This is a genomic window from Dokdonia sp. Asnod2-E02 (genome assembly GCF_045063915.1).
Classification (GTDB): domain Bacteria; phylum Bacteroidota; class Bacteroidia; order Flavobacteriales; family Flavobacteriaceae; genus Dokdonia.
This window is the reverse complement of record NZ_JBEFNX010000005.1, coordinates 2,866,516-2,924,186: the sequence shown is the minus strand read 5'-3', so window position 1 is coordinate 2,924,186 and position 57,671 is coordinate 2,866,516. Positions and strand designations below refer to the sequence as shown.

Genomic DNA, 57,671 nt, shown 5'->3' with positions numbered 1-57,671 from the left:
CGTTTTGATCTACTATAGATGTGTTAAATGCACCTGCTTGACCTACTAATGATCCGTTAAGTGTTCCTACTTGATTTACGACAGAACCATTTGCAATACCTAACTGCCCTACTATAGAACCGTTACCAAATCCTGTTTGAGTAACTGTAGAACCGTTACCAATACCAGCTTGAGCTACCAGAGAACCGTTACCAATACCTGCTTGTGCTACAAGTGATCCATTAAGACTTCCTACTTGACTCACTGTTGAGTTGTTAAGAGCTCCTGCTTGTAATACTGCAGATCCGTTACCAGCACCATCTTGTGATACTGTAGAACTGTTTGCAGCTCCTAGTTGTGCTACAAAAGATCCATTAGAAGTTCCTACTTGATCAACATCAGAATTATTTGCAACTCCTAATTGTAATACTAAAGATCCGTTTGTTGTTCCATCCTGCTTTACATCAGAAACGTTTCCTAATCCAGCTTGTGCTACAAAAGAAGCGTTGCCAGTACCATCCTGCTCTACATCAGAATCATTTGCAGTACCTAACTGAGCTGTGATTGCACTGTTACCAGTACCATCTTGATCAATACTACTATCATTAAAAGTTCCTGTTTGTGTAGTAGATGCAACGTTAGAATCACCCTTCTGTGCGTGATCTGTCATATTATCATCTCCTAACTGTACGTTTGTTGAAACATTAAAATCTCCATCTTGATCTTCTAGAGAAGTGTTACGATTACCTGTTTGAGTACTAGTTGCAATGTTTGCATCTCCAGTTTGAGTCTGTGTAGCGTCATTACGGTTTCCATCTTGAGTAATAAATGCAGCATTTGCCTCTCCTCTTTGTGTTTGAGATGCCATATTACGGTTACCATCCTGATCAATATCTGCAAAGTTTCCTGGAGCATTCTCACTCATACTAGACTGATCTTGCATAGCTGTGTTACGATTACCAGTAGAGTTTATGAATGCCTGGTTGTTGTCATAACGTTGCTTTTGTGAAGCAGTGTTTCTGTTTCCTAACTGGACTGTAGAAGCAACATTGTCTTCTGCATATCCAACTCCTTGGTCTATTGTAGCACCGTTACGGTTACCTACTTGTAAAACACCAGCTGTATTACGATCACCCTGTGAAGATACATCTGATGCATTACGGTTTCCTAACTGTACTACAAGAGCACTGTTAGAATCTCCACCAGCCGCGTTGTTTCTACCATCTTGATCTACTACAGAGGTGTTGTTTCCTCCTACTTGTAGAACTCCAGATGTGTTAAGTGTTCCTCTCTGATCTACATCACTGTCATTGTTCTGTGCAAAACCAACAGTGCAAAACGCAAGTGCCGCAGCACTTAATAATAATTTTTTCATAATAAAAAAGGTTTAATTAATAAATATATAAATGGTTAATAAATACAGTTTAAAAATGGTCACACGCGTCAACAGCATCATCTATAATGTGCGCTATACCAATACTTTTATTACGGGGGAGATATATTACGAGGGGGAGGATAGTTTTGTAATACATTGCTAAATTATGCAAATTGTACCCTTAGTCAACATCGAAACGAAAGTTTTCGATAAAGGGAGAGCTTCCTCTGCCTTTAAAACTCTCAACACCCCATAATTACTAGTACTCACGAGCGAGGGGTAAATGCCCTTTAATAAAGAAGGGTTATTGAGATTAAGATAATTCTTACATCTAAAGGTCTAGTTTTCAATCTATATATCAATAAGTTACAAGTTAAAAACTACGTACCCGATAGCAAGGTTTTAATAGATTAAAAAATAGTAGGTGTTAAGGTGTACGCTTTCGCGAAAGCGTAATCACAAAATGAATAATCTGTATAATTTGAAGTAAATACTCTTAATAATGTAACGAAAAAAGCACCGCTAGGGCGGTGCTTTATCCATTCATATAATTACTATGAAATAATTATGTTATCGGGTACGGAGATACTAAGTGTATACTACGCATACCCACGCAGCATACAATTAAAGGTTATTAAAATCCTGCCTGCAGTGTTACAGAACCGTTACCTACACCTACCTGAGTAGTTGAAGCAGTGTTACCTGTTCCCGCTTGTCCAGTAATCTGTAAGTTAAGAACTCCCGTCTGACTAACAGTAGAAGTGTTACCCATACCTAACTGCCCAACTAGTGAAGCGTTTGCACTCCCGTTTTGTGTTACTGTAGATGTATTGTTCATACCATCTTGTAATGTGATAGACGCATTACCAAGACCTAAAAATACTCCAGTAGATGTCTGACTAACGGTAGAAGAGTTTCCTGTACCTACTTGACCTGCATAAGAGAAGTTTACATCACCAGACTGATCTATATCTGCCACGTTTGATGTACCATCTTGTGCTACTTGAGAAAAGTTTAAGTTACCTACTTGGTCTACATTTGTAAGGTTTGCATCTCCATCTTGATCTACATCAGAAACGTTATCGTCACCAGTTTGTACAATGTACGCTTGGTTACCATCTCCCATTCTTTGTAAAACATCAGAATCATTATTATCTCCTGTTTGACTAACTGTAGCAGTATGATCATCTCTAAACTGACGTACCACTGAGTTGTTATCTTCTCCGGTTTGGTTCACATCTGCAGTGTTATCATCTCCAAAACCAGCTCCCTGAATAATTCTTGAATCGTTGTTATCACCTATTTGATCAGTACTCGCAATATTATCATTTCCTCTCTGACGAGTATAAGCCATATTATTATCGGCATTGCCATCAGAAAAATCATATTGAAAAGATTGTGCAAAATTACCATTACCTTCTTGAATCACCTCAGATTCGTTAGAATCGCCTAACTGGAATGTTGCCGCGAAGTTACTATCTCCTGTTGTTGTCGTTGTTGCCAAGTTAGAATCTCCTAATTGTCTTGAAAATCCTAGGTTATTATTTCCTGTTTGGCGAATTTCTGAATCATTGTCATTACCAGGAGTACCAAATATATAGAAACCAGTAGCATCTCCTTGATCAGTTTCTGCATAGTTTCCATCCCCATTTTGGTCGGTAACAGCTCTATTTCTGTCTCCAAGTTGATTAACATCTGCTGTGTTAAAATCCCCTCTTTGACGTGTCCAAGAATAATTATTATCTCCATCTTGGGTTGTAATAGACCCATTACTATTTCCTTTTTGAATAGCTACTGCTTTGTTACTAAAACCATTTTGATCTACACTTGCAATGTTCATATCACCATCTTGATCTACACGAGATTCATTCTCGTCTCCCATCTGGTCAACATCACTATCATTTCCATCACCTACCTGTAGTACATCACTATCATTACGATCACCTGTCTGGTTTTCTGTACTTGTGTTATCATCTCCAAATTGTACGAGAGTTGCTAAGTTTTCCTCACCTCTTTGTACTTGTGTACCCGTATTATCATCACCGTCTTGATCTATAGTAGCTGTACTACCCATAGCTCCGTTTGTTAATGTAGACTGGTCTTGCGTTGCCGTGTTATCATCTCCTACTTGAAGAATTCCTGCAGTATTGTTATCATAACGTTGCTTTTGTGAAGCTGTATTACCGTTTCCTATCTGTAGTGTTCCTGCAACGTTATCTTCGGCATAACCTACTCCTTGATCAATATTTGCACTGTTACCTAACCCAAACTGAGCAACCCCAGCTAGGTTACGATCTCCTAGTTGAGATATCGTAGATGTACTAGCTCCTACCTGCAGTACTCCTGCAATGTTACTATCTCCTCCAGCCGTAGCTCCAGAGTTTAATCCATCTTGTGTGATTGTAGAGGTGTTACTTCCTAATTGTAGGGTAAGTTGTCCATTTGTTGTTCCTGTCTGGCTTACTGTACTAGTATTCTGTCCAAAAGCAACAGAACAAATAGCTAGTGCAGCAGCGCTCATTAGTAATTTTTTCATAATAAAAAAGTTATTGATTAATATATAAATGGTTAATAAAAACACGTCAATATAGGCCAACAACAGAAACGTCATCATCATCAAAAATGTGAAAGCCAAAACTTGATATTACGGGGGAAAAATACTCTAAGGAGGAAATTATAATCGAGTATAGGTGCAAGTTAACTTGCTTAAAATGATTTTACACTATCACAAACACAGTTTTCGATAAAGTGTAAAATACTCATAATCAGAGCACACAGAAACCCTAGTAAAAAGGAGGTGTCACAAAAAGACAACTACCTATTACCGAATAATAAATCTAAAATAGATTTGAAAAATCTTACAGAAAACTGTAATTAATTTACAAATAGAAGCTCTCTATATTTTGGCAAAGGCCATAAATCGTCTTCTACAAGTAATTCTAACTTATCACATTGTTTCCTTATAAGTTCAAAATAAGGCTTTACTTTATCTGCATAATCACCTGCTTTTTTCTCTAATTCAAGACCATTAGATTTTTTGCGCACATCTATCATTTCTGTGATAAGTGTATTAATACTAGCGATGTGATTTGATAAGGATTTTATGATGGTTGTTTGCGCTTTCGCGAAAGCGGTATAATCATCACCATAGATATCTTTTAGGCCTCGCACATTATCTATAAGTACATTTTGATATCGCAAGGCTGTAGGGATGATATGATTACGAGCAACATCTCCAAGAACACGACTCTCTATCTGTATACGTTTTACATACTCCTCGAGCTCTATCTCATAACGTGCCTGTATCTCTACAGTATTCATAATCTGTAGTGAATCAAAAAGCGCTACACTAGCTTTACTTACTCTAGCCTTTAGAGCCTCTACTGTTGTTCTGTTATTACTAAGCTTACGTTTTTTTGCTTCTTTTTCCCAAGAGTCGCCATATCCATCGCCTTCAAATCGTATCTTCTTGCTGTCCTTAATATACTCTCGCAGCACGTTAAAGATGGCATCATCCTTTTTCATATCCTTTGTATCCACTAGCGTGTCTACTTCTTTCTTAAAGGCTATGAGTTGCTGGGCAACAATGGCGTTAAGAACAGTCATAGGGTTTGCACAGTTTGCAGTAGCTCCTACTGCTCTAAACTCAAACTTATTACCAGTGAAGGCAAAGGGTGATGTACGGTTGCGATCTGTATTGTCAAGTAAAATCTCTGGTATCTTACCTATAACATTAAGCTTAAGGTCTGTTTTTTCTTGTGGTGACAGCTTTCCATCTGTTACCTTCTCAAGTTCATCTAGTACTCTAGTAAGCTGTGATCCTATAAAGACAGAGATGATTGCTGGTGGTGCCTCGTTTGCTCCCAGTCTATAATCATTACCGGCACTAGCAATAGATGCTCGTAATAGCGCCTCGTGCTCATAAACAGCTTTTATGGTATTTACAAAGAAAGTTAAAAACTGTAAATTCTTCATAGGTGTGCTACCTGGACTTAATAGGTTGACACCTGTATCTGTTGCTAGTGACCAGTTATTATGTTTACCACTACCGTTTATACCATCAAAAGGCTTCTCGTGAAAGAGCACCTTAAAATGGTGACGCTGGGCGACCTTTTGCATAATATCCATAAGTAGGGCATTATGATCTACCGCAAGATTTGCCTCCTCATATACTGGAGCCATCTCAAACTGATTTGGCGCTACCTCATTATGTCTTGTTTTTACCGGTATTCCTAGCAAGAGACATTCTTGCTCTAGCTCTTTTAAGTATGCTAGCACACGAATAGGAATAGAACCAAAGTAATGGTCATCCAGCTGCTGTCCTTTTGCCGCAGCGTGACCTAGAAGCGTTCTCCCTGTAAGTGTTAAGTCTGGTCTCGCAGCAGCGAGTGATGCATCTACAAGAAAAAACTCTTGCTCCCACCCTAATGTTGCAGTTACCTTATTTACATTTTTATTAAAATAGCGAGCAACATCTGTCGCGGCCTCATCTATTACATTAAGTGCTTTGAGTAGGGGTGTCTTAAAGTCAAGAGCCTCTCCAGTATAAGCTACAAAAACTGTAGGTATACAAAGTGTGTTATCATATATAAATGCGGGCGATGTAGGGTCCCAGGCGGTATAACCACGTGCTTCAAAAGTATTACGTATCCCTCCGTGAGGAAAACTTGAAGCATCTGGTTCTTGCTGTGCAAGCTGTGCCCCATCAAATTTATCTATGACGTGCCCCTCTGGTGTAACTTCAAAAAAAGCATCGTGCTTCTCTGCAGTAGCACCAGTAAGCGGTTGAAACCAGTGCGTGTAATGGGTTGCTCCTTTTTCTAGCGCCCAAGATTTCATACCTGTCGCTATAGCATCTGCAGTGATGCGATCTATATTATCACCTTTACGTATGGCCGTTTGCACACTATCAAACGTAGATTTTGACAAATACTGTCGCATAGCTTGCTCCCCAAAGACACTAGACTTATATAAAGACGATGGTCGTCCTAGTGATTCAAAAGTAACTGCAGGTCTATGTTGCACATCGTGCAGTGCTTGAAAACGTAATTTTGACATAAATATAGAATGCTGTATGATAGTGACTCTCTTGATAACAGCGCACTATCGTGTTTGATATAATCTTATTTTGCGATAAGGAAACTCCTTATACATAGTAAAGGTGTTTATTAATTTCTTTATTTCTCACCTCATATACATTGCAAATATAAGAGATTTACAAAAAAATGTCACATTTTTTACACACCCCCTAAATTTTGAGGGGTTGTTAATAAGATGATATAATTTTTAATAAATCAACCCCATAATTGATACTGCATTTCAAAATTATTTTATCTTTGCCCTCGTTAACTAAAAACATAAATGCTATTATGAGCAAGTCAAAATTAGAATACATTTGGTTAGACGGGTATACACCGACGCAAAATATGAGAAGTAAAACTAAGGTTGTAAACGACTTTAGTGGTAAACTAGAAGACTGTCCAGTATGGTCTTTTGATGGTTCTTCTACAAAGCAAGCTTCTGGTGGAGCTTCAGACTGTCTTTTAAAGCCAGTTGCTATCTACCCAGATCCACAACGTGCAAATGGATTTTTAGTAATGACTGAGGTTTTAAGTGCAGATGGTACTCCGCACGAGTCAAACCATAGAGCAAAAATAGATGATAATGATAATGACTTCTGGTTCGGTTTTGAGCAAGAGTATTTCATTATGGATACAGAAACACAACTACCATTAGGATTCCCAATAGGTGGATACCCTGGACCACAAGGTATGTATTACTGTTCTGTAGGTGGTAAAAACACTCACGGTCGTGACTTTGTAGAAGAGCACGCAGATCTTTGTATAGAAGCTGGTCTTAACTTTGAAGGAATTAACCAAGAGGTTGCTTCTGGACAGTGGGAATTCCAACTTTTTGCAAAAGGAGCAAAGAAAGCAGGAGATGAGATCTGGATTGCTCGTTACCTACTAGATCGTCTTACTGAGCAGTACGGATGGTACATAGATTATCACCCAAAACCAATAAAAGGAGACTGGAACGGTTCTGGAATGCACGCAAACTTCTCAAACACAACATTGAGAACGTGTGGATCTGAAGAGACTTACAATACAATATGTGAGGCTTTCCGTCCATTTACAAAAGAACACATCAAAGCATACGGAGCTCACAACGAACTGCGTCTTACAGGAGATCACGAGACTGCATCTATAAATGACTTCTCTTACGGAGTATCAGATAGAGGAGCATCTATACGTATCCCTATTATCACTGTAGAGCAAGGATGGAAAGGATGGCTAGAAGACCGTCGTCCAGCTTCAAACGCAGATCCATACAGAGTAGCAGGTCGTATTATCGAGACTGTAAAAACAGCAAAGGTTTAATTCTGATTTAATTATATTGTGAAAAATGCTCAACTTAGGTTGGGCATTTTTTTTGCGCTTTCGCGAAAGCGTAAACACGTCTCATATAATAAAAAAAGTAATTTCATCATATCTATAGACAGTATACGATGACTTATAATTGCCTATAGAAGACAACATACATTCCTTGCAATTAAATAATTGAGAAGCCTAGATATTTATTTTATAAACGAGGTCAAGAAACTAAGCCGCAAATGCAAGCGCAATAAATAAGATATAGGCACCTACAAGAAATAAGCCCTTAAAACGACCTATCTGCAATGTTTTTGGTATAAATGCTAGTGGTAAGAGTACAATAGCAAAGCCTAGCATCCAGTAAATATTAGTCCCTAAAATAGCATCATCTACAACGTTTATATCCTTTATAAGCGATGTAAAGCCTAGCACAGAGGCAATATTAAAAATATTAGAACCTATAAGGTTACCTAGTGAGATTGCTTTTTCTTTTTTGAGCGCAGCGATGACAGAAGCCGCAAGTTCTGGCACACTCGTGCCTATGGCAATCACTGTAACAGAGATTGCATACTCACTTATACCTACTGCTGTAGCAAGATCTTTTGCTCCAGAGACTAGCCATTCTGACCCAAAATATAGCGCAAGTGCACCTATAAATAACCATATAAATATTTTAAAATAAGAGGCTTGTCCTAGTCCCTCATCTACACCATCTGCATCTTCTTCTTCTTCTCTACTTTTACGAGCGCGACGTATTAAGAAAAACAAGTACACACCCAGCGCCGCAAGTAGACCACCACCCTCTACTGCTGTAAGCTTACCATCGTTAGAAAGTAAGAAGTAAAGTGCAAGTGAAAATAGCACCATCACCGGCCAGTTAAATCTGTAAAAGTCTCGGTCTATGGCCAGGGCAGATATTACTGCCGTTATACCTAACACAAGCCCTATGTTTGCAATATTAGACCCTATTACATTACCAAGTGCAATGTCTGAGCTCCCATCTAGAGCCGCCTGCACGCTTACCAGTAGTTCTGGAGCAGAGGTTGCAAAAGATACAACTGTAAGCCCTATCACCATTTTAGACAGGTTGAGTTTAAAAGATAACCCCACAGATGCTCGTACCAAAAACTCCCCTCCTACTACTAACAGTACTAATCCAACTAGGATAAAAAATATGCTCATATAATGTTTTTTATTACGGCGAAGATAATAATTATACTCGCTCAGTATGCTGTGATTTATAAGTAGGTGATGTGGTATTATTGTTACGCTTTCGCGAAAGCGTAAAAAAGAAACTTTAATAGAATTCTCTATTTATAGACATTTTCTAAAACAGCTTAAGATGTATTAAAAATATGTTGTTCATAAAGTAGAATTTGGTACATTTAATATATCATATGGAGTTAACCGCAGAATTTATAGAAGCAGAAAATAAAGAACTGACAAGACAGTACAAAAAGCTCTTGCGCATAAGTTATCAAACCTTGACCGATGAGGACAAGAAGATGATAAGAAAAGCGTTTGAGGTTGCGGTAGATGCGCATAAATCGCAACGTCGCAAGTCTGGGGAGGCTTACATCTTCCACCCTCTTGCTGTGGCTCAAATAGTTGCAAGTGAGATAGGACTTGATGCTACCTCTATAGCGAGTGCATTACTACACGATGTGGTAGAAGACACAGAGTATACCCTTGCAGATCTTGAGCAAATGTTTGGCGAGACGGTTGCCCGTATAGTAGATGGCCTTACAAAAATATCAAGTCTAAAAAAGGATAGGGACGTATCACTACAAGCTGAAAACTTTAGAAAAATGCTCCTCACTATTAATGATGACCCACGTGTGATCATCATTAAGATAGCAGATAGATTGCATAATATGCAAACTATGGATGCTATGCGTGCAGATAAGCAGTCTAAAATTGCTAGCGAGACACTTTATATCTATGCTCCACTTGCTCACAGAATGGGCTTGTATAATATTAAGACTGAACTAGAAGACCTTAGTCTTAAATATACAGAGCCAGATGTATATAAAGATATCTCTAGTAAGATCACAGAGAGTAAAGCCCAGCAAGATCAATATATAAAGGACTTTAAGAAGGTAATAGAAGACTCACTAGATGAAGAAGGACTTACTTATGAGATAAAAGGTAGACCAAAATCTATATACAGCATACGACGCAAAATTCTTGCTCAGGGAGTCACCTTTGACGAGGTGTATGACAAGTTTGCCATACGTATCATCTATAAAAGTGATAAGGCAAATGAAAAATTCCTCGCCTGGAAAATTTATTCTATCGTAACAGATCACTTTAGACCTAACCCTACGAGACTACGCGACTGGATTTCTTCACCAAAATCTACGGGATATGAGGCCTTACACATTACTGTAATGGGGCTTAAAGGCAGATGGGTTGAAGTACAGATACGCTCTGACCGTATGAATGAAATTGCCGAAAAAGGATATGCGGCTCATTATAAATACAAGGAAGGTAAAGAAGGAGAATCTAGCCTTGATGAGTGGATAAACAGGCTACAAGAAGCACTAGAAAATCCAGACCAGAATGCGGTAGACTTTGTAGAAAACTTTAAACTCAACTTATATAATAAAGAGATATTTGTCTTTACACCTCAGGGAGAGCTTAAATCGCTACCTAAGGGCGCAACACCGCTTGATTTTGCATTTAGCGTGCATACGGAGGTTGGTTTGCACACGCGTGGCTCTAGAGTAAATGGTAAACTTGTACCTCTTAGCCACACGCTCAAAAGTGGTGATCAAGTTGAGATTATCACCTCTGAGTCTGCACACCCTACAAATAACTGGTTAGACTATGCGACTACAGCACGTGCAAGAGCCAAAATAAAATCTTCACTCAAAGACGAGAAAAAAGAACTAGCAGATGATGGTAAAGCAATACTTGCCAGAAAACTGAAATCGCAGAAAATACCGCTTAATGAAAAAACGATAAACGAGCTTGTATCTTATTTTAAACTCAACACAAGCTTAGACCTCTTTTACCGTGTGGGTAATGGAACGATTGATAATAAAATGATAAAGGAATTTGCCGCACAACGCAGCAATGCCTTAATGAGTTTTATTAAAAGTAAGATTAGAAAGCCTAACAGTCAGCCAGATATACATAAGGACGAGATTACAAATAATTTTGACTCCCTTGTTTTTGGCCCTGAAGATCAAAAGCTAGATTACACATTTGCAAAATGTTGTAGCCCTATACCGGGTGATGCTGTTTTTGGGTTTACAACCATAAAAGATGGTATAAAAGTTCACAAAAATAATTGCCCTAATGCCATTGCTATGCGTAGCAACTACGCCTACAGAATTATTAAAGCAAAATGGGTAGACTCTTCAGACACAGGGTATCAAACAGACATTAAACTTACAGGAATTGATAACTTAGGTCTTGTAAACACGGTAACAGCAGAGATATCAAACCATCTTAATGTAGATATAAAAGGACTGAGTTTTACCACTCAAGGAGGGATTTTTAAAGGCAACATAACCGTTGTGGTAAGAAACAATGCATTGTTGAAAACCTTAATAGAAAATCTCAAAAAAATAGATGGTATCGACCAAGTGACTCGAGTTTAAATCCGTAAATTCGTCCTTTATTATAAACGATGCCACTAAAAGCTACTCTCAATAAGGATCAAGACGTTGTAAAAGGCGTTTTTACAGCCTATCTAGAAGAAAAAGGCCACCGCAAGACGCCAGAGCGCTTTGCTATACTACACGAAATATACAGCAATGAAGAGCACTTTGATATAGAAGCGCTTTACATTAGTATGAAAAATAAGAACTATCGTGTAAGCCGTGCAACGCTATACAATACAATAGAACTTTTATTAGAATGTGGACTCGTGCGTAAGCACCAGTTTGGTAACAACCAAGCGCAGTATGAGAAATCATATTTTGACAAACAGCACGATCACGTAATTCTTACAGATACTGGAGAGGTTATAGAATTTTGTGACCCTCGCATACAGTCTATAAAAAAAACCATAGAAGAGGTTTTTGATATTACTATAGACAAGCACTCCCTATACTTTTACGGAAAGAAAAACACGACTAACTAATATAACAATGGCAGTAGATTTACTACTAGGCCTCCAATGGGGCGACGAAGGAAAAGGAAAAATTGTAGATGTCCTTACAAAAGACTACGATATCATTGCACGTTTTCAAGGAGGACCTAACGCTGGTCACACACTTGAGTTTGATGGTATAAAACACGTACTACATACGATTCCTTCTGGAATTTTTCACGACAATGCTATGAATGTCATAGGTAATGGTGTGGTGATAGATCCAGTGATTTTTAAGAAAGAGCTACAAAACTTAGACAAGTTTGAAGGTCTTGACTATAAAGCAAAAATGGTTATCTCGCGTAAAGCTCACCTTATACTTCCTACCCACCGCTTACTTGATGCTGCTTCTGAAGCTTCAAAAGGAAAAGCAAAAATAGGATCTACTCTTAAAGGAATAGGACCTACTTATATGGATAAAACAGGTCGTAACGGTATACGTGTAGGTGATCTAGAGCTTGCAGACTGGAAAGATCGTTATGCAACTCTTAGAGATAAGCATATCTCTATGATAGACTTTTATGATGCAAAAATTGAGTACGACCTAGAAGAACTAGAATCAGAATTTTTTGCAGCAATAAAGACGCTTAAGACCTTACAATTTATAGACTCAGAAGAGTACCTATACCAAGCTCAAAAAGGCGGTAAATCTATACTTGCAGAGGGAGCACAAGGATCACTTCTAGATATAGATTTTGGTACGTACCCTTTTGTAACTTCTTCAAACACGACTGCGGCTGGTGCTTGTACTGGTCTTGGAGTTCCTCCTAATCAAATAGGTGAAGTATTCGGGATATTTAAAGCATACACAACACGTGTAGGCTCTGGACCATTTCCTACAGAACTTTTTGATGAGGATGGTGAGACTATGGGACGTGTAGGTAACGAGTTTGGAGCAACTACGGGTAGAGCGCGTCGTTGTGGATGGCTCGATCTAGTAGCACTTAAATATGCTGTGCGCGTTAATGGTGTAACACAACTTATGATGATGAAGGGTGATGTACTTTCTGGTTTTAAAACCTTAAAAGTATGTACGGCTTATAAATATAAAGGAGAGACTATTGAGCACCTTCCATATAACATAGAGCCAGAAAACGTAGAAGTTGTATATAAAGATATGCCAGGATGGTCTGAAGACCTTACAGGTATGACTAAGGCAGAGCAACTACCTAAAGAGCTTAACGACTACATAGACTATCTAGAAAAAGAGCTAGAGACTCCTATCAAGATAGTATCTGTAGGTCCAGATAGAACACAAACTATCCTTAGATAGTAAGTATCTACAATACGTAAAGAGCCTTCAGACACAAGTCTGAAGGCTCTTTTTATATATAGACACATCGCTACATACGCTTTGGCATATAGCAACGTTTTAGTGTTTACAAACTATATTTTGATAATGCGCTAACGGTTAAGGCTAGCAATTTGATTATTTTTGAAATTAATGAACTACAAGTACTACATCATACTAGCTGGGATTATATTTTTTTCCGCTTTCGCGAAAGCGCAAGAACAACCCTCAAAGCTCATTTATATAGAATCTCCCATAGAGCGTATAAATGAAGAGGAGTTTCCTGGAGCAATCCTTTTACAGAAAAACAATAATGAGCAAGTTTACATAGAGCACGAAGGTGCAGAGATGTGGTGTGATCTTGCCTTTTTTTACAAAGAAGAAAACTTTGTAAAAGCTTACCGAAATGTAAGACTCAAACAAGGCGACTCTGTCTCTATGCGCAGTAAATACATCGAGTATAATGGTAAAACAAAGTTTGCCTATGCCGCTGGTGACGTATTTCTAAAAAAGGATACGACCACCGTCACTACAGATACAATGTATTTTAACCGTACCACACAGCAGGCTTATTACAGAACTGGTGGTGTTGTAACCTCTCCTAATAGTAAGATTACAAGCCGTGTGGGGCGTTATTATATAGAGCAAGATAAAATCTCATTTATAAGTGATGTGGTGGTAAAAAACCCTGAGTACACTATAAACAGTGAGCAATTAGATTTTTATAGTGTGCCAGAACACGCTTATCTATACGGCCCAACAACGATTACAAGTAAGACTTCTAAGGTGTATTGTGAACGTGGGTTTTATGATACCGCAAATGATTATGGCTATTTTGTAAAAAACTCTCGTATAGATTATGATAACAGGCAAGTATATGGGGATAGCCTTTATTTTGATAGAAATCGCAATTTTGCCAGCGCTACTAATAATATAAAAGTACTTGACACGCTTAATAGAAGCCTAGTAAAAGGGCATTATGCAGAGGTTTATAGAGCCAAAGACTCCGTACTTATAACGCAAAGAGCCGTTGCTATTACTGTAGAAGATAATGACTCTGTATATGTACACGGAGATAAATTAATGCTAACTGGTAAGCCAGAGAATCGTATAATGCGTGCTTATAAAAACGTAAAGCTCTACAAGAGTAATATGAGTGGTAAGAGTGACTCACTACACAGTAACCAGCGCACAGGTCTTACACAGATGATATACAAGCCCATTTTATGGAGTGAAGAAAGCCAGATCACGGGTGATAGCATACACCTCATAAGCAATACAGAGACAGAAAAAATAGATTCGCTCAAAGTTTTTAATAATGCTTTTATCGCTCAAAAGGATACTATCTCTGGGTTTAACCAGATTAAGGGTCAAAAGCTGTATGGTTTTTTTGATGATAATAATGCGCTTAAGCAAGTAGACATTATAAACAATGCCGAGACCATAATGTATATGCGTGAAGATAATGGAGATCTCACCGGCATAGATAGAGGGAAATCTGCAAGAATTGAGATTACATTTTTTGAGAACACTATAGATGAGATTAATAAAATAAAGAGCCCTGGAGGTAATATTTTTCCTGAGTCTCAATTTCTAGAGGAGCCACAAACCTTTGAAGGGTTTAACTGGCGTGGCGATGAGCGGCTACTAAGCAAAGAAGATATTTTTAAAGGTGAGGCACCTTTTACACTTACAAAAATACAGGGAATACCTCTTCCAGAAATAGATGAAGGTTTCTTCAGCACACCAGATGATGGTGAGAAACCTCCACTTTCAGAAAACTCAGATATAAGTGAGGGCACGTTACAAAATAGAGAAGAAAATAAACCACAATACGGTACTAAATCTTCTGATGATAAAAGTACAAAACAAAGAGAGTCATTAATTGAACGTAATGAAAAAGCCGCTCAACATAGAGCTACTGCACCTACATCAATCCCCACTAAACCAAAAGTGATCCCAGTTATTAAAAAAAGTGGAAATAACTAAGGATACTTATAAATATCATATTCTTAATAAAAATAGATTTTACAAGATATTTGTTATAAATAAGGGTGATAAAATGTCAAAAACAAGCATTTTGACCTAATTTTCAGGTGCTTGGACGAAAAAATTTCTTTTTTAGATCTTACTCGCATACCTTGTTAGTATAAAGGTATAATTATGGGAAGATTATTACTTACACTCCTTCTTACTGCGCATATTACACTATCGGCTCAAAACTCTCAACTGTTTTTTTCTGATGTGTTAGACGTGCACCTACCTGCCTATCTTTTACAAGCCGAAGACGCGATTAGAAATTTAGAACAAGATAAAGTCAAAGTACTTTTTGATAATCTTGTCGAAGATAAAATCACAGGGTCTCTAATGGACAATTTTACGGTGACTAAACTTTCTAAAAAAGCGGTAGCACTTAATGAGTATACAAAACCAGTAATGCTACTCACCTACTCTAGCTGGCGTATAAATTGTAAAGGAGAACAAGCGGCTCTTAATGAACTAGCAGCCCAGTATGGAGATGACGTATCTATTATATTACTGCACTGGGGAAACAATAAGGAAGTAAAAAAACTAGCAAAAGGATATCATCGTAATATTGATGTGCTTTACGTAGATGACTCAGATAACAAGTACACACAGATTATTAAAAATCTTAAGCACTCCTTAGGTCTACCTCTTGCTTATACCATAACATCAGACAAGACAATTATTAATATAAAAAGAAGACTCTCAAATAAAATGGCAAAAGATGAAAAAGATGCCGCCCTTGAGAATTATGATCTTTATAAAAATTTACTCACAGAGCTTCTTTTTAAACAAGAAACATTGAGCGAGGCCCCCATCGTGATAAACAAATAATACCTTCATTATATCTTGAATATTAGAAAAAGCCTGACAGTAATACTTCTGTCAGGCTTTTCATTTACAACGATGTGTTGTTACATTATTATCTCCCTAAAGAGTATGCTCCTTGTTTAGGTATCTCTATATAATATTTCTTTCTTGAGCTGTTATTGAGCTTAGGCTCCCTCAACCAAGGATTATGTATTTTTAAAATCTTATAATTAATCCCAAAACGCTCAGCAAATTTTACAAAATCTGTGACTGCTGTATCAACTTCTACCTTGTATGTAGGCACAGCGGTATACAAGTCTTCTGTTCTATAATTAAATCCATACTTTTTTGGGTTATTAAGAATCTCTTTAAGCGCGATAATTCTAAAGACATATCTCCCAGTCTCTTCACCTAGAAGTAGGTCATAATAATCATTTACATTTTGCTCTTCAAAGCGACGTGAGACACCATAGTTACCTGCATTATATGCAGCAGCAGCAGCCGTCCAGTTTCCAAAACGTTCTTTAGATTTCTTTAAGTACTGGCAAGCAGCCCTGGTAGACTTCTCTATGTGGTAACGCTCATCTACATTGCTGTTTACTTCTAGACCGTACTCTTTACCCGTTTCTTTCATAATTTGCCAGAAACCTGTAGCTCTTGCAGGTGATACCGCCTGTGTAAGACCACTCTCAATAACTGCTAGGTATTTAAGATCATCTGGCACGCCCTCTTCTGCAAGTATAGGCTCTATGATAGGAAAGTATTTATGCGCTCTTTTAAAAAGCAACAGCGCATTAGACTGCCAGTAGGTATTTACCAGAAGTTCGCGATCCATACGTTCCTTAATGTCTGGATTTTGTACAGGCACTTCCTCTCCAGCAAAGTTGAGTCCATCTGGCATAGGGATGGCATATACATTATAGTCATTTATAAGCTTTTCGGTTTGTACTTTTTCATCTTGTACGGGTACTTGTTCTTCCTCTTGCTCTTGTGGAGCCTTTGCAGAGTTTATAACAAGACCGGCAACTGCGACTATCGCCACACCTGCAAAAATTTTCTTCATCATTATCATAGTCTTTTCAATTTTAAATCAATTTACTCATTTTCAATGAGTTTTGGCAAATGTTCATTAAACCATTTTGCTCGAGTTATCACCATTATGTGTGTTCCATCTTGAACCTCAATACAGTTCTTTATATACTTGACTGGAAACACCTTATCTGCCGTTCCGTGTATATGTATCGCATTTTCTGTAGGGGTTTCTTGATCCCAGCACACCATTTCTTTTACTGCCCACTTCATATATCTTCTATCATTCATAGATAGATATTTCTGGTACAAATCTACGCGGTTTTTTATGGTTTCTCCAAAGGCATATTTTGCAAGTTTATCAACATCTTCTATAAGACTCGCTGGAAGTGCTTTGTAGAGTTTTAGCTTTCGCGAAAGCTTCATTCTCCTGGGTAATTCATACTTACTTTTTACAGTGCTTACTAGTATGAGCTTGCGTACCTTGATATGCTTTGCCATCTCTTGTACGAGCACACCACCAAAGCTCACACCTAGCAACACAATATCATCGTGCTTTATAAACTGTGTCATACGGAGGGCATACTGTGACAGTGACTCGCCAGGTTCTGGCAGCTGCCACTCTAGTAAGTGCGTAGTGTAAGAAGCACTCGGTAAGCTTATGTTTTCAAATATAGAAGGATTTGCAGCCATACCAGGCATCAAATACACGTGTATCATCTTACTTAGGAATAAGGGTTTAACATAGAAGCTGTGGCCTATTTCGGGAATTTTTTGTAAATTTGCAACACTTTCTTATTAAGAAATTCATATGTTTTAAAAATATTCTCAAATACTAGCGCTTACAGCGCATAAAACTAAAGAGTGATTTCTTATTACGTGTTAATTATATTACAAATACTAAATATTTTTCAAAATTTATGGAGGCTACAACAGCAATTGAATTGACAGACAATGAGTTTCTAAGACAATTCGAAACTACCTTTGACGGAAAGCTTGCAAAAATGGAATATTCCTTACAAGAACGTAAGATCTTCCTCACTAAAATATTTATGCCAGAAGGCACAGAAGACCATATGAACGAGTTTATAGTAGCCGTTTTTAAGGAAGTAGCAGATAGAGAGATTAACCTCGTTCCTACAAGCCCAGAAATTGCAAAATTTATGCGCTCTAACCGCCGTAAGTACAAAAAGCTACTACCAGTAGGTATTAACATATAAATTGCTCTCAAAGCAATCAAAAACCACTCTATCGAGTGGTTTTTTTTATTTCTTATTACTAACAAGATTCTACAAGCTTTTCTACTTTTATCACCTATGGAAGAAAATAGTATAACCTACACGCACACTAATACATATACCACACTTAATGATGTAACCTCAAAGACTAAAAATGTATGGGTAACACTACACGGTATGGGGTATTTATCAAAATATTTTATCAAGTACTTTAAGGCTCTAGATACTACCGAAAATTATATCATAGCACCACAGGCGCCTAGTAAGTACTATCAAGATAAACGTTTTAAATACATAGGTGCAAGCTGGCTCACTAGAGAAAATATAGAAACCGAGAAGGAAAATCTCTTTGCCTATCTAGATGCAATGTGGAGCAAAGAACTTGAGAAAATAGGAAATCAAGAAGTACGCTTTATCTTTATGGGTTACTCGCAAGGAGTCTCTATACTCACCCGCTGGATGGCACACAGAGCGCTATCTTGTGATTATCTACTGCTACACTCTGGTGCGATACCTCAAGAACTCGAAGCAACAGACTTTAATTATTTACCACAAAGCACTACGGTAACTTATCTCTATGGAGATGAAGATGAGTATATCACAGAAGCCCGTAAGACAGAGCAACAGCTCAAAGGTTCGGCGTTGTTTAAAGAAAGGTTAAATGTGCAGGTGTTTAAAGGAAAGCACGAGGTGCACGTTCCGTTTATAAATGAGATAAGTACTAAACTTATGTAAGTACTGGTTATGAGTACGCTTTCGCGAAAGCGTAAACCCAAAAAAAAGCAACATAGACTGTTGCTTTTTTTTATGAATGATTATATCTCTAGTAACCTGTTATCTCAAACTCACTACGCCTGTTGAGCTGGTGCTCCTCTTCTGTACATCGTCCAGCTGGACAATCTACTACTGGCTGGCTGTTACCATAACCTTGATACTGTATGCGAGTAGGGTCTATTCCTTTTTCTACAAGATAATCAAAGGTCGCTTTTGCTCTGTTTTGTGATAACGGAACATTATATGCCTCTGGCCCACGGCTATCTGTATGAGATTGTATTTTCATTTTGATACGTTTATACTTTATAAGCTTTGCAGCAAGCTCATCGAGTACTACTTGAGAATCTTCTCTTATACTGTATAAATCAAAATCAAAGTAAATAGGAGCTACATCTATAAATAGCTTACCTTCTTTTTCTACCACTTGTGGCGACTGTGTGTCTGTGAGCAACTCAAAACGACTAGGATCCTTATCTTTAAGATCTTTTGCAAGATTCTTTTGTTTCATCATCGTGAGTTCTGACTCGGTAAATATGCGATTTACTTTAATCACATAAGGAGCCTCTTGCACGCCTCTTATCTGGAAGTCTAAGCTACCTTGCTCGTGGTTATCTCCAGAACCTATAAATGTATAATCATCTACAGTAAGTGGCACGGTAAAAGTGCCCGTAGCGGCTTGTGTCTTGCTGTAAATTTCTTTTCCTTGATATCCTATAATCTTTATAGTTGCATCACTTATTAACTCATTTGTCACAGCATCTCTTATTTCAAATCGTGAGTTAAACTTCCTAGTAATAAGCTCACCTGTCTGGACAAAACTATAAATATCATCATCTTTTCCACTTCTGCTTGTTGCAAAAAGACCTTCGTTTTGAGAGTAGTATGTGAGACTAAAGTCATCATAAGGCGAGTTTACAGGTGCGCCTAGATTAATAGGTTCTGTAAACCCTTTTACGGTAAGTGGGGCTACAAAGATGTCTAATAATCCCAGTCCTAATCTTCCGTCTGTAGCAAAGTATAAATCTCCACTGTCTGACACATAAGGAAATTGCTCTCTGTGAACTGTATTAATGGTAGGTCCTAAATTTACGGGTGTACCATAAGAGCCATCAAGGTGTACCGTGACATAATAAATATCATAACCACCTAGACCGCCATCCATATCTGAAGCAAAGTAAAGACGCTTACCATCTTTAGAAAGTGTAGGGTGCATATATGAAAATTGTTCTTTTACAAAAGGTAATCGCTCTGCCTCTCTCCAAACCTCATCTATGCGCACACTTTTATATAAGTGAACACGGTTAGTCCCTTCTTCATCAAAAATTCTTTTTGAATCACTTTTTTCATAAGCGCTACGTGAGATGTACATCTCATCACCTGCTGTGTTAAAGCTTATGTTACCATCGTGTAAAGAAGAATTTACACCTTGACCTAAACGGACGGCTTCACCAGCTAGTTCATTTTTATCATTAACTCGGACTCCATAAATATCGAGAAAAGGTCTTTGTGTAGACTTAAAACGTTTTGCAAATAAAGTTTTAAAAACCTCATCATTGATACGGTCTGAGGTAAAGAACACACTATCACCTACACGTACAGGTCCAAAATCATCTGCCTCTGAGCTTATGTTACTCTTTGTAGCATCAAATTTAGGATTACTGCTAGATAAGGCTTTGACTGTTTCTAGCGCTTTAGTTTTATCAAAATCTTCTCCTTTGTTTTTATAATAAGCTTCAAGGTAGTTTAATGCCTCTGCGCCCTCACCGGTGACCGTTAGTGCGTGGTACATTTTAAAATTAAATTCATTATCAAACGCTCTATCTTGATCATTAAAACGCTCATTTACAAGTTGATTAAGATATAAGGCTGCACTTTTATAATCTTGACCTAAGTAGTATGCATCTATTACTTTACTTAAGTTTTCTTTAGAGTTATTATCCTTAAGTGCTTGCTCATAATAATGTGCAGCTCCTATATAATCACCTCTCTTAAAGAACCGATCTCCTTTTTTAGATTGTGCAATGACTGTTGTACTCAGGCACAGTATTGCTAGTAGTAGGTATATATTTTTCATCTTAATAAAATCTAGGTGAGATGTATCTTTTCTGTAAGCCTAATATGTCAAAAGTGTATAACAATACAATCTCGTGACTCCCATTATTAAAGCTGTTAAGATCACTTACATTAAAATCGTAGCTATAACCTAATTTGAGATTGTTTGTGATATTAAAGCCGGCAAGAGCTGCGATAGCATCTTGATGTCTATATGAGACACCTAGCTCAAATTTATCATCATAAAGTGCGTTTACAGAGAGGTCAAAAGTAAGTGGTGCACCACTCACCCACTTTGCTACACCAGAAGGCTTGATCTTGAGCATATCTGTCACCTCATAAACATATCCAGCCATTAAGTAAGCAGTAGGATCCTTTTTATAAAGTACAGAGCTTCCTCCATCTTCAAATCTATTTTCTATTTTATAAGGAATCACACTAGGAGAACTTAAGCCTACGTAATAATTTTCTTTAAAGAGAAATACCCCAGCACCTATATTAAGAGATGTTGTCTGGCCATTTTGAAAGGCTTGGTCACTTGTAATATTTTGCCCCGTAAAATCAAGACTCTGGTTATCTACCCCTAGTTTTAACCCAAATGACAGATTAGTACTTTCTGCTACATTAATTCTGTAAGCAAAGTTTACATTAAAATTATTTGTAGTAAGTACATCTCCTATCTGGTCATTTACATAATTAACACCTATCTCTACACGCTCGTTGAGTGGGATGTTTGCAAAAACGTTTGCTGTGGTAGGAGCTCCTTCAAGACCTACCCATTGCGATCTGTATAGACTCCCTATGCGTATGAGTCCTGGCTCATTAATCATATATGCAGGGTTTACTATACCCTGATTGTACATATACTGCGTGTACTGTGGTTCTTGTTGTGCGAGCGTAGATAAACTACAAAATGCCGCTAGTATGAATAATCTAAATTTCATAATATGCTTTTTATTTTATCTACTTAAGTAAAAGTTACCGTCTATAGGTTCTGTCTCCGAGTCATTTGGATAAAGAATATAGAAATACACACCCGTAGGTAATTGATCTCCTAGTCCTGAGCCAGTGTTTGCACTTCCGTCAAAGGCTGGAGTATTTTTATTCCCTCTATACACAATGGTTCCATATCTATTAAAGATTTGAATATCAAAATTTGGATATAAATCTGGGTACGTTCCTAAGTCTAGAAAATCGTTTTGACCATCACCATTGTCAGACACGCCGTCAGATATCTCTTGCTGGCAGCTACCATCTGTAAGTGGTAAGATATCGGCTAGGTAAGAAACTCTTTCAGACTCACAACCATTTTCATCTATGGCAGCCACATAATACGTGACATTATTTTCTAGCAATGTGGATAATGGTAAGGGGGAGCCCGCTTCCGCGAAAGCGTACCAATTATAAACCGCCGCTCCAGTAACTAAAATATCTCCCAAAGTCTGATCATCATTAATACAAAACGTCTCTGGATTTGCTATCGAAGGTGCATCTATCGCCGTTATAGTAAAAGTGATAGTCGCATCATCATCACCACAGTTGTCATTTTCTACTAGGTACATATATGAAAACGTCCCAGGTTCAAAATCGCCTATAGAAAGTAGCCCATCCTCTATAGTAAGCGATGTATCTAGATTAATAAACTGTCCCGTTACATCTGCCCCATCGCTCAAAAAGTCAAAAAGCGAGAGTATATAATCACCAGGACAAATAAAGGTGTCTAGATCTTCTCCTGCATTTGCGATTCCGTTTACAGTGACATTTACCCAAGCAAAGGCCTCTGGACACACATCTGTAGCAGCAATGGTATAAATATAATCTCCATCTAGAGCGGTCATAGGGTCTATTATCGCTTCGCTTGAAGAAGAAACATAACCACCAGGACCCGTCCAAGTTCCTGTTGTATCTGGAGTACCAGAAAGTGATAAAAATAAATCAAGTGGCGCATCATCTTGACACAGTACAATACTTGAGGTAATACCCGGATCTTCTTGCTCAAAGACTGTAAAGTCTAATGTAGCTTGGGCATCACAACCATTTTCTGTAGTGGTCGCATATACAAAACTAAAATCCTGCTCACCATCTATCTCCGGAAAGAAAAAGAAGTTATCTACCACTTCACCTGTTACCGCATCTGTAAACTCACCTAGAGGTCCAGAATAAATAACCTCAACACCGTTTGTTTCTAGCAAAGAGATAAGACTCACAAATCCAGCCTCGTCACAAATAGTAAGACCAGCAGTATCTTCTCCAGGATAATTATTTTCAAAAAATGAAACTGTAACTGTTGCACTTAATGCTTCGCAAACACCGTTTGCTGGTGCCGTATATACATAGTTACCTTCGGCATTTATTGTAGGGTCAAAAATTGCTTCATTATCTGTAGTTATATATCCATCAGGACCTGTCCAAGTTCCCGTTGTAGCAGGAGTACCTTCTAAAAAGTCAAATAAGTTTACAACATCATCTACAGCACAGGTCTCATAAATTGCATCTACACCTGCACTTACACTTTCAAATATGGTAAACTCTAGTGTCGTAATATCTATACAACCGTCATCTGAAGTTGTCGTATAAGTAAAATTAAAAGTCGCTTGCCCATCTATCTCTGCATATAAAAATGGATTTGCAACTTCCTCGCCACTTACCGTATCTGTCCACACTCCTTGTGTTCCTTCATAAATAGTATCTGTACCATTTGTATCTAATAAATTGATAAGATTAATAGGAGACTCTGCATCTACATCACATATCTCTACGCCTGCGGTATCTTCTCCTGCATACAGAAACTCAAGTAGCGTTATACTTAATGTTGCCATATCTTCATCACAACTTTCATTGCTAGGCACGGTGTATACATAATCTCCTGCGGCATTAGTCGCTGGATCATAATTTGCTACATTATCTGTAGTAGTGTATCCATCTGGACCCATCCAAGTACCATTAGTATCTGGACTTCCTTCTAGTAGCGTAAAAAGATCTACCTCTTCACTGTTTCCGCAAATGTCTACCAGAGTATCATCTCCGGCTTCATATTGCTCATAAATAGTAAAGCTCAATGTAGCACTATCTGCACAGTCACTAGCGCTAGTTGTTGTGTTGTATACAAAATCAAAGGTTTGTGAACCTCCAGTAATTTCTGGAATGACAAAGTTATTATCTACCACAGTAGATGTTGCTGTGTCTGTCCATACACCATCTGGCCCTACATATACTGTTTGTACACCATCTGTCTCTAGTAAATCTGTAAGTGTAAGTGTTTCTTCATTCTCACAAAATTCAAGATCTGCAGTATCTTCTCCTGCATAGTTTGGGTTTGTAATGATTATGGTAATTTGAGTAGTTTGAGTATCACAGGGATGATCCTCATTAATTTCTGAAGAACAGCCGTCAGGTATTTCAAAAATTTGTTCTTCTATTGCCTCTGCATTATACTCCTCATCTACAGTAAACTCAAAAACATATATTCCAGCAGCTGTAAGAGGATCGAGGCTTGATAAATCTATAGTACCTTGACTTGTATACTCTGGATCTTCTGTCGTTGTAGCAATATCACCTGTGTTAGAAACTAATCCTAAATCTGAAGGTCCAGAAACCAATGTCCAGTTAGTGTAATCATTATTAGGATAATCATACAGCACTCCATTTTCTGTAGTAAAATCTACATAATCATATAGATTTAAACTTCCCAGCGTTTCATCTGTAGTACAAAATGTTGCTTCATTTTCGTTTTGACTAAAAGGCCTTACAGATTCATAAAATGTAAAACCTATGGTACTTGTCGCATCATTACAAACGGTAGACCTACTTTCTACAAAATATTGGTACTCGTAAGTTCGTGATCCAAACCTGGGGTTACTCATTACTAAATCTGCATAAACTTGAGCAAGATTAATTACAGAATCTGCTGGACCCGTGATTTGACCAGTAGGATCTGTCGCATCTAGCCATATTCCTTCTATATTTTCGTTTACTAAAAACTCATCTTCTAGTAAATCAATATCTCCATCATAATTACCAGCTATAAGTTCTGTATCACAGATATTAAATTGATTTGCAAATCCAGCAAAAGGTTCTCTTACCACAGATACTGTGACGGTTGTAGACTGCTCTGCATCACAAGGTGTTATACCTGGCACTGTATAAACTAGTTCAAATGTCTCTTCATCTACAAGCGGCGGACCCTCTTGATATGGAATATTTACATTAAGAAAACGATTACCAGATATAGATGCAAAATTAGGGCTCGACCCAGTATATGTCCAGACGCCATTACTATGCGGACTAGGATTAGAAAGCATAGTTTGAAACAAGTCAATCTCTGTAAATTGCATACACTCTGCTGGTGGTGCAGGCTGGCATACTTGTAGATTTATTGCCCCATCCATCGTGTTTGCAACAGTACCAGAATAAGGACCTAGTACTATATTAAATAAGTATTGCACATCTTCTGGACAGCCAGATGTACCGCTCAAAAATTCAAATTGATAGTCTGTATCTAGTTCTGAAGAGTTATCAAGATCCCATAAATAGAGATCACCAGTAACCACATCAAGTGCAAAATTAAAGTTTGGGTCAAACCACATACCATCTGCAGGAGTGATCGTTGTACCACTCAGCGCAGAGAACTCGTCATATAGATTTATGATTCCATCTGGAGTACCGTTGCTATCACCGTCTACAACAGTCATATCACAAACAGTAAAAGTCTCTGTGTCACCACATTGTGCAAATGTTGTTGTAGCTACGGTTACAAAAAAGATAAGAAACAGGTATAATTTCCCCATAATTAGACTGGTTTAGTGTCGCAAATATAGGTGAGACCTCTATAAAAAACTCGTTATAGTGCGTATTTATACAGTTGTACTACACTATTGTATGATTAATACTACAAAAAAGCCATACATTATCTTCTATAAATTAGATTTTGTGGTGATGCGTGTAATACCGCTTTCGCGAAAGCGCAAAAAAAAATCCCCTTAACTTTACGTTAAAGGGATTTTCATATATATAGTGTCTCAGTAAATTATTGATTTTTATTAAGCAAATATTTCACTTCTTCAAAAATCTATACTTCGACTACGCTTAGTAAATATTACTTAACTTCTTCGAAGTCTACGTCTTCTACATCACTAGCAGTATCTCCGCCAGCATCTGGTCCAGCTTGTGCATCTGGTCCTGGTTGCCCAGCAGCATCTGCTTGTGCTTTGTACATCTCTTCAGATGCAACTTTCCAAGCTTCGTTGATTTTATCTAGTGCTGGAGTAATCGCGTCTACAGACTTAGTCTCGTAAGCTGCTTTAAGCTCTGCAAGTGCATCTTCGATAGGCTTCTTCTTATCGTCAGATAATTTATCACCAAACTCAGTAAGTTGTTTTTCCGTTTGGAAAATCATACCATCTGCCTCGTTTATCTTATCTGCAGTTTCTTTTGCTTTTTTATCAGACTCTGCATTTGCTTCTGCCTCTGCTTTCATCTTTGCAATTTCTTCTTCAGATAGTCCAGAAGATGCCTCGATACGGATATCTTGAGATTTTCCAGTTGCTTTATCTACTGCACTTACTTTAATAATACCATTTGCATCAATATCAAAAGCTACCTCAATTTGTGGTACACCTCTTTGTGCTGGTGGGATATCAGTTAACTGGAAACGACCTATCGTTTTGTTATCTGCCGCCATAGGGCGCTCACCTTGTAGTACGTGTATATCTACACTAGGCTGATTATCTGCCGCTGTAGAGAATACTTGTGACTTCTTAGTAGGTATTGTAGTGTTTGCTTCTATAAGTTTTGTAAATACATTACCCATAGTCTCAATACCTAATGATAGTGGTGTTACGTCTAGTAGTAATACATCTTTTACATCTCCAGTAAGTACTCCTCCTTGTATTGCTGCTCCTACGGCAACAACCTCATCTGGGTTTACTCCTTTTGACGGTGCTTTACCAAAGAACTTCTCTACCGCTGCCTGTACTGCAGGGATACGAGTAGATCCTCCTACAAGAATAATCTCATCGATATCTCCTGTACTTAGCCCAGCAGATTTAAGTGCTGTCTGGCAAGGCTCTATTGTTCTTTTTACTAGGTCGTCTATTAACGCTTCAAATTTTGCACGGCTCAATGTACGTACTAAGTGCTTAGGCCCAGAAGCCGTTGCAGTTACATAAGGAAGGTTAATTTCTGTCTGTGTAGAAGAAGAAAGCTCAATCTTAGCCTTTTCTGCAGCTTCTTTAAGACGTTGTAAAGCCATTGGGTCTTTACGTAGGTCCATATCCTCATCTGCAATAAATTCTTCTGCTAGCCAGTTTATGATTTTTTGATCTACGTCATCACCACCTAAGTGTGTATCACCATCTGTAGATAATACTTCAAAAACGCCATCTCCTAGTTCTAGTATAGATACATCGTGTGTTCCTCCTCCAAAGTCAAAAACAACGATTTTTTGATCTGTATCTTTTTTATCAAGACCATAAGCAAGTGCTGCTGCTGTAGGCTCATTTATGATACGCTCTACTTTAAGACCTGCGATCTCTCCAGCTTCTTTTGTAGCCTGACGTTGAGAATCGTTAAAGTATGCTGGAACTGTAATTACAGCTCTTGTTACATCTTGTCCTAAGTAATCTTCTGCCGTTTTCTTCATTTTTTGAAGAGTCATTGCAGATAATTCTTGAGGTGTATATAAACGGCCATCTATGTCTACACGTGGTGTATCATTGTCACCTTTTACTACTTTATATGCTGCACGCTCTGCCTCTTTGCTAGATTCAGAAAACTTGTTACCCATAAAACGCTTTACAGAAGCGATAGTCTTTGTAGGGTTTGTTACAGCTTGTCTTTTTGCAGGGTCTCCTACTTTAATCTCACCACCTTCTACAAAGGCAATGACAGATGGAGTAGTTCTCTTACCTTCTGCATTAGGGATTACCGTAGGCTCGTTACCTTCCATTACAGCAACGCACGAGTTGGTAGTACCCAAGTCAATTCCTATTATTTTACTCATTATATATGTATTTAAGTGTTATTTAATTTTTTCAACACTCACAAATAGACAAGGAGTATGCCATCGGTCAAAGTATGACAAGGTGTCATTATTAAAAAATAAAGGTTTTAATTACGCTTTCGCGAAAGCGTAAAACCACATAGCACCACTCACTACTCTAATCAACCAACTATTAACCATCACAAAGCAAACATCTTACAAGCAACTACAAAAAGGGATTTCATATAATTTGAAATAATTTTAACGTAACTTTTGTTTAATAGTATTGTTGCAAGGTTAAACATAATGTATCTTTACATCAAACAACGAATATTATGGCAACTGTAAAGAAAACGACTAAAAAGACTACTGCCAAGAAGAAGACAGTAAATGCACAAGTGCTCATTACAGCATATATGGAGTATGTGCTAGAGCACGGAGAAGAACCAAAAACGATTTACAAGTTCTGTAAAGAGCACAATATAGAAGAAGCAGAGTTTTATAAATTCTTTGGCTCTTTTCAAAATCTTAAAGCAGGTATATGGAATGCTTTCCACACAAATACCGTAGGTGTGCTTCACAAAAACAGTGATTTTGAATTGTACACCAATAAAGATAAAATGCTCTCATACTTTTTTACAATGTTTGAGATGCTTACTGCAAACAGAAGTTATGTGCTTGTAGCACTAGACCAGCATAAAAATATGCTCAAGAATATGAGCCAGCTCAAGGAGTTGAGAGGTCACCTTACCTCTTTTGCAGCAGACCTTATAGAGGCTGGTAATGATGAGAAGAATTATAAGATTACAAAAAATCCTGTACGCCTTTTTAAAGAAGGAGCTTGGGTGCAGTTTTTATTCTTACTTAAATACTGGATGGAAGATAACTCTCCTGCCTTCGAAAAAACAGATGTGGCTATTGAAAAGTCTGTAAATGCAATTTTTGACATTTTTGAAACCACACCGCTAGAAAGCATTATAGACTTTGGAAAATTTTTATTCAAAGAAAATTTTACAATGGCAAAGTAGTACTATAAGTGCGCACGAGGTTTTACCTCAACTCAATAAAATAACAGCCCCTATGGGCATCATTATATGAAAACAATAGACCACATACCTACTAATAAACTCCAGAGAGCCTCAAAGCTTGTAAAGACTGGCGTAAAGGTGGGGGCAAATTATGCAAAATATTACGGTAAGAAGGTCGTTAACCCATCGCTCACAAAAGAGCAACTTAATGAAGATAATGCCGAAGATATTTATGATGGCTTAAAAAGTCTAAAAGGTAGCGCACTTAAGGTGGCGCAAATGCTTAGTATGGAGAAAAACATTATGCCTAAGGCATATGTAGAAAAGTTTTCTCTATCACAGTTTAGCGTTCCTCCCCTATCTCCACCCTTAGTGCGTAAAACCTTTAAAAAATATTTGGGTAAATACCCAGAAGATCTCTATGATACGTTTGCGGCTCAGAGTGTTAACGCGGCCAGTATAGGCCAAGTGCACCAAGCGACATTAAATGGGAAAAAACTTGCTGTGAAAATCCAATATCCAGGAGTCGCAGACAGTATCAGTAGTGATCTTGCCCTTGTAAAACCTATTGCAAAGAAGATGTTTAATCTTCAAGGTGAGGGTAAAGAAAAATTTTTTAAAGAGGTAGAAGATAAACTGCTAGAAGAGACAGATTACAATCTAGAGCTAGCACAAAGTATCGCAATGACAGAAGACTGTGCTACCATACCTAATCTTGTATTCCCAACTTACTATCCAGACCTATCTAGTGAGCGTATACTTACTATGGACTGGATGGATGGGGAACACTTAAGTGAGTTTGTGGCACATAATACAGATCAAGAAGCGGCAAATAAGCTGGGACAAGCGCTATGGGATTTTTATATGTACCAGATGCATATTTTAAAACGCATACACGCAGATCCTCACCCAGGTAACTTTATGGTAGATAAGGACCATAATCTTATTGCCATAGACTTTGGTTGTATTAAACACGTACCGCAAGACTTTTACATACCTTACTTTGACCTTGCAGAACCGTCAAATATAAATGACCCTAATATTTTTAAGCAAAAATTATACGAGTTAGAAATATTACGAGATGATGATGATGCAGAGACAGTAAAGTTCTTCTCGGCACTATTTCACGAGATGCTCAGCCTCTTCACACAGCCTATGCATCAAGAAGAATTTGATTTTAGAGATAGTACATTTTTTGATCAGATTGCCGTGCTAAGCGAGAAGTATAGTAAGGATACAGAAATACGTAAGATGAATGGTAACAGAGGTAGTAAACACTTCTTATATATAAACAGAACATTTTTTGGACTTTATAACTTGATGCACGATCTCAAAGCACAAATAAAGGTCAATAATTTTAAGAACTATGTACCCACAGACTCTGTGGCATAAAGGTTAATAATTGTGTTATTTTTTGTGACATGTTATTGGTTAGGTTGTTTTTTGAAAAGAGCGCTTTTAGTCGGGCGCTCTTTTTGTGTTTATACGTCATTCATACTATGCGTGCATACTAAAATTATTATAGACACTTTATCTAGCCCTTAAGATAAAGTATATTTACACGCTGGGAGTTTTTACGCTTTCGCGAAAGCGTAATTACCCTCAAACAATTTTCAAACACAGCTTATGTATAATTCCAAAATTACCGGACTAGGTAAATACGTCCCAGAAAATGTGGTGACAAATGATGATCTATCAAAACTGATGGATACTAATGATGAGTGGATACAAGAACGCACCGGAATAAAAGAGCGTAGACATATCAAAAAAGGAGATGGTAACTCTACCGCAAAGATGGGTGTAAAAGCTGCAACCATTGCTATAGAGCGTGCTGGACTTACTAATAAGGATATAGATATGATAGTCTTTGCGACACTCAGCCCAGACTATTACTTCCCTGGCTGTGGTGTGCAAGTACAGCACTTAATGGGTATGGAAACCGTCCCTGCGCTAGATGTAAGAAACCAGTGTTCTGGATTTATCTACGCACTTGCAACGGCAGACCAGTTTATAAAATCTGGTATGTATAAAAATGTACTGGTAATAGGATCTGAAAATCATAGTGGAGGTCTAGATTTTACCACTAGAGGACGTAGTGTTTCTGTAATATTTGGTGATGGTGCAGGTGCTGCAGTACTTTCTAGAGAAGAAGATACGACTAAAGGTGTATTATCATCTCACCTACACAGTGAGGGAGAGCACGCACTAGAACTATCTCTTAAAGGACCAAGCACAGAGCAATGGGTACCAGAACTTATAGAGACTAACCCACAAGAGGATATCCCTTACTACCCGTATATGAATGGGCAGTTTGTATTTAAAAATGCCGTGGTACGCTTTTCTGAAGTGATTATGGAAGGTTTACAGAAAAACAAACTTGATGTAACAGATATCGATATGCTTATACCGCATCAAGCTAACTTACGTATCTCGCAGTTTGTGCAGAAAAAGTTTAAGCTTAGTGATGATAAGGTGTATAATAACATCCAGAAGTACGGAAACACAACGGCTGCTTCTATCCCGATTGCCCTAACAGAAGCTTGGGAGAATGAAAAGATAAAAGAAGGAGATACTGTAGTGCTAGCTGCCTTTGGTAGTGGGTTTACTTGGGCCAGCTCTATTATAAAGTGGTAGTATAACCTCGTATTGAGATTTTAATAAAAAAAGTCCGCAGTAGTATGATACTACTGCGGACTTTCTTTTTGTGCTAGGTCTATAATTATTTCCAGCCTTTCTCTTTCACTAGGTTTGCAATGTGCATATAGTGATGCATACTGTGCCAGGCATATTGCCCTACATTTTGTTTCAAGTTATAGGTTTTATCACCTGCAGGGTGAATAAATGTTTTAGACAGTTGCTCATCTGTGAGCGTTCTTAATAATCGTACCAGTTTATAATGTACCACCTCAAGATGACGTAGTGACCACTCTACTGGCATACCTTCTAGATCTGGGAGTGCCGTCCACGCATTTTCATCGTAGGGTTTTATAACTGGGTTTTCTTCTGTGAGCGCCCATTTAAAACGCGTATAGCTGTTGTGATGACTATCTGCTAGATGATGTACTACTTGTCTCACGTTCCATCCTTCTGGTCTGTATGGCGTGTTTAACTGCTCATCACTCATCTCGCTTGTCATATCTCGTAACTGAGCTGGCATTACTTCTAGAATGTTAATCCACTCTGTAAGCTTCTCGTTTGAGATATCTGTGGGCATCGAATATTTTCCTATTGGGTATCTTAACTTTTCCATAGTCTCAAAAATAGAAAAGTCTCTGCGCCTTTACACATAATTGTTATCACACCTTATTAACAACCACGAGACTATGTGCTTACAGAACCTATAAAACAAAAAAAGGTCTGGCATAACACCAGACCTTTTAAAACTATATAATTGTACTCCTTACTTTACAGCAACAAGCTCTACATCAAATACGAGTGTAGCGTTAGGTGGTATTACACCACCAGCTCCTGCACTACCGTAAGCAAGATCTGAAGGGATTACTAAACGTGCTTTATCTCCTACATTTAATAAAGCGATACCTTCATCCCATCCTGGGATTACTTGACCTACTCCTAGTTGAAAATCTATAGGTTGGTTTCTTTTAAAAGAACTATCAAAAACAGTTCCGTCAGGAAGTGCTCCTTTATAGTGTACAGAAACTGTTTTACCTTTTTCTGCTTTTACACCATCTCCTTTTTGAATAATCTGGTAGCGTAGTCCGCTATCAGTAGTATCAAATCCTGTTGCTAGTGCTTCTATCTCTGCTGCTTGTGCTGCTCTCTCTTCTTCTATACGCTTAGCTCTAGATCCTTCAAAGGTTCTAAATGCTTCTACCGCGTTCCAAGCCTCTGCCTCTGCTCCTACACGTATGATTTCGATTTTTTCCATCTCATCACCTTGTGCTACGCTATTTACTACGTCTTGCCCTTCTACTACGTTTCCAAAAACAGTGTGCTTACCGTCTAACCAGTCTGTAGGGATGTGTGTTATAAAGAACTGAGTTCCATTTGTTCCTGGTCCAGCATTTGCCATAGATAATTTACCTGGAGCATCGTGCTTAAGATCTGGATGAATCTCATCGTCAAATTTGTATCCTCCATCACCAGTTCCAGTTCCCAGTGGGCAACCTCCTTGGATCATAAAATCAGGAATGACACGGTGAAATTTTAATCCGTCATAGTAAGGTGTTCCTTGAGGTTTTTGAGAGTTCTCTAGGTTTCCTTCTGCTAGGGCAACAAAGTTTCCTACTGTTCCAGGAGTTTTCTCGTGCTCAAGCTTAAGTGTTATTTCGCCCTTTGGCGTATGAATTTTTGCGTAAATACCGTCTTGCATTATCCTTGTTTTTAATGAGGTGCAAAGATACTATTTACCTTTGGGAAGGCAAATGAGCAGGTTTAAAAATATACTAAGTTTAATATAATCTTAGCACTTACCTTAAAGACTAGTACTCTTACAGTTACCTAGCAACCTCTATTACTTCAAGATTCTCGATGCGACCCTCGTGTACGGTAAACCTGAGCATTGTGCGCACTTTATGAAAACCGTGCTTCCCTATTGCACCCGGATTCATATGTAATAGTCCCAGTTTTTTATCTGGCATCACCTTTAAGATATGACTATGCCCGCATATAAACAGTTTAGGCGGTCGTGCATAAATTTCTTCCCTTATAGCAGGCGAGTATCTACCAGGGTAGCCTCCTATATGAGTAATTAATACTTCTACGCCTTCACATATAAAACGATTGTTAAGTGGGAATTCTTGTCGTGCTTCTGTGGTATCTATATTACCATAAACGGCGCGTAGCGGCTTTAATTTCTTAAGCGTGTCTGTTACTTTTAGATCACCTATATCACCTGCGTGCCAGACCTCGTCTGCCCATTTTACGTGGCCTAGAATGTGGTCATCTATATAACTATGTGTATCGCTAAGGAGGAGGATTTTTTTCATTTGAGTGCGCTTTCGCGAAAGCGTATATTTGCTACAAAAATACAACACGGTGCGCTATTTTATTAAGCTTTCTTATTTTGGAAAAAACTACCACGGCTGGCAGCGGCAACCTAATGCTGTTACCGTGCAAGAAACCATAGAAAAAGCACTGAGTACCATTTTAAGAAAACCTGTACTCATAATGGGTGCAGGACGTACAGATGCCGGGGTGCACGCTACGCAGATGTATGCCCACTTTGACTGGGATGATGATTTAAGTCTTGATAATAAATTAAAAAATCTCACCTATAAACTCAATAGGTTTTTGCCTCCAGACATTGCCATAGATCGCATTTTTAATGTGCGTGATGAGGCTCATACACGTTTTGACGCGACATCGAGATCTTATCTATATCGCATTGCAAAACGTAAAAATCCCTTTAGTACAGAACAAGCACACGCTATAGCATATGATATAGATCTAAGCCTTATGAATGAAGCAGCGGCAACGTTACTAGATTATTCAGATTTTGAATGTTTTTCTAAATCAAAGACAGAGGTCAACACGTATCTTTGTGATATTACTAGAGCGCAGTGGCTAGAAACCGAAGATGAGTACCACTTCCATATTACGGCAAATCGATTTTTGCGCAATATGGTACGTGCCATTGTAGGCACATTACTAGAGATAGGGCAAGGCAAAAAACCTGTCTCGTGGATACACGAAGTAGTAAAAGGAAAGAGTAGATCACAAGCAGGGTCTTCTGTACCTGGGCACGGCTTATATTTAACAGAGATTATATATCCAGAAACAATTTATATAAACAATGGGAGAGACTAAAGGAAAAGCTTTTGACACACAGTTGTTCAAACGATTACTTGCCTTTACGAAACCTTATCGTAGCAGGCTTTACATAGCCGCAGCGGGAGCGATTATCTTATCTGTTTGTGCAGCGCTACGCCCTTACTTTTTAAAGAACGCCATAGATCTAGGGATCTCACAACGCTCTGCCACAGACTTATTTTTTTACTTACGCCTTATGGCGGTTGTACTGGTAGGTGAGGTCGTTTTCCAGCTTATGTTTATCTACTTCTCAAACTGGATAGGCCAGCAGGTTATAAAAGATATACGTGTTAAACTCTTTGACCATATGCTTGGGTTCAAAATGCAATATTTTGACAAGTCTGCAGTGGGTCGTCTAGTGACTAGAGCTGTAGGTGATATAGAGACAATCTCTAGTATTTTCTCTCAAGGGCTGTTTATGATTATAGCAGACTTACTTAAAATGAGTGTCGTTTTAGGTTTTATGTTTTATGAGAGCTGGAGACTCACACTTATTGTACTTGCGGTATTCCCCATTATATTATATGCCACCCGCGTTTTTCAGCGGGCGATGAAGCTTGCCTTTGAAGAAGTGCGCACACAGGTTTCTAACCTCAACACCTTTGTACAAGAGCGTGTAACAGGTATGAAAATTGTACAAATTTTTAATAGAGAAGCCATAGAGCATAAAAAATTTAATGCTATAAATAACAAGCACAGAGATGCCTGGAATAAGACTGTGTGGTATAACTCTATTTTCTTTCCTATTGCAGAGATTTGCACAGCCGTAACTATAGGTCTTATTGTGTGGTATGGCGGTCTTAAAGCAGCACAAAGTGATATTGTAACGATAGGTTTAATTACTGCCTTTATAAGTTACATACAGATGCTTTTTACACCACTACGCCAGATAGCAGATAAGTTTAACACCTTACAAATGGGTATGGTGGCCGCAAATAGAGTATTTACCATACTAGATACAGAGTCTTCTATTACAAATACAGGTACTCTAGAATTAAACGATGTAAAAGGTGTTATAGATTTTAAGGATGTACACTTCTCGTATGTACCCGGTGAAGAAGTACTTAAAGGAATATCGCTAGAAGCTGCTGCTGGAGAAACCATTGCTATTGTAGGCTCTACTGGTGCAGGTAAATCTACCATTATCAATCTACTAAGTAGATTTTATGAGATAGATAGCGGGCAGATATTACTAGACGGCACAGATATAAAAGACATAAAGCTTACAGATTTACGTAAGGAAATTGCTGTGGTATTGCAAGATGTATTCTTATTTGCAGATACTATACTCAATAACATCACGCTACAAGACCCATCTATCACAGAAGAGGAAGTTATAGAAAGTGCTAAGGCTATAGGCGTACATAAATTTATATCTAGTCTACCAGATGGATACCACTATAACGTAAAAGAGCGTGGCTCTATGCTCTCTAGCGGCCAGCGACAGCTTATTGCTTTCTTAAGAGCTTATGTAAGTAATCCATCTATACTTGTGCTAGATGAGGCTACCTCATCTGTAGATTCACACAGTGAGCAGCTTATACAGAAAGCTATTAAGAAAATAACAAAAGGACGTACCTCTATCGTTATTGCACACCGTCTAGCGACCATCAAAAAGGCTGACCAAATTATCGTGATGGAGAAAGGAAAAATTATCGAGCAAGGCACACATAAAGAGCTACTTAAAAAGGAAAATGGTCATTACCGCAATCTCTATGAAGTACAGTTTATGCAGGCTGAGGCTAGTTAGACCGTCCTGAATAATGTTATTGTGAAGGATAACATATTACTTTGCAGTTACATCCCTGTCAAATGTCACAAGCGACACTTGCTCAGACTTACCTTTAAGAAGTTCATCTCCTACTTTTATCACTCTTGTGTTTCTAGGTAGTTTTTTAAGCAAATCTGCAAAGGCTTTAGACGCTAGCACATCTACACCTTTATCATTACACATTCCTTGTATACGCGCCGTTGTATTGAGTACGTCTCCAGAAAATGCAATGTCACGTTTTATTTTACCCAGCTCACCTACCATTACTTGACCATAGTGAAAACCTACCTTAAAATCTGGTAAGGCATTATAACGTTTATAATAGCGCACAGATTTTTTATAGATAATATTTTTCATACGGTAATAGCAACGTAGCGCATTTGCGTTTTTAACACCGTTTTTCATCTTCCAGGTGATAACTACCTCATCACCCACATACTGATACACTTCTCCCTTAGTTTGCATTACAGCAGGAGCGATATCATTAAAAAAATCTTTAAGAAAGTTAAAATACTCTTGCTCGCCTAGCTTTTCTGCAATGCGTGTTGCATCTCTTATATCTGCAAACATAAAGATGCGGGTTTCATTTTTTGGCAAGAAGTAACGCCCCATCAAGTAGTCTGGAAAAACGCCCGGCCCATACTTATCATTTATCATTAAAATTATGAGTGTGAGCAGTACGATAAACAACCATATTACAAAGTTCTTTATAAATATGTGCTCTGTATAAAACTGTAATACCCTATCTAAAAGCTCTTGACTACCTATGGCTAGACCTAGCGAGTCACTATAAAAATAATAAGCCCCTATGGTACCCACTACCATAGCAATCACAACATAGAGAAGGGTTATAAAAATAAGCGCCTTCCAGAAGGCATACTTACGTAGCCAGAGCTCCATTATATTTACCGTAAAAATACCGCCAAAAAGCCCAGCAACGATAGACACAAGTAAGTTAGCCTTAAACGACACCTCCATATCAAAATTAGACGTAAGCGCATTTGCAGAAACTAGTGTTGCATAATCATACAAGAAAATAATATTTGATATGAGCGTCCACGCAAGCAAGATCCATAGTGCTCTACGCACATAAAATATGATCTCATTTCTGGTCAACTCATTTCTAAAAATCTTCATACTGTAATATCTGGTATCAATATAGGTATACTCCTATCAGAAAGATGTACTTATTAAGAGAGATTTATGAGGTTTTAATAACGCTTTCGCGAAAGCGTACTTCTACTGCGGTCTATTTTTAATCATATCTGGAGTAATCTCCAGTATATCTTCAAGTCGCTTTACACTGTCTTGCTTTATAGAATCTTTGATTTTCTTTTGGCGTTCTTGTTCTTGTGCCATTTTCATAAATTTACCTATGAAATTGCTGTCGTCTATTTCTTTTTCACCGTTTTGATTCACCTCAATTGCGGACATAAAACCTAAAGCAACTATGGGTAAGCATAACACACAGGAAAAAACGGTAAATATTAAAAAGAAAAAAAGCGTCTTTACAAGCACACTAGCCATAGTGAGTTTAAACAATCTTTTAAGCACATAAATAGTATAAATAAGCATTAATAAAAATACTATTACACTTAGAATATTAAGTGCAGTAGGACTCCATATAAATGCAATTTGCATTACAACACTTATCATAGAAAAGTGACTATAGACATATAAATAGATTACAAAATGCTCTACGAGATTATATTTTTTATAATTCCAAAAGACTATTTTGGACATCACCGCAAAAAATGGAATTATCAAAAACATATATAGTGATTGATTTTCCATAAAAAGGGTGGCAATACTTTCTTGAAGCTCTAGCTGCGCTTGCGGCACAGACTCATCATAAACAAGCTTTTGTGCAGTCATATAATTATCCCAAAACCAACCTTTGAGTAAGTAATAATAAAAACTAGTAAATGTAATCGCTATTGCAAAGTAACTAAAGGCAGGAAGGTACTTCTTGCGCATCCCGTTTATGTAGCCACCTATTACATCCTCTGGTTGTCGAAACAGCGCTACAAATGTTTTTACAAAAGAATTTTCAAGATTAAAAAACCTGTCAAAGAAATCTTCTAACAAATTACGCCAGGTGAGTCTATTATAAATACGTTTACCACCGCAGTGTGAGCAAAAACGCTGGTCTAGGGCTATATACTCTGCACAGTTTATGCAGGTATCCTCTACTTTTAAAAGATTGTTTTGCTTCTTTAAAGCTTTTTTTTCTGCCCTGGAGAGTTTACTCATTTGATTGATTGATTTAGAATCACAATAATACTAAAATTACAAGTATGTTAAAGTCACTCTATACTATCTTGAGTTTTCTGTACTGGTATTAGCAAAGATTGTGGGGTAAGAGTTTTAAGCCTTAGGCTATCTTGCTTTATGCTATCTCTCTTTGCTCTTCTTGCATCGTGAGATTTCTTTACAGATTCTATAAGCGGGTCAAAAGAACCTGCTGTATACATTGCTGTACCTATAATGGCACTTAACAAAATGCTGAAAGGCACTATAATTAACAGAAAAATACCTGTTTTAAGAACCAGACTTTTGATACTTAAATTAAACACGCGATACAAGACATATGCTGTGTAAAAAAACGGTAATGTAGATACAAACAGGCTTACTATAATTTGCCCAGCAGCAGACCAGCCCGCAAGTATAAAAAGTACATTAGTTATAATTTGTGTTTGTGAGTATGCATAGAGATATATTACAATGTGCTCTATAAAATTTACCTCCTTATAATTCCAGAAAACAATTTTTGAAATCACTGCAAAAAATGGAATGTATAGAAAGCTTATAAAGGAGTTATAATCAAATATAAAATTTACAAGCTCCATCACGCCATCACCTCCATTAGATTGTGCACCGGCTTCTAGACCTGTAAAGAATCCATTAAACAGTCCATTTTCTGTATCTAAAAACCAATTTCTAAATAAGAAAATGTAAATACTCCCTATAGTAAGTGCCACTGCAAAGTAGCTAAAGGCAGACATATAGCGCTTTCGCAATCCACCTATATAACCATTTATGACATCTTCTGGCTTTGTAAAAAGGGCAATAAACGTTTTGAGAAAAACATTTTCTATATTGAGAAAACGCTCTGTAAAATCTTCTAGTAAGTTGCGTGTATTAAGCCTGTTGTGCATACGCTTTGCGCCACAATGAGAACAAAATCGCTGGTCTAAGTCTAATGGAGTACCACAGTTTTTACAACCCTCTGAGATTACAAGTAGCTCTCGCTTTTGTTTCTTAGGCGTTTGTGCTTTTGCCTTTTTAGGGAGCTTTTTAGACTTTTTATCTGCCATTGTTTACGTAAGTTCTGTCTCTAGTAGTATGCGTAAATCGTCTATCGTTTTATAGAGTACAAACTCTCCGTCCTTTATATAGCTTATTGCACCAGACTCCTCACTCACTACCAGTGCGAGCGCATCTGTCTTTTCTGTAATACCTACGGCAGCTCTGTGTCTAAGTCCAAAACGTAGTGGGATGTCACGCTCTTGTGTTACGGGTAATATGACTCTTGTAGCTGTAATTTTATTTTCTTCTATAATCATCGCCCCGTCGTGTAGGGTTGAATTTTTATAAAAAACACTTTCTATAATAGGTCTGTTTACTTCTATCTCCATCCTGTCTCCCGTATCTTTTACAAACTCTAGACTGGTATCTCTTCTTATGATAATAAGTGCTCCCGTTTTTGAAGCAGCCATATTCTCGCAAGCAGTGAGAACTGCATTAAGATCTAAAGCCAGTGTACCTTCCTTTTTAGAAAAATTAAAGTTTTTAAAAAGTCCTCCCTTAGTGAGGTTTGTACTACCTATAAGGAGCAAAAATTTACGTATCTCCTGCTGGAAAACAACTATAAGTGCAAACATCCCCACACCTATAAACTGCCCCAATATGGTACTAAGCATCTCCATCTTAAGCAAGACGGTAAGTTGCCAGATCAAGTAGATGACTACGATACCTATAAAAATGTTAATCGCAACCGTACCTTTTACCAGTCTATAGAGGTAAAACATTAAGATGGCTACGAGTAAAATATCGATACCGTCTAGGATGCGTAAATTTTCTAAGATTTCCAAAAATGTGAGATTTACGTAAAAATAGCAGAAATAGCCTAAGCACAAAATACTAAGCCATAAAAAGCGAGGATAATAATTACTCAATTATATGACATCAAGTTTAATAGTATGCCTACACTTACGTTTTCATTCTTAACGATCACTGCAATTAATAGTGGTTTTGAGTGCGCTTTCGCGAAAGCGTACCTAGTAACTCTCCCCTACTATTTCCACTTAATGTTGCAACCCATACTTGGTTTTTGCAGGGTTGCTTGTGGCTTGCTGTTAAAGATATTATCTAGTGCTTCTCTCAGATCTCTGCCGTTTACCGGGATGCCATTACCTGGCCTACTGTTATCTAGCTGCCCTCTATACACAAGACGATCATCTGGTCCAAAAACAAAGAAATCTGGTGTGCAGGCAGCATCATAGTTTTTTGCCACCTCTTGTGTCTCATCAAGTAGATACGGAAATGTAAAGCTATTTTTACGAGCATTTGCCCACATCATCTCTGGACCATCTTGCGGGTATGCTACAATGTCATTACTACTTATCGCCACAAAGCCAAAACCGAGCACACGATAATCGTTTGCGATGCGCACAATCTCATCTACCACGTGTACTACAAAGGGACAATGATTACATATAAACATCACCACTGTGCCGCGCTCACCCTTAATATCGTGATAACTGCAAAGCTGGTTTGTAACCGTATCAAGCAGTTGAAACTCTGGAGCCTTTGTACCTAGCGGTAACATATTAGATGGAGTAAGTGACATATAATTTCTTTTGTAATCTTAATAATTAACACCTGCACTATGTAGGTGTTCTCATACTGTATGATAAGACGCAACAATATGCTAGACGTTACGTATAATCATAGCTAAAATAAAAAAACCACCTTTTTCAAAAATGAAAAAGGTGGTTTACATTAATGTGTTGTGCTAGGCACTCTCACATTATTTAATCATCTCATAAGAGCGTTTTATAAAGCTAGTAAGCTCTTCACCCTTAAGTAGATTTTGAGATAGTTTTGCTAGGTCAAAAGACTGTGTGATTAGACGCTTTTTAGTCTCATCTGTATCTGCATTGAGTATTTCTGTCACCAGCTCGTGGTTACCATTTACTACTAGGTTGTACATCTCAGGCATATTACCAAACATATTCATACCTCCGCCACCACCGGCTTGTTGCATCTCCTTCATACGGCGCATAAACTCTGGCTGTGTGATGATAAATGGTGCAGCATTACTATCCATCGCTTCTACTTGTACCGTATAAGACGTGTTTGCAATAGCATCTGTAATAGCTGTTTTTACAGTCTCCTTCTCATCGTCAGAGAGTTTTGAGATTTGCTCTTCGTCCTTTTTGATAAGGTTATCTATATGATCACCATCTACACGTACAAAAGTTACATTTTCTTTGCTAGTCTCTAGCTTCTGGATTAAGTGAGATACAATAGGAGAATCTAGTAATAATACTTCATATCCTTTGTCTTTTGCGCTCTGTATGTATGAGTGCTGTGCATCTGTATCACTTGCATAAAGTACAACAGTCTTCCCGTCTTTATCTACTTGGTTTTCTTTGATTTTTGCTTCAAGCTCTTCCCAAGTAAAGAATGTATTATCTACTGTAGGGTATAGTGCAAACTTATCTGCCTTCTCAAAGAACTTATCTTCAGATAACATACCGTACTCTATAACGAGTTTGATGTCATTCCATTTCTTTTCAAAATCTTCTCTGTCGTTATTAAAGAGTGACTTAAGCTTATCTGCCACCTTACGAGATATGTAACCAGATATTTTCTTTACCGCTCCATCTGCCTGTAAGTAACTACGAGATACGTTAAGTGGGATATCTGGAGAGTCTATCACTCCACGTAGCATCGTTAAGAATTCTGGTACGATACCCTCTACGTTATCTGTAACAAAAACTTGGTTTTGATATAACTGTATGCGATCCTTCTGCATATTCATATCCTGCCCAAGTTTTGGGAAGTATAAGATACCTGTAAGGTTAAAAGGATAATCTACATTAAGGTGTATATTAAATAACGGCTCGTCAAAGTTTGCTGGATACAACTCCTGGTAGAAGTTTTTATAATCTTCTTCTTCAAGATCTGCTGGTTGCTTTGTCCAGGCTGGGTTAGGGTTGTTTATAATATTATCAACCTCTTGTGTAGGAGCTGGATCTTCTTCCTTTGCATCTTCAGGCTTAGGAAGCGTCTCTGTTTTCATACCAAACTTAATAGGCACTGGCATAAACTTGTTGTACTTAGAAAGCAGTCCCGCGATGCGTCCTTCTTCGAGAAACTCTGTACTATCTTCTGCGATGTGTAAGATAATCTCTGTACCGCGCTCTGTCTTATCTGCCGCTTCTAGTGTAAAGTTAGGACTACCATCACACGTCCAGTGTGCTGCTGGCTCATCTTTATGTGACTTTGTAATTATCTCCACCTTCTCTGCCACCATAAATGCCGAGTAAAAACCAAGACCAAAGTGCCCTATGATTCCTGTATCCTTTGCACCATCTTCATACTTGTTTAAAAACTCCTCTGCTCCAGAAAATGCAAGTTGGTTAATATACTTCTCAACCTCTTCTTGCGTCATACCAAGACCTTGATCTATAATATGAAGCTTCTTCCCTTCCTTGTCTATTTTTACTTCTATCTGAGGATTTCCATACTCAGCACTAGACTCACCTATAGAGGTAAGGTGTTTTAACTTAAGGGTTGCGTCTGTTGCGTTTGAGATAAGCTCACGTAAGAAAATCTCGTGATCACTATATAAGAACTTCTTAATAAGCGGAAAGATATTCTCTACCGATACATTAATTTTTCCTGTTGACATTGTATATATGTTTTAAAGTGTAAAATTTGAGTCTTGCTTAAAGCGAAAAAAGTACCACAATGCGATATGTGACAAACTGACATTTTACGACAGTACTTTATAGAGATCACTGTCTCCTAGCAATGGCTTTATGAAGTGATGGTGAGGTGGGTTATTACGCTTTCGCGAAAGCGTAATAAAAAGAAACCCCAGCATCATAATGATACTGGAGTTTATATATAAGTGTATGTTTATGCTATTATAAACTAGCAGATAAGTTTTGTAATGAAGGCTTTTTAATCGCTTCTATATTTGACACATCATAGCCAGAAAAACGCTTCATATAGCTACGTATACTTGTACCAAAGGCATCTTGAAAACCAGTAGCTCCACCAGAGCGTAAAAACTTCTTTACACTACCAGGCCCAGCAAGGTGTGCTGCAGCGAGTATACCAGACTCGGTAACGCGCACGCCAGAAATCCAGCGACCTTCATATCGTTTTATGTCACGGCGTAAGACCCATTTATTACGAGAGGCATTAAGCAAAAAGGCTTGCTCTTGCAATACAGGATTCTCTAGAAACTCAGAGCCATCTTGAATACCCAAAAGATCTAATGTAGATGCACCAAACTGGTACTTACCTAGATATCCAAATCTGTTTATAGTAAGGTAATCACCGCGAGATTCTTTAAAAGCAAGTGCTTCTTTAAAACCGGTATAATTTTTACCTGTAAGCGGCGTAGGGTTAAATACAAAAGGGGTTTGAACCGTCTCCTCCGGAAGAGGAACACTAAAGTCCATAGCTATACCATCTGTGGTATAGTGAGAAAAATCATATGTTTTTTCTGATTTGTTTGACACTATCAGAATACCTAACATAAGAGGCAATACAGTAACTTTTATCAAGTTCCTAACCATATAAATACATTTCGACAGCCAAGAAATTACTATTTAAATTTCTCTTAGGGTGCTGTCTGTTTCGGCGCGCAAAAATACAACCTTTAAAGATTACCAGAAAAACTTATTTTAATTTTTTGGCAAAACTTTATGAGTCACTGATTTTGTGACACTTATACTCACAAAATAAGTTCAACTATAACGTTTTAGCATATTTTAATGCAATTTAATACAAGTATAAAATTACTTAAAACGTCAATTGTTATTTACTACAACCCAAAAATAATTCAGAAAATACGACCAACTATAAGGTATAACACCATTTTAACATACGGGCATCTACCTGTTTTTGCACCTCTCTAAGCTCGGGTATAAAAAAACCCAAACACTAGGTTTGGGTTTATATAATTTTATGAGATGCCATCTTAACGATGGATCTTCTTGCTATTTATCCATCTTCTATATGCGGCGCTATTTGCATTGTGTTGCGATAGTGTCTTTGCAAACTTGTGATAGCCAAAATTTTCTACATCTGCCACAAAGTAGTAGTAGTTATGCTTTTCTGGGTTAAGAACCGCCTGTATTGCTGTTACGTCTGGCATAAATATAGGTCCTGGTGGTATCCCTCTATTTCTATACGTATTATAAGGAGAGTCTGTCTCTAGGTCTTTATAGAGTACACGTTTTATGACCATATCCCAGTCATTTTTAGTGCGCTTTACAGCATATATAACGGTAGGGTCTGCGTCTAGTTTTATTCCTTTTTTAAGTCTATTAAGGTATACGCCTGCTACTCGTGGTCGCTCATCTGTCTTTGCGGTTTCCTTCTGTACGATAGATGCAAGTGAGTACACCTCTGCCGGCGTTAGGTTTAATTTTTCGGCTTTTGCGAGTCTGGTTTTATTCCAGAATTTTTTGTGCTCACTAAGCATTCTCGCTCTAAAATCTTCGGCGCTAGTGTTCCAGAAGAATTCATAGCTGTTAGGAATATACATAGTAAGTGCCGTGTCCTTATTAAAATCGTGCTCACGTAAAAAGTTTACATCTAGCATTGCATTAATAAGTGAGGTACTGTCTGCCTCTATCTGTGTGGCGATACGGCCGGCCATATCCTCTAGGCGCTCTTGGTTATTAAAAGCCACCTTTACAGGCGCATTTTTAACACGAATGGTATTAATAATATCATTATTACTCATACCCTTCTTGATGATATAGTGACCCGGTTTTACGTTAGACACATATCCCTTTTTTTGAGCCACAGATGCAAATGCATCTACATCTTTAAGTAATGGCGTAAGCTCTGCCGTTACATCATTAAAATCTGCTCCCGTAGGGATGTATAAATGAGCGCGCTCATTATTAAACGCTGTGTTATCAGAAAAAATAGCGTCGTAAACCGTGTAGGCAAAAATACCGCCTACTACTACGCCCACTATCCCGATGATTAAAAGTATTCTCTTGATGTACATTTATAATATGTGTTGATATAATAATTCGTTTGTAAATGATTCTTCACCTGTGGTGAGGTCGCGCCTGCGTCTCCATTCTTTTTTTATGCCCACAAGCTCAAACCCTGCTTTTTCAAAAAGTGCTATGCTTGCTTTATTCTCATCTCCTATGTTTGCATATAACTGGTGCATATGGAGATGTGTCTTTGCATACTTTTTAAGTAAGGCTATCGCCTCACTGGCATATCCCTTGCGCTTTTCTGTTTCTGTTGCTATCACAACGCCCACTCCCGCACGTAAATTATGAGGGTCAAAGTCAAAGAGGTCTATAAGACCCAAAAAAGCTCCAGACGTTACATCACAAATAGCAAGACGCAACTGTCGCATCTCAAATATATCTTTGTGCGCATTTGCCAGGTATTCCTTAAGTACAAACTTTGAGTAGGGCGCTAGCGTCTCCCCTACAAACCAGAGTGCCTCATTATTTTCTATCTCATAAAGTGCCTCTAGATCTTCTAGTTCTAGCGCTCGTAAAGCCGTTCGTGTACCTCGTAGTGTTAACATTGCCACTCCCCTTTAAAAACAAAGGTCGCAGGACCTATAAGATATACATCTGTATAGCCCGTAGCTGTTTTTGTAAAAGACACCGCTAGTTTACCACCCTCTACATCCAGTTGTATATTATTTTTTGAAGTTACACCATTATTATGTGCTGCAATTGCCACGGCGGTAACTCCCGTACCACAGCTCAAGGTCTCATCTTCTACCCCACGCTCATAAGTGCGCACGGCAAAGTGACCATCTTCTAGCTCTTGCACAAAGTTTATATTACTTCCAGCCTCTCCATAAAGCGCTCCATAACGTATGGCTGCACCTTCTTCTTTTACCGCAACGGTTTTTACGTCACTCACCATTTTAATGTGATGTGGTGACCCGGTATCTAGAAAGCTATATTCTGGTGTTGTTTTAATTTCTGCAACATCTTGCATTTTAAGATGTACAATTCCATCCTTTACGGTGGCCTCGTGCATCCCATCTACCGCTTCAAAGGTAGCGTGGGCATCTATGAGTGATAACGCTTTCGCGAAAGCGACCAAACATCGCCCACCATTACCGCACATACTACTCTCATTACCATCTGCATTATAATACACCATTCTAAAATCTGCCGAAGGGTGACTTTCTAGCAGCATTAAACCATCTGCCCCTATGCCAAATTTACGGTCACAGAGTTGTGCAACAAGTTTGGTATCATCTTTGGGAAATATATCTAGACGGTTATCTATGATTACAAAATCATTACCGGTGCCTTGATATTTTGAAAAAGAAATTGTCATTTATGCTCAATATAAGCGACAAAAGTAGCAAATATCAAACTCCTTTTTGATGTTAAATGCCAGTTAAATAGAAACCGACAGAATACTAAATTTTTAATTTTAACGATTATTGATAAAATGCTAAGGACTATGAAAAAAATCGGAGGAACATTCTTAATCGCCTTACTAGCCGGCGCAATAACGCTAGGATCTTATAAATTATTTATAGAAGAGCCTACACAAGTAGTCTCAACCCCAGTACAGAGCCAAACCACCCCTGCCTATACCCCTGTAAATTATGAAGCACTTGCGGCAGCTGCCAGCGGTGTAGATTTTACAGAAGCGGCAGAGCGCACGGTAAATGGTGTGGTGCACGTAAAAAATGTACAAGTGTACAAGCAACCGCGTAATATGATGGAATATTTACGTGGTGGCGGACAAACTAATAAAGGCATTGTAGGTGCCGGTAGTGGTGTGATTATCTCTGGAGATGGATACATTATTACAAATAACCACGTGATAGATGGCGCCTCTGAGGTAGAGGTAACACTCAACAATAACAAAACCTTTATGGCAGAAGTGATAGGCAAAGATGCAAAGGCAGATATTGCCATCCTTAAAATAGATGCTGGTGAGGAGTTGCCTTATATCCCCTTTGGAGATAGTGATGCTACAAAGGTGGGAGAATGGGTACTTGCCGTAGGTAACCCTTTTAACCTTACCTCTACCGTTACCGCAGGTATAGTCTCTGCAAAGGCAAGAGATATAGATGAGCGTGATGCAAACTTCCAGTCTTTTATACAGACAGATGCGGCTATTAACCCTGGTAACAGTGGTGGAGCACTTGTAAATATTTTTGGTGAGCTGGTAGGGATTAACACGGCCATTACCTCACAAACGGGATCTTATGTAGGGTATGCCTTTGCCGTACCGTCTAACAATGCTCGTAAGATTATGGAAGACATTATGCAATATGGCTCTGTACAAAAAGGCATACTAGGTGTTACTGGAGGCACACTTAATGCTGCCATTGCAAAAGATCAAGACCTTAACACTACAGAAGGCTTTTATGTAGCCAGTGTAGAGTATGAGAGTGGTGCAGAGCAAGCAGGTATCACCACTGGTGATATTATCAAAAAACTTGATAATGTAAACGTGACCAAGTATTCTGACCTCTCTGGATACATTAATACCAAACGACCTAATGATATTATACAAGTAGAGATTTTACGTGATGATGAACTTATGACCTTACCCGTAAAACTAGTAAAGTCTGTCACTTTTGACATAGAGCGACTAGGGATACAGGTTAAAAATGCCTCCCCAAAAGACCTTGACAAGTACAAAGCCAAAAATGGTGTTGTGATAAGCGATAAGTTAGGGGAGTCTATGAAAAATTATGATATTGTAGGTCTTGTTATATCTGAAATAGATGATGTTATGGTAAACTCTATAGATGATGTAAAAGAAATATTTAAAAATAAAAGTGCAAACGAGCCTGTGAGTATTGTCTTTAATGACAGAAAAGGAGAGCGCAACCGCTTTATTTTTGACTAAGTCACAAGTGTTTTAAAACTTATAACCCTTTCAGTTTCTGGAGGGGTTATTTTTTTGTGGGAGAAATTCATTTACGAAAACGTTTGAGTAACAGACAGAAATGGCTACTTTTGCACAAAATTTGAAAAATTACGCTTTCGCGAAAGCGTACAAAAAAAAACAATGTAACGTTTAGTATCTTACTATGAGTCAATCAGAAACATACGAAAAAGAACTTTCCTTTCAAGCAGACCGCCGAAGAGCCACTGTAGAATTTATTAAAATAGCTAGCGACCTATGGTATGACAATGCTATAGAGCTTGTTTTATTTAGAAACCAAGTGATGGATCGCAACGTGAGTCAGATTTTAGACCTACACGAGTATGCAGGAGCCTTTGTAGGGAAGCCTATCTCTATATTTGATAGTGTAGAGATCGCGCAGGCTATAAAGCAACTAAACTTGCCACCATCTAAGCTAGATATAGGTAAGCTTACGTATGAGTACCACCTAGAAGAAAATGAAAACGCAACGAGCTTTATAGCACAACGCCTTAAACCTGCACAGCAGGCAGCGCCTATTGAGCCTAAGGATGTGGTGCTTTACGGTTTTGGCCGTATAGGGCGTCTTGTAGCGAGAGAGCTTATGACACGCACGGGTAAAGGTAGCCAGTTACGCCTAAGAGCTGTGGTAACAAGAGGTAAGATAGATGCCGGTATACTTGAGAAAAGAGCAGGTCTTCTTAAAAGTGACTCTGTACACGGTGACTTTACAGGTACCGTCTCTGTAGATGTAGAGAATCAAGCCCTCATTATAAACGGTACTACGGTAAATATTATAAGTGCAAATGCACCAGAAGATATAGACTATACCGCTTATGGTATAAAAGATGCCCTTGTGATAGATAACACGGGTGCCTTTAGAGATAAAGAGCAACTAAGCAGGCACCTAGTAAGTAAGGGTGTGGCAAAGGTATTACTTACCGCTCCTGGTAAAGGAATCCCAAACATTGTGCACGGTGTAAACCACCAAGAGCACAACCCAGATGAGGTGCAAATCTTTAGTGCAGCATCTTGTACTACAAATGCAATTACACCTATTCTTAAAGCTATAGATGACACCCTAGGTGTACAAACAGGTCACCTAGAGACTATACACGCATATACAAACGACCAGAATCTGGTAGATAATATGCACAGTAAGTACCGCCGTGGTAGAGCCGCTGCTCTTAATATGGTGATTACAGAAACTGGTGCAGGTGCGGCAGTGAGTAAGGCGTTACCACATTTTGAAGGGAAGCTTACCTCAAACGCGATACGTGTACCCGTGCCTAACGGATCTCTAGCAATACTTAACCTAGAGCTTACAAAAGAGACAAGCATAGAAGGAATAAATACACTTCTTAAAAAGTATGCACTAGAGGGTGAGCTTGTAGAGCAAATTAAGTACTCTATAGATAATGAGCTTGTGTCTAGCGACATTATAGGCTCATCTGCTCCTAGTATTTATGACAGTAATGCCACTATCGTACGTAAGGATGGTAAAAATGTACTTCTTTACATCTGGTATGATAACGAGTACGGATACAGCCACCAGGTGATACGCCTTGCAAAATACATTTCTAAAGTACGTAGGTTTACGTATTACTAGAATGAGACGTTCTTCCATTAAGTATGTGATTGTAACATACTTTTTAAGTAAAGCCATCTTTATAAGATGGCTTTACTGTTTTTAAGAAGTGAGATATGTGTTTAAGTAGATTGTGTAGCTAGTTTGTTTTTTTTACGCTTTCGCGAAAGAAAATAAAAGATGTAATGCGAGTAAACCTGCTAGTAATTGTGATAGCCAACTGTGAGAGTTGTGTTAATAAGTTAAAACATTCGTTTATACGCTGAAAATCGAGATTGGTAAAAAATCACCGAAACATTCGTTTATACAACCATTACGGGTATGATAACTTATATGTTTTTAATAACTTGCGTTTATATATACGTGGCGGCTGATTGCCCAAGGACTCGCAGTTCACGGTAAAATAAGCTACACAAAAGGCAGTTGCATACTTGGTGATTACCGCAATCGTATGGCTACGCTTCAAAATAGGTTTAAGAGCGATTGTAAGAGCTATAATCAAGGATCTGGTACAGATGGATCATAGAGCAAATCTGCTAGGATTTTAAAGCTCCCACCCTACTCAATCAGCCGCCACCTTGTGCCTTCCTCTCGGTCGTTCCTTCCTCGTCGGAGGCAGGACTCAAAAATGCCTAGGGCATACATCCTAAGAATAGAAAGCTCACACGTAGTTGCAAGAGTGCATTCCTCTCGGTCGTCCCTCTCTCGTCGGATGCAAGAACTATTACATAACGCGAATGTGTGCCTTCCTCTCGCTACGCTCGTCGGAGGCAAGTTTGAAAGCTCTATGCGCGGCGTACAAATCCAAAATTCATTGTATATTTAGTCCAAACAAATCAAGACCACAAAGTAAAGCAAACCAGCAAAATGCCGCACTCGCTTTATGTAGTGGCCTGTTAGCTACAATTTGAGAAACGACAAACTTTTGATATTAGATTTAGATGGAGTTTTAATAACAAACCCAAGTTGGAAAGCCGACCGAATTCACTCGGACGGATATTCTGAATTTAATGAAACTTGTGTTGAAAACTTGAACCGACTTCTCACCCTTGTGGAATTTGACATTTGGTTGAGTTCAACTCGACGAACTATGAAAACTCTGACTGAATTTAACCTGATTTTTAAAAATCGTGGAATAGAAAAACAAATCGCTGGATTTTTACCTGAATACGCTGATTGTAGAAACCGAAAAGAAGAAATCCTGAAATTTATAACGGAATTTAAAACGTCTGACTTTCTAATTATTGATGATGACAAATCATTAAACGGGTTGGAAATCGGAATAAAAGAAAGCCTGATTCTGACCGAATTAACAAAAGGATTTAATTCCGAAAAGTTGAAAGAAGCAACTGAAAAAATAAAAAACTGTAGCTAACAATGTATAAAAATAATGCTAAATTAGTTGCTTAATCAAGAGTTCGTGCACTTTTGTTACGTCTGATTTTCCTTCGGAAAATCCTCGCACACAAAACCGCACTATTCTTATACTAGACCGTGGCGGCTGATTGCCCAAGGACTCGCAGTTCACGGTAAAATAAGCTACACAAAAGGCAGTTGCATACTTGGTGATTACCGCAATCGTATGGCTACGCTTCAAAATAGGTTTAAGAGCGATTGTAAGAGCAATAATCAAGGATCTGGCACAGATGGATCATAGAGCAAACCCGCTAGGATTTTAAAGCTCCCACCCTACTCAATCAGCCGCCACAGGCCACTACTCAAAAATGCCTAGGGCATACATCTTAAGTATAGAAAGCTCACACATAGTTGCAACCAGCCACAACTATTACATAACGCGAATTTATGCCTTCCTCTCGCTACGCTCGTCGGAGGCAGGTTTGAAAGCTCTATGCGCGGCGCACAAATCCAAAATTCATTGTATATTTATTCCAAACAAATCAAGACCACAAAGTAAAGCAAACCAGCAAAATGCCGCACTCGCTTTATGTAGTGGCCTGTTGTAACACATTTTGATGAACCGTCAAGAATTCAATAAATATTGGAACACAAACTACCCCGAAGCCAACCCAATTGGACACGAACTGAAAGGTATTTATCCAAAAAGATGGTTCCGAATTCATAATTTACCCAAGTCGAAACGTTATGCGGAAACAGAAGCTGAATATCAAATAATTTTGGACAGACAAAACCAATTGATTTCAGATTTAGTTGGAGAAAATTCGGAAATCATAATTGCGTCTGGACAATACGAAATGGAATTGACGGACGAAATCTCAACTGAATTATCCGATTACGGAAAATTTGAAAAATGCAAAACCATTGAGCTTCATAAAATTTATCCTGAAGAATATGAAGAAGACTTTTTTTATGATGTTTATTTCAGACCTGCTATTTGGACACGGGATTCTCAAAACAAACTGTTGAAAAATATAGCCGATGACGAATTTCGAGCGATGTTTATTTCAAATAAAGAGAACTGTATTCTTGCACCTTATGATGGCGGAATGGACATCATTGTTGAGTCTCAAGAAAAAAGAGACGAACTAAAAGTAAAATATAAAGATTGGCTATCTACAAGAGAGGACGGTATGTAAAAAGTAAAGCTAAATATCCTGTTGATAACTAAAAACATCTATTGTTTCATATTCAGTTAGTTATGAATAAATTTGCTTTATCGAAACGATTCTATTCATAATCGCATTTTTAACTTTTGCCAAAGAGGTTTTTCTTTTTGTCAAAGGCAAAGAGGTCGTTTCCCTTTTTAAAAAATCCTATTCGTGTTGATAACTCCGTTTTGAAGAGTAGGTAAATTTTCGTACAAATACATTTTTAAAAACATAATCATCTGAAATAGAGTTTGTTAAAATTCTGTGTGCGATTAAAACCCCAAATTAACTTTACATAGTTATAAACACGAAAACTTAGCGTTCGTATTGAAAAAAAACGTGTTACAACAAAACCTATAAACAATACGGGCTTTGGGCTTAAACGAAAGGTTTGCGTATTTTTAGAATGTCGCGAAATCTTTGGGATTTCGCTTTGACAGAAAAAAGAAAAAACAAAACCAAAAGATTTCGCTATGTGCGTGGCGGAAAGTAAACGCTAGTTTGCTCACGTACTGTTCATAGCTCAACCGTTGTAGCACATTAAACCAAACATTAAATGATAGGAATTGGATTAAGAGTTTATTCTAACAAGAAAATATTTTATGCTATTATCGAAGAAACGGCTGATAGTTATAATTTTCTTACAATAGACATAATAAACGTTCCACTTGCAATGGAAGAACCAGAACGGCTGAATTATATTAGAAACACAATTATTGATATAATCGCTGAATACGGAATTGACAATGCACTTGTTCGTGTAAAGGAGTCTTTATATAATGTTGGCAAAAGAGATATAGAAAGGTTTTACATAGAGGGCGTTTTATTAGAATCTTTGGCTGGTAGCTCTATAAGTAAATATAAGTTAGGGCAAATTGCTACTATTGCAATGCTATTAGATATTGAAAGAAAAAACTTTAAAAAGTTTGCTGACAACGAATTAAAGTTTGAAGATATACCTGACGGTATAGATTGGTCTTCTTTATCAAAAGAAGAGAGAGAAAGTATTTTAGCTTGTCACGCATCATTAAAATTATAATATAGATGTCAACATTAATTACAGAAGCAAAATTAAATTTCAAGATTGGAAAAAAGATTGGAAAAGGTGGAGAAGGTGAAGTATATGAAGCAGAAGACCACCAATTGAATGCAATACTTGCAGTTAAAAAAGTAGCTCATTCAAAATTTAAGGATGAGTCTCTTTTTTTCGAAGAATCTAAAAAACTTTATTTAACTCGTCATAGAAACGTTGTGGAAGTAAATTATGGTTGTAAAGATGATGACCATATTTATTTAGCAATGCCTTTTTATCAAAACGGTTCATTAAAAGGTATATGCGACAAAAGGTTTTTAAATTCGAGAGAAATTATAAGATATGGTTTACAGTTTCTTTCAGGATTACACCATATTCACTCAAAAGGACTTATTCACTTTGATGTAAAACTTGAAAATATATTAATATCAAACTCAAATCAAGCTTTAATATCTGATTTTGGTCTTGCTCAACACACAGGTAGCTATGGATTTTCTAAAGTATTTGGAACAACTCAAGTATATGCACCACCAGAACTTTTTGACCAAGCAGAGCATAATTTAAAATTTGATATATATCAAGCTGGTATTACTCTATTACGTATGTGTATTGGAGATAAAGTATTTGTAAATCAAATAAATGAGGCTTTTATTAAAAGGAATGTTAAGGCTGATGCTCATTTTATTGAAAGGCTGAAAAATGGACAATTTCCTGACAGGAGTTTTCATTTTCCGCATATTCCAAAACCTTTGAGAAAAGTTATAGCGAATGCATTACATCCAGACCCTAATCAACGATATGATACGGTTTTAGAGATGCAAAATGATTTGGCTAAAATAAAAGATAGTAATGATTGGTTGTTTACCACTGATTTTAAAGGAAACGATACTTGGACTGATGGCAACAGAGAAATAAATGCTAACTTTGATGGAACAAATTGGTCTGTTAAAAGTATCAAGAACAAAAGACAAAAAAAGGACTTTTGTCAAGCCAAACTAAATAATTCTGAAAAAAATTCGTTACTTTATAAAGCGTTTATGTCAAAATGGTAATGTCAAAAAAGAAATCTACATATAATAAAAAAAGTAGAAACGATATTTCTAATCCTCATCATTATTCAAGTCATAATGAGCTATTACGTTCTGCAAATGTGAAAACATACAGCGGTAATTATGAAATAAATAAGCTTGATAACGGACGAATAATGGTACATACGAAGAAAAAATAACGTGCTACAACAACATATATAAAAAATAGCGGTTTAGGTGCAAATCTAAACCGTTTTTGTATTTAATTAAGTATATTAATTTCCGAAAAGTTTGTCTAACAAATCCGCTACTTTTCATATATAAGACCGTGGCGGCTGATTGCCCAGGGGCTCGCAGTTCACGATAAAATAAGCTTCACAAAAAGTAGTTGCACACTTGGTAATTACCGCAATCGTATGGCTACGCTTCAAAATCGGTTTAAGAGCGATTGTAAGAGCTATAATCAAGGATCTGGCACAAGATGGGTCATAGAGCAAATCTGCTAAGATTTTAAAGCTCCCACCCTACTCAATCAGCCGCCACCTTGTGCCTTCCTCTCGGTCGTTCCTCTCTCGTCGGAGGCAGGACTCAAAAATGCCTAGGGCATACATCTTAAGTATAGAAAGCTCACACGTAGTTGCAAGTGTGCATTCCTCTCGTTCGTCCCTCACTCGTCGGATGCAAGAACTATTAAATAACGCGAATTTATGCCTTCCTCTTGCTACGCTCGTCGGAGGCAGGTTTGAAAGCTCTATGCGCGGCGCACAAATCCAAAATTCATTGTATATTTAGTCCAAACAAATCAAGACCACAATACAAAGCAAACCAGCAAAATGCCGCACTCGCTTTATGTAGTGGCCTGTTGTAACACATTATGAAAAACATACTATTAACATTTATAATTTCACTCTCGATTTTCAGTTGTAAAAAAGAAATCAACTTTGAAGATGACAAAGAGCTTTGTGGAATTTTAGCAGAAATGATTCAAAGTGACCAAAGAATTAGAAATTTGCCAGAATTGACTGACCCCTTTTTTGAAATTTTAGATTCTATCAGAACAGCGAATGATTTGACTCGAGAAGTCTATTCGAACTTGAGTAAAGAGGAACAATTAAATTGGGGGAAAATAGCGAGAGAAATAGCCGAAAAGCAACCAAAAGGTTCAAAGAAAGTAAGAGATTCTCTTTGGAATATTCAAGAAGAAATTGATATAAAGAACACTAAATTATTAATTGAAATTACTAAGAAAAGAGGTTGGGTTAGTAAAGATGGTCTTGGATGTACTGAATACATATCACCAATGATAATTTTTAGACACGCACCAGAGGAATTTTGGGAAGAAATAAGACCTCTGATTAAAAAAGAATATGAAGAAGGAAAAATGAATAGCGCAACCTTTGGATCTATAGAAAATCACTTAGATGGTCGACCACTTTTGGATTTAGAAAATAAGATAAACAATATGGAAATTAAAGTGGAATAAAATAACGTGTTACAACAACGTGTATAATTAATTGCTTTGGTCGTTGCCTACTTGGAAAATTCCTTCGGAATTTTCTCGAGTTCGTTTTTGTTTACTAAATTAGTTGCTCAAACACGCAACTAACCATACACAAGACCGTGGCGGCTGATTGCCCAGGGGCTCGCAGTTCACGATAAAATAAGCTACACAAAAGGCAGTTGCATACTTGGCTATTACCGCAATCGTATGGCTACGCTTCAAAATTGGTTTAAAAGCGATTGTAAGAGCTATAATCAAGGATCTGGCACAAGATGGGTCATAGAGCAAATCTGCTAGGATTTTAAAGCTCCCACCCTACTCAATCAGCCGCCACCTTGTGCCTTCCTCTCGGTCGTTCCTTCCTCGTCGGAGGCAGGACTCAAAAATGCCTAGGGCATACATCTTAAGTATAGAAAGCTCACACGTAGTTGCAAGTGTGCATTCCTCTCGCTCGTTCCTTCCTCGTCGGATGCAAGAACTATTACATAACGCGAATGTGTGCCTTCCTCTCGCTACGCTCGTCGGAGGCAGGTTTGAAAGCTCTATGCGCGGCGCACAAATCCAAAATTCATTGTATATTTAGATCAAACAAATCAAGACCACAAAGTAAAGCAAACCAGCAAAATGCCGCACTCGCTTTATGTAGTGGCCTGTTACCACACATATGAAAAAAAACCTACTGCTTTTATTAATGTTTTCGTTTCTAATAAACGGATGTTCTTCTTTGAAAAGATTAAAAACAGTAACTCAAGGAAAGATTGTTCAGCAGAATTACATAAAAGAAATTCCATTTGAATTTATTGACAACCAAATAATTCTTCAAGTAGAAATTAATGGTAAATTCTATCCATTCATATTTGATACAGGAAATGATTTAACAAGTATAGATTTAACATTATTAGAAGAAGTTGATTACAATTCGAATAAGGTGAAAAATGAAATAACTGATGCTGCTAAAAAAACAAGAATTAACGAATATATATCAATCAAAAAGCTTAAAATAGGAGAAATTGAATTTGAAAATATTGGAGCTCAAACAACAGATTTTTCACATTTTAAACAGGTTAATGCTTGTAATCACTACGTTGGTTTAATTGGAAGTAATTTAATGCGAAAAGCAAAATGGCAAATAGATTATCAAACTAAAACACTAAAAATAACTGATGATTTTAAAAAACTGAATATTAATAAAGAAGCAACAAGGTTTAAAACTAATT

Annotated in this window: 44 protein-coding genes (2 of these 44 only partly in view); 21 read left to right on the top strand and 23 right to left on the bottom strand. The window is 37.8% G+C overall.

The genetic code is table 11. The features are described from left to right. From ACJJVM_RS13280 to ACJJVM_RS13270, 3 genes are all read right to left on the bottom strand, one after another. A protein-coding gene (locus tag ACJJVM_RS13280) for a hypothetical protein (RefSeq protein WP_405211946.1) crosses the window boundary here: on the bottom strand, positions 1-1,354 show its 5' portion. The gene continues 173 nt to the left of window position 1, outside the view; the window shows 1,354 of its 1,527 coding nt (coding positions 1-1,354); it begins with the start codon at positions 1,352-1,354; its stop codon lies beyond the left edge, outside the window. Positions 1,355-1,988: 634 nt separating this feature from the next. Next, positions 1,989-3,890, bottom strand: a complete 1,902-nt coding sequence (locus tag ACJJVM_RS13275) for a beta strand repeat-containing protein (protein WP_405211945.1) — start codon at positions 3,888-3,890, stop codon at positions 1,989-1,991. 338 nt (positions 3,891-4,228) lie between these two features. Beyond that, positions 4,229-6,412, bottom strand: coding sequence for a glutamine synthetase III (locus ACJJVM_RS13270; protein WP_405211944.1), 2,184 nt, complete (start codon positions 6,410-6,412; stop codon positions 4,229-4,231). A gap of 311 nt (positions 6,413-6,723) precedes the next feature. On the opposite strand from ACJJVM_RS13270, the gene ACJJVM_RS13265 reads away from it, so the two are divergent. Then, positions 6,724-7,734 carry a glutamine synthetase beta-grasp domain-containing protein gene (locus ACJJVM_RS13265; protein WP_298348292.1) on the top strand — a complete coding sequence of 337 codons (1,011 nt, stop codon included), beginning with the start codon at positions 6,724-6,726 and terminating at the stop codon, positions 7,732-7,734. A gap of 222 nt (positions 7,735-7,956) precedes the next feature. Here ACJJVM_RS13265 and ACJJVM_RS13260 read toward each other — a convergent pair whose 3' ends face one another. Further along, positions 7,957-8,910 (bottom strand): calcium/sodium antiporter, encoded by a 954-nt coding sequence (locus ACJJVM_RS13260; protein WP_405211943.1) that lies wholly within the window; start codon positions 8,908-8,910, stop codon positions 7,957-7,959. Positions 8,911-9,125: 215 nt separating this feature from the next. Between ACJJVM_RS13260 and ACJJVM_RS13255 the strand changes: the two genes are divergently transcribed. The 5 genes from ACJJVM_RS13255 to ACJJVM_RS13235 all read left to right on the top strand — a co-directional run bounded on the left by ACJJVM_RS13255 (position 9,126) and on the right by ACJJVM_RS13235 (position 15,980). Beyond that, entirely contained in the window at positions 9,126-11,336 is a 2,211-nt protein-coding gene (locus ACJJVM_RS13255; RefSeq protein WP_405211942.1) for a RelA/SpoT family protein, read from the top strand. 29 nt (positions 11,337-11,365) lie between these two features. Further along, positions 11,366-11,821 carry a Fur family transcriptional regulator gene (locus tag ACJJVM_RS13250; protein ID WP_405211941.1) on the top strand — a complete coding sequence of 152 codons (456 nt, stop codon included), beginning with the start codon at positions 11,366-11,368 and terminating at the stop codon, positions 11,819-11,821. 7 nt (positions 11,822-11,828) lie between these two features. Beyond that, positions 11,829-13,103: an adenylosuccinate synthase gene (locus ACJJVM_RS13245; protein ID WP_298348285.1), complete on the top strand. Its 1,275-nt coding sequence runs from the start codon at positions 11,829-11,831 to the stop codon at positions 13,101-13,103. Between the two features lie 171 nt (positions 13,104-13,274). Next, positions 13,275-15,110 carry an OstA-like protein gene (locus ACJJVM_RS13240; RefSeq protein WP_405211940.1) on the top strand — a complete coding sequence of 612 codons (1,836 nt, stop codon included), beginning with the start codon at positions 13,275-13,277 and terminating at the stop codon, positions 15,108-15,110. Positions 15,111-15,284: 174 nt separating this feature from the next. Further along, positions 15,285-15,980 (top strand): TlpA family protein disulfide reductase, encoded by a 696-nt coding sequence (locus ACJJVM_RS13235; protein WP_405211939.1) that lies wholly within the window; start codon positions 15,285-15,287, stop codon positions 15,978-15,980. 88 nt (positions 15,981-16,068) lie between these two features. On the opposite strand, the gene ACJJVM_RS13230 is transcribed toward ACJJVM_RS13235, so the two are convergent. Both ACJJVM_RS13230 and ACJJVM_RS13225 read right to left on the bottom strand, forming a co-directional pair. Further along, on the bottom strand, positions 16,069-17,022 hold the full coding sequence (locus ACJJVM_RS13230; protein ID WP_405211938.1) for a lytic transglycosylase domain-containing protein: 954 nt from the start codon (positions 17,020-17,022) through the stop codon (positions 16,069-16,071). 29 nt (positions 17,023-17,051) lie between these two features. Further along, positions 17,052-17,705 carry an alpha/beta fold hydrolase gene (locus ACJJVM_RS13225; RefSeq protein WP_299148340.1) on the bottom strand — a complete coding sequence of 218 codons (654 nt, stop codon included), beginning with the start codon at positions 17,703-17,705 and terminating at the stop codon, positions 17,052-17,054. 200 nt (positions 17,706-17,905) lie between these two features. On the opposite strand from ACJJVM_RS13225, the gene ACJJVM_RS13220 reads away from it, so the two are divergent. Further along, on the top strand, positions 17,906-18,205 hold the full coding sequence (locus ACJJVM_RS13220) for an N-acetyltransferase (RefSeq protein WP_298348275.1): 300 nt from the start codon (positions 17,906-17,908) through the stop codon (positions 18,203-18,205). Positions 18,206-18,301: 96 nt separating this feature from the next. After that, complete coding sequence (locus ACJJVM_RS13215; protein ID WP_405211937.1) at positions 18,302-18,958, top strand: alpha/beta hydrolase; 657 nt, start codon at positions 18,302-18,304, stop codon at positions 18,956-18,958. An 88-nt stretch (positions 18,959-19,046) separates the two neighbouring features. Here the strand turns inward: ACJJVM_RS13215 and ACJJVM_RS13210 are convergent, their stop codons facing one another. The 4 genes from ACJJVM_RS13210 to dnaK form a co-directional block, all read right to left on the bottom strand. Then, positions 19,047-21,071 (bottom strand): OmpA family protein, encoded by a 2,025-nt coding sequence (locus tag ACJJVM_RS13210; protein ID WP_405211936.1) that lies wholly within the window; start codon positions 21,069-21,071, stop codon positions 19,047-19,049. A gap of 1 nt (position 21,072) precedes the next feature. Further along, complete coding sequence (locus tag ACJJVM_RS13205; RefSeq protein ID WP_405211935.1) at positions 21,073-21,993, bottom strand: type IX secretion system membrane protein PorP/SprF; 921 nt, start codon at positions 21,991-21,993, stop codon at positions 21,073-21,075. 15 nt (positions 21,994-22,008) lie between these two features. Further along, entirely contained in the window at positions 22,009-25,836 is a 3,828-nt protein-coding gene (locus ACJJVM_RS13200; protein WP_405211934.1) for a gliding motility-associated C-terminal domain-containing protein, read from the bottom strand. A 308-nt stretch (positions 25,837-26,144) separates the two neighbouring features. Beyond that, entirely contained in the window at positions 26,145-28,049 is a 1,905-nt protein-coding gene (gene dnaK, locus ACJJVM_RS13195; protein WP_298348266.1) for a molecular chaperone DnaK, read from the bottom strand. Positions 28,050-28,363: 314 nt separating this feature from the next. On the opposite strand from dnaK, the gene ACJJVM_RS13190 reads away from it, so the two are divergent. From ACJJVM_RS13190 to ACJJVM_RS13180, 3 genes are all read left to right on the top strand, one after another. Next, on the top strand, positions 28,364-29,056 hold the full coding sequence (locus ACJJVM_RS13190; protein ID WP_298348264.1) for a TetR family transcriptional regulator C-terminal domain-containing protein: 693 nt from the start codon (positions 28,364-28,366) through the stop codon (positions 29,054-29,056). A 66-nt stretch (positions 29,057-29,122) separates the two neighbouring features. Beyond that, positions 29,123-30,448, top strand: coding sequence for an AarF/ABC1/UbiB kinase family protein (locus ACJJVM_RS13185; protein WP_298348262.1), 1,326 nt, complete (start codon positions 29,123-29,125; stop codon positions 30,446-30,448). 234 nt (positions 30,449-30,682) lie between these two features. Further along, the gene (locus ACJJVM_RS13180; RefSeq protein WP_405211933.1) at positions 30,683-31,690 is read left to right on the top strand and encodes a 3-oxoacyl-ACP synthase III family protein; all 1,008 of its coding nucleotides are present in this window, start codon (positions 30,683-30,685) and stop codon (positions 31,688-31,690) included. Positions 31,691-31,775: 85 nt separating this feature from the next. Here the strand turns inward: ACJJVM_RS13180 and ACJJVM_RS13175 are convergent, their stop codons facing one another. The 3 genes from ACJJVM_RS13175 to ACJJVM_RS13165 form a co-directional block, all read right to left on the bottom strand. Further along, positions 31,776-32,306: a YfiT family bacillithiol transferase gene (locus tag ACJJVM_RS13175; protein WP_035324490.1), complete on the bottom strand. Its 531-nt coding sequence runs from the start codon at positions 32,304-32,306 to the stop codon at positions 31,776-31,778. Positions 32,307-32,456: 150 nt separating this feature from the next. Then, on the bottom strand, positions 32,457-33,389 hold the full coding sequence (locus tag ACJJVM_RS13170) for a peptidylprolyl isomerase (RefSeq protein ID WP_021778660.1): 933 nt from the start codon (positions 33,387-33,389) through the stop codon (positions 32,457-32,459). A gap of 124 nt (positions 33,390-33,513) precedes the next feature. After that, positions 33,514-34,005 carry a metallophosphoesterase family protein gene (locus ACJJVM_RS13165; RefSeq protein WP_405211932.1) on the bottom strand — a complete coding sequence of 164 codons (492 nt, stop codon included), beginning with the start codon at positions 34,003-34,005 and terminating at the stop codon, positions 33,514-33,516. A 49-nt stretch (positions 34,006-34,054) separates the two neighbouring features. Between ACJJVM_RS13165 and truA the strand changes: the two genes are divergently transcribed. Further along, positions 34,055-34,825: a tRNA pseudouridine(38-40) synthase TruA gene (gene truA / locus ACJJVM_RS13160; RefSeq protein ID WP_405211931.1), complete on the top strand. Its 771-nt coding sequence runs from the start codon at positions 34,055-34,057 to the stop codon at positions 34,823-34,825. Further along, entirely contained in the window at positions 34,812-36,578 is a 1,767-nt protein-coding gene (locus tag ACJJVM_RS13155; RefSeq protein WP_405201689.1) for an ABC transporter ATP-binding protein, read from the top strand. Before truA ends, ACJJVM_RS13155 begins: the two co-directional genes overlap by 14 nt. A gap of 36 nt (positions 36,579-36,614) precedes the next feature. Here the strand turns inward: ACJJVM_RS13155 and ACJJVM_RS13150 are convergent, their stop codons facing one another. The 10 genes from ACJJVM_RS13150 to dapF all read right to left on the bottom strand — a co-directional run bounded on the left by ACJJVM_RS13150 (position 36,615) and on the right by dapF (position 47,183). After that, positions 36,615-37,736 carry an adenylate/guanylate cyclase domain-containing protein gene (locus ACJJVM_RS13150; RefSeq protein WP_405211930.1) on the bottom strand — a complete coding sequence of 374 codons (1,122 nt, stop codon included), beginning with the start codon at positions 37,734-37,736 and terminating at the stop codon, positions 36,615-36,617. Between the two features lie 102 nt (positions 37,737-37,838). Beyond that, positions 37,839-38,852 carry a DUF3667 domain-containing protein gene (locus ACJJVM_RS13145; protein ID WP_405211929.1) on the bottom strand — a complete coding sequence of 338 codons (1,014 nt, stop codon included), beginning with the start codon at positions 38,850-38,852 and terminating at the stop codon, positions 37,839-37,841. Between the two features lie 53 nt (positions 38,853-38,905). Beyond that, positions 38,906-39,916, bottom strand: a complete 1,011-nt coding sequence (locus tag ACJJVM_RS13140; RefSeq protein WP_405211928.1) for a DUF3667 domain-containing protein — start codon at positions 39,914-39,916, stop codon at positions 38,906-38,908. A gap of 3 nt (positions 39,917-39,919) precedes the next feature. Then, positions 39,920-40,693, bottom strand: a complete 774-nt coding sequence (locus ACJJVM_RS13135; protein ID WP_021778653.1) for a diadenylate cyclase — start codon at positions 40,691-40,693, stop codon at positions 39,920-39,922. 203 nt (positions 40,694-40,896) lie between these two features. Next, positions 40,897-41,451: a thioredoxin family protein gene (locus ACJJVM_RS13130; RefSeq protein WP_021778652.1), complete on the bottom strand. Its 555-nt coding sequence runs from the start codon at positions 41,449-41,451 to the stop codon at positions 40,897-40,899. Positions 41,452-41,631: 180 nt separating this feature from the next. Further along, a complete protein-coding gene (gene htpG, locus ACJJVM_RS13125) occupies positions 41,632-43,521 on the bottom strand; it encodes a molecular chaperone HtpG (RefSeq protein ID WP_021778651.1) in 1,890 nt (629 codons plus the stop codon). A 238-nt stretch (positions 43,522-43,759) separates the two neighbouring features. Continuing rightward, positions 43,760-44,419 (bottom strand): peptidoglycan-binding protein LysM, encoded by a 660-nt coding sequence (locus tag ACJJVM_RS13120; RefSeq protein WP_298348229.1) that lies wholly within the window; start codon positions 44,417-44,419, stop codon positions 43,760-43,762. 404 nt (positions 44,420-44,823) lie between these two features. Next, positions 44,824-45,867, bottom strand: coding sequence for an endolytic transglycosylase MltG (gene mltG / locus ACJJVM_RS13115; protein ID WP_299148368.1), 1,044 nt, complete (start codon positions 45,865-45,867; stop codon positions 44,824-44,826). After that, on the bottom strand, positions 45,868-46,410 hold the full coding sequence (locus tag ACJJVM_RS13110; protein ID WP_298348225.1) for a GNAT family N-acetyltransferase: 543 nt from the start codon (positions 46,408-46,410) through the stop codon (positions 45,868-45,870). It abuts the gene before it with no gap. Then, on the bottom strand, positions 46,404-47,183 hold the full coding sequence (dapF, locus tag ACJJVM_RS13105) for a diaminopimelate epimerase (RefSeq protein WP_405211927.1): 780 nt from the start codon (positions 47,181-47,183) through the stop codon (positions 46,404-46,406). Before dapF ends, ACJJVM_RS13110 begins: the two co-directional genes overlap by 7 nt. A gap of 129 nt (positions 47,184-47,312) precedes the next feature. Between dapF and ACJJVM_RS13100 the strand changes: the two genes are divergently transcribed. The 8 genes from ACJJVM_RS13100 to ACJJVM_RS13065 form a co-directional block, all read left to right on the top strand. Further along, positions 47,313-48,719, top strand: a complete 1,407-nt coding sequence (locus tag ACJJVM_RS13100; protein WP_405211926.1) for a trypsin-like peptidase domain-containing protein — start codon at positions 47,313-47,315, stop codon at positions 48,717-48,719. Positions 48,720-48,903: 184 nt separating this feature from the next. After that, complete coding sequence (locus ACJJVM_RS13095) at positions 48,904-50,346, top strand: glyceraldehyde-3-phosphate dehydrogenase (protein ID WP_298348219.1); 1,443 nt, start codon at positions 48,904-48,906, stop codon at positions 50,344-50,346. 904 nt (positions 50,347-51,250) lie between these two features. Next, the gene (locus ACJJVM_RS13090; RefSeq protein WP_405211925.1) at positions 51,251-51,700 is read left to right on the top strand and encodes an HAD domain-containing protein; all 450 of its coding nucleotides are present in this window, start codon (positions 51,251-51,253) and stop codon (positions 51,698-51,700) included. Positions 51,701-52,298: 598 nt separating this feature from the next. Beyond that, a complete protein-coding gene (locus ACJJVM_RS13085; protein ID WP_405211924.1) occupies positions 52,299-52,880 on the top strand; it encodes a hypothetical protein in 582 nt (193 codons plus the stop codon). A gap of 568 nt (positions 52,881-53,448) precedes the next feature. Continuing rightward, on the top strand, positions 53,449-53,931 hold the full coding sequence (locus tag ACJJVM_RS13080) for a hypothetical protein (RefSeq protein WP_405211923.1): 483 nt from the start codon (positions 53,449-53,451) through the stop codon (positions 53,929-53,931). 5 nt (positions 53,932-53,936) lie between these two features. Next, the gene (locus tag ACJJVM_RS13075) at positions 53,937-54,977 is read left to right on the top strand and encodes a serine/threonine-protein kinase (protein ID WP_405211922.1); all 1,041 of its coding nucleotides are present in this window, start codon (positions 53,937-53,939) and stop codon (positions 54,975-54,977) included. An 850-nt stretch (positions 54,978-55,827) separates the two neighbouring features. Next, positions 55,828-56,436, top strand: a complete 609-nt coding sequence (locus tag ACJJVM_RS13070) for a hypothetical protein (RefSeq protein WP_405211921.1) — start codon at positions 55,828-55,830, stop codon at positions 56,434-56,436. Between the two features lie 682 nt (positions 56,437-57,118). Further along, on the top strand, positions 57,119-57,671 hold the 5' portion of the coding sequence (locus ACJJVM_RS13065; protein WP_405211920.1) for a retropepsin-like aspartic protease. It continues 665 nt past the right edge of the window; the window shows 553 of its 1,218 coding nt (coding positions 1-553); it begins with the start codon at positions 57,119-57,121; the stop codon falls past the right edge of the window.

Coding starts and splice junctions, on each gene's coding strand:
- ACJJVM_RS13275 (WP_405211945.1), bottom strand. CDS start 3,890: ATGAAAAAATTACTAATGAGCGCTGCTGCACTAGCTATTTGTTCTGTT.
- ACJJVM_RS13270 (WP_405211944.1), bottom strand. CDS start 6,412: ATGTCAAAATTACGTTTTCAAGCACTGCACGATGTGCAACATAGACCT.
- ACJJVM_RS13265 (WP_298348292.1), top strand. CDS start 6,724: ATGAGCAAGTCAAAATTAGAATACATTTGGTTAGACGGGTATACACCG.
- ACJJVM_RS13260 (WP_405211943.1), bottom strand. CDS start 8,910: ATGAGCATATTTTTTATCCTAGTTGGATTAGTACTGTTAGTAGTAGGA.
- ACJJVM_RS13255 (WP_405211942.1), top strand. CDS start 9,126: ATGGAGTTAACCGCAGAATTTATAGAAGCAGAAAATAAAGAACTGACA.
- ACJJVM_RS13250 (WP_405211941.1), top strand. CDS start 11,366: ATGCCACTAAAAGCTACTCTCAATAAGGATCAAGACGTTGTAAAAGGC.
- ACJJVM_RS13245 (WP_298348285.1), top strand. CDS start 11,829: ATGGCAGTAGATTTACTACTAGGCCTCCAATGGGGCGACGAAGGAAAA.
- ACJJVM_RS13240 (WP_405211940.1), top strand. CDS start 13,275: ATGAACTACAAGTACTACATCATACTAGCTGGGATTATATTTTTTTCC.
- ACJJVM_RS13235 (WP_405211939.1), top strand. CDS start 15,285: ATGGGAAGATTATTACTTACACTCCTTCTTACTGCGCATATTACACTA.
- ACJJVM_RS13230 (WP_405211938.1), bottom strand. CDS start 17,022: ATGATGAAGAAAATTTTTGCAGGTGTGGCGATAGTCGCAGTTGCCGGT.
- ACJJVM_RS13225 (WP_299148340.1), bottom strand. CDS start 17,705: ATGATACACGTGTATTTGATGCCTGGTATGGCTGCAAATCCTTCTATA.
- ACJJVM_RS13220 (WP_298348275.1), top strand. CDS start 17,906: ATGGAGGCTACAACAGCAATTGAATTGACAGACAATGAGTTTCTAAGA.
- ACJJVM_RS13215 (WP_405211937.1), top strand. CDS start 18,302: ATGGAAGAAAATAGTATAACCTACACGCACACTAATACATATACCACA.
- ACJJVM_RS13210 (WP_405211936.1), bottom strand. CDS start 21,071: ATGAAAAATATATACCTACTACTAGCAATACTGTGCCTGAGTACAACA.
- ACJJVM_RS13205 (WP_405211935.1), bottom strand. CDS start 21,993: ATGAAATTTAGATTATTCATACTAGCGGCATTTTGTAGTTTATCTACG.
- ACJJVM_RS13200 (WP_405211934.1), bottom strand. CDS start 25,836: ATGGGGAAATTATACCTGTTTCTTATCTTTTTTGTAACCGTAGCTACA.
- dnaK (WP_298348266.1), bottom strand. CDS start 28,049: ATGAGTAAAATAATAGGAATTGACTTGGGTACTACCAACTCGTGCGTT.
- ACJJVM_RS13190 (WP_298348264.1), top strand. CDS start 28,364: ATGGCAACTGTAAAGAAAACGACTAAAAAGACTACTGCCAAGAAGAAG.
- ACJJVM_RS13185 (WP_298348262.1), top strand. CDS start 29,123: ATGAAAACAATAGACCACATACCTACTAATAAACTCCAGAGAGCCTCA.
- ACJJVM_RS13180 (WP_405211933.1), top strand. CDS start 30,683: ATGTATAATTCCAAAATTACCGGACTAGGTAAATACGTCCCAGAAAAT.
- ACJJVM_RS13175 (WP_035324490.1), bottom strand. CDS start 32,306: ATGGAAAAGTTAAGATACCCAATAGGAAAATATTCGATGCCCACAGAT.
- ACJJVM_RS13170 (WP_021778660.1), bottom strand. CDS start 33,389: ATGCAAGACGGTATTTACGCAAAAATTCATACGCCAAAGGGCGAAATA.
- ACJJVM_RS13165 (WP_405211932.1), bottom strand. CDS start 34,005: ATGAAAAAAATCCTCCTCCTTAGCGATACACATAGTTATATAGATGAC.
- ACJJVM_RS13155 (WP_405201689.1), top strand. CDS start 34,812: ATGGGAGAGACTAAAGGAAAAGCTTTTGACACACAGTTGTTCAAACGA.
- ACJJVM_RS13150 (WP_405211930.1), bottom strand. CDS start 37,736: ATGAAGATTTTTAGAAATGAGTTGACCAGAAATGAGATCATATTTTAT.
- ACJJVM_RS13145 (WP_405211929.1), bottom strand. CDS start 38,852: ATGAGTAAACTCTCCAGGGCAGAAAAAAAAGCTTTAAAGAAGCAAAAC.
- ACJJVM_RS13140 (WP_405211928.1), bottom strand. CDS start 39,916: ATGGCAGATAAAAAGTCTAAAAAGCTCCCTAAAAAGGCAAAAGCACAA.
- ACJJVM_RS13130 (WP_021778652.1), bottom strand. CDS start 41,451: ATGTCACTTACTCCATCTAATATGTTACCGCTAGGTACAAAGGCTCCA.
- htpG (WP_021778651.1), bottom strand. CDS start 43,521: ATGTCAACAGGAAAAATTAATGTATCGGTAGAGAATATCTTTCCGCTT.
- ACJJVM_RS13120 (WP_298348229.1), bottom strand. CDS start 44,419: ATGGTTAGGAACTTGATAAAAGTTACTGTATTGCCTCTTATGTTAGGT.
- mltG (WP_299148368.1), bottom strand. CDS start 45,867: ATGTACATCAAGAGAATACTTTTAATCATCGGGATAGTGGGCGTAGTA.
- ACJJVM_RS13110 (WP_298348225.1), bottom strand. CDS start 46,410: ATGTTAACACTACGAGGTACACGAACGGCTTTACGAGCGCTAGAACTA.
- dapF (WP_405211927.1), bottom strand. CDS start 47,183: ATGACAATTTCTTTTTCAAAATATCAAGGCACCGGTAATGATTTTGTA.
- ACJJVM_RS13100 (WP_405211926.1), top strand. CDS start 47,313: ATGAAAAAAATCGGAGGAACATTCTTAATCGCCTTACTAGCCGGCGCA.
- ACJJVM_RS13095 (WP_298348219.1), top strand. CDS start 48,904: ATGAGTCAATCAGAAACATACGAAAAAGAACTTTCCTTTCAAGCAGAC.
- ACJJVM_RS13085 (WP_405211924.1), top strand. CDS start 52,299: ATGAACCGTCAAGAATTCAATAAATATTGGAACACAAACTACCCCGAA.
- ACJJVM_RS13080 (WP_405211923.1), top strand. CDS start 53,449: ATGATAGGAATTGGATTAAGAGTTTATTCTAACAAGAAAATATTTTAT.
- ACJJVM_RS13075 (WP_405211922.1), top strand. CDS start 53,937: ATGTCAACATTAATTACAGAAGCAAAATTAAATTTCAAGATTGGAAAA.
- ACJJVM_RS13070 (WP_405211921.1), top strand. CDS start 55,828: ATGAAAAACATACTATTAACATTTATAATTTCACTCTCGATTTTCAGT.